This window comes from Salinisphaera sp. RV14, assembly GCF_052044135.1.
Lineage (GTDB): Bacteria > Pseudomonadota > Gammaproteobacteria > Nevskiales > Salinisphaeraceae > Salinisphaera.
Genome location: NZ_JBQDYF010000011.1, coordinates 1 through 57,040, shown reverse-complemented (window position 1 = coordinate 57,040; position 57,040 = coordinate 1). Strand labels below are relative to the sequence as shown.

The 57,040-nt window shown below is 65.4% G+C and carries 53 protein-coding genes and 1 tRNA gene (1 of these 54 cut by a window edge); 41 read left to right on the top strand and 13 right to left on the bottom strand.

All coding sequences use genetic code 11. The features are described from left to right. The 8 genes from gspG to ACS8Y6_RS12090 all read left to right on the top strand — a co-directional run. Positions 1-417: the 3' portion of a type II secretion system major pseudopilin GspG gene (gspG, locus tag ACS8Y6_RS12125; protein ID WP_440848529.1), read on the top strand. The gene continues 48 nt to the left of window position 1, outside the view; only the last 417 of its 465 coding nucleotides appear in the window; the start codon falls outside the window, past its left edge; its stop codon occupies positions 415-417. A gap of 145 nt (positions 418-562) precedes the next feature. Then, positions 563-1,216 carry a type II secretion system minor pseudopilin GspH gene (gene gspH, locus ACS8Y6_RS12120; RefSeq protein WP_440855659.1) on the top strand — a complete coding sequence of 218 codons (654 nt, stop codon included), beginning with the start codon at positions 563-565 and terminating at the stop codon, positions 1,214-1,216. Beyond that, positions 1,213-1,656, top strand: a complete 444-nt coding sequence (gene gspI, locus ACS8Y6_RS12115; protein WP_440848531.1) for a type II secretion system minor pseudopilin GspI — start codon at positions 1,213-1,215, stop codon at positions 1,654-1,656. The genes gspH and gspI overlap by 4 nt, the downstream gene beginning before the upstream one ends. Then, entirely contained in the window at positions 1,653-2,288 is a 636-nt protein-coding gene (gspJ, locus tag ACS8Y6_RS12110; RefSeq protein WP_440848532.1) for a type II secretion system minor pseudopilin GspJ, read from the top strand. Before gspI ends, gspJ begins: the two co-directional genes overlap by 4 nt. Further along, positions 2,285-3,220, top strand: a complete 936-nt coding sequence (gene gspK / locus ACS8Y6_RS12105) for a type II secretion system minor pseudopilin GspK (RefSeq protein ID WP_440848533.1) — start codon at positions 2,285-2,287, stop codon at positions 3,218-3,220. The genes gspJ and gspK overlap by 4 nt, the downstream gene beginning before the upstream one ends. A gap of 122 nt (positions 3,221-3,342) precedes the next feature. Continuing rightward, complete coding sequence (gspL, locus tag ACS8Y6_RS12100; RefSeq protein ID WP_440848534.1) at positions 3,343-4,566, top strand: type II secretion system protein GspL; 1,224 nt, start codon at positions 3,343-3,345, stop codon at positions 4,564-4,566. Next, a complete protein-coding gene (gspM, locus tag ACS8Y6_RS12095) occupies positions 4,563-5,066 on the top strand; it encodes a type II secretion system protein GspM (RefSeq protein WP_440848535.1) in 504 nt (167 codons plus the stop codon). The genes gspL and gspM overlap by 4 nt, the downstream gene beginning before the upstream one ends. A 47-nt stretch (positions 5,067-5,113) precedes the next feature. Then, the gene (locus ACS8Y6_RS12090; RefSeq protein WP_440855658.1) at positions 5,114-5,824 is read left to right on the top strand and encodes a type II secretion system protein N; all 711 of its coding nucleotides are present in this window, start codon (positions 5,114-5,116) and stop codon (positions 5,822-5,824) included. A gap of 49 nt (positions 5,825-5,873) precedes the next feature. Here ACS8Y6_RS12090 and ACS8Y6_RS12085 read toward each other — a convergent pair whose 3' ends face one another. After that, on the bottom strand, positions 5,874-7,109 hold the full coding sequence (locus tag ACS8Y6_RS12085) for a class I SAM-dependent methyltransferase (RefSeq protein ID WP_440848537.1): 1,236 nt from the start codon (positions 7,107-7,109) through the stop codon (positions 5,874-5,876). 162 nt (positions 7,110-7,271) lie between these two features. Between ACS8Y6_RS12085 and ACS8Y6_RS12080 the strand changes: the two genes are divergently transcribed. The 4 genes from ACS8Y6_RS12080 to ACS8Y6_RS12065 are packed head-to-tail and all read left to right on the top strand — an operon-like array spanning position 7,272 to position 10,565. Further along, positions 7,272-8,276 (top strand): zinc-dependent alcohol dehydrogenase, encoded by a 1,005-nt coding sequence (locus ACS8Y6_RS12080; protein ID WP_440848538.1) that lies wholly within the window; start codon positions 7,272-7,274, stop codon positions 8,274-8,276. Beyond that, positions 8,264-8,662 carry a 6-pyruvoyl trahydropterin synthase family protein gene (locus ACS8Y6_RS12075; RefSeq protein WP_440848539.1) on the top strand — a complete coding sequence of 133 codons (399 nt, stop codon included), beginning with the start codon at positions 8,264-8,266 and terminating at the stop codon, positions 8,660-8,662. Before ACS8Y6_RS12080 ends, ACS8Y6_RS12075 begins: the two co-directional genes overlap by 13 nt. After that, positions 8,659-9,717, top strand: a complete 1,059-nt coding sequence (locus ACS8Y6_RS12070; RefSeq protein ID WP_440855657.1) for a glycosyltransferase family 4 protein — start codon at positions 8,659-8,661, stop codon at positions 9,715-9,717. The genes ACS8Y6_RS12075 and ACS8Y6_RS12070 overlap by 4 nt, the downstream gene beginning before the upstream one ends. After that, on the top strand, positions 9,714-10,565 hold the full coding sequence (locus ACS8Y6_RS12065; protein WP_440855656.1) for a class I SAM-dependent methyltransferase: 852 nt from the start codon (positions 9,714-9,716) through the stop codon (positions 10,563-10,565). The genes ACS8Y6_RS12070 and ACS8Y6_RS12065 overlap by 4 nt, the downstream gene beginning before the upstream one ends. A 1-nt stretch (position 10,566) precedes the next feature. On the opposite strand, the gene ACS8Y6_RS12060 is transcribed toward ACS8Y6_RS12065, so the two are convergent. Continuing rightward, positions 10,567-11,385: a RibD family protein gene (locus ACS8Y6_RS12060; RefSeq protein WP_440855655.1), complete on the bottom strand. Its 819-nt coding sequence runs from the start codon at positions 11,383-11,385 to the stop codon at positions 10,567-10,569. Positions 11,386-11,494: 109 nt separating this feature from the next. Here ACS8Y6_RS12060 and ACS8Y6_RS12055 point away from each other — a divergent pair, with 109 nt between their 5' ends. Further along, positions 11,495-12,634, top strand: coding sequence for a GTP cyclohydrolase II (locus ACS8Y6_RS12055; RefSeq protein ID WP_440848543.1), 1,140 nt, complete (start codon positions 11,495-11,497; stop codon positions 12,632-12,634). A gap of 3 nt (positions 12,635-12,637) precedes the next feature. On the opposite strand, the gene ACS8Y6_RS12050 is transcribed toward ACS8Y6_RS12055, so the two are convergent. Continuing rightward, complete coding sequence (locus tag ACS8Y6_RS12050; protein ID WP_440855654.1) at positions 12,638-13,453, bottom strand: creatininase family protein; 816 nt, start codon at positions 13,451-13,453, stop codon at positions 12,638-12,640. Positions 13,454-13,664: 211 nt separating this feature from the next. Between ACS8Y6_RS12050 and ACS8Y6_RS12045 the strand changes: the two genes are divergently transcribed. From ACS8Y6_RS12045 to lon, 9 genes are all read left to right on the top strand, one after another. Next, positions 13,665-15,326 carry a Na+/H+ antiporter gene (locus ACS8Y6_RS12045; RefSeq protein ID WP_440855653.1) on the top strand — a complete coding sequence of 554 codons (1,662 nt, stop codon included), beginning with the start codon at positions 13,665-13,667 and terminating at the stop codon, positions 15,324-15,326. Positions 15,327-15,455: 129 nt separating this feature from the next. Beyond that, positions 15,456-15,860, top strand: coding sequence for a DUF4168 domain-containing protein (locus tag ACS8Y6_RS12040; RefSeq protein ID WP_440855652.1), 405 nt, complete (start codon positions 15,456-15,458; stop codon positions 15,858-15,860). A 198-nt stretch (positions 15,861-16,058) separates the two neighbouring features. Beyond that, positions 16,059-16,673, top strand: coding sequence for a flavin reductase family protein (locus ACS8Y6_RS12035; protein ID WP_440855651.1), 615 nt, complete (start codon positions 16,059-16,061; stop codon positions 16,671-16,673). A gap of 93 nt (positions 16,674-16,766) precedes the next feature. Continuing rightward, positions 16,767-17,210, top strand: coding sequence for an MliC family protein (locus ACS8Y6_RS12030; RefSeq protein ID WP_440855650.1), 444 nt, complete (start codon positions 16,767-16,769; stop codon positions 17,208-17,210). Positions 17,211-17,305: 95 nt separating this feature from the next. Continuing rightward, positions 17,306-18,397: a M42 family metallopeptidase gene (locus ACS8Y6_RS12025; protein WP_440855649.1), complete on the top strand. Its 1,092-nt coding sequence runs from the start codon at positions 17,306-17,308 to the stop codon at positions 18,395-18,397. 90 nt (positions 18,398-18,487) lie between these two features. Further along, positions 18,488-18,844 carry a CidA/LrgA family protein gene (locus ACS8Y6_RS12020; RefSeq protein ID WP_440848550.1) on the top strand — a complete coding sequence of 119 codons (357 nt, stop codon included), beginning with the start codon at positions 18,488-18,490 and terminating at the stop codon, positions 18,842-18,844. Positions 18,845-18,847: 3 nt separating this feature from the next. Further along, a complete protein-coding gene (locus ACS8Y6_RS12015; protein WP_440855648.1) occupies positions 18,848-19,567 on the top strand; it encodes an LrgB family protein in 720 nt (239 codons plus the stop codon). Between the two features lie 74 nt (positions 19,568-19,641). Further along, positions 19,642-20,046 (top strand): Hsp20/alpha crystallin family protein, encoded by a 405-nt coding sequence (locus ACS8Y6_RS12010; RefSeq protein ID WP_440848552.1) that lies wholly within the window; start codon positions 19,642-19,644, stop codon positions 20,044-20,046. A 4-nt stretch (positions 20,047-20,050) separates the two neighbouring features. Then, the gene (gene lon / locus ACS8Y6_RS12005; protein ID WP_440855647.1) at positions 20,051-22,459 is read left to right on the top strand and encodes an endopeptidase La; all 2,409 of its coding nucleotides are present in this window, start codon (positions 20,051-20,053) and stop codon (positions 22,457-22,459) included. 432 nt (positions 22,460-22,891) lie between these two features. Here the strand turns inward: lon and ACS8Y6_RS12000 are convergent, their stop codons facing one another. The 3 genes from ACS8Y6_RS12000 to ACS8Y6_RS11990 all read right to left on the bottom strand — a co-directional run bounded on the left by ACS8Y6_RS12000 (position 22,892) and on the right by ACS8Y6_RS11990 (position 26,304). After that, positions 22,892-24,025 (bottom strand): glycosyltransferase, encoded by a 1,134-nt coding sequence (locus ACS8Y6_RS12000; protein ID WP_440848554.1) that lies wholly within the window; start codon positions 24,023-24,025, stop codon positions 22,892-22,894. A gap of 767 nt (positions 24,026-24,792) precedes the next feature. After that, positions 24,793-25,368 (bottom strand): gamma-glutamylcyclotransferase, encoded by a 576-nt coding sequence (locus tag ACS8Y6_RS11995; RefSeq protein WP_440848555.1) that lies wholly within the window; start codon positions 25,366-25,368, stop codon positions 24,793-24,795. 12 nt (positions 25,369-25,380) lie between these two features. Then, on the bottom strand, positions 25,381-26,304 hold the full coding sequence (locus ACS8Y6_RS11990) for a recombination-associated protein RdgC (protein WP_440855646.1): 924 nt from the start codon (positions 26,302-26,304) through the stop codon (positions 25,381-25,383). A 295-nt stretch (positions 26,305-26,599) separates the two neighbouring features. Here ACS8Y6_RS11990 and ACS8Y6_RS11985 point away from each other — a divergent pair, with 295 nt between their 5' ends. From ACS8Y6_RS11985 to ACS8Y6_RS11970, 4 genes are read left to right on the top strand one after another with little or no spacing between them, the layout of a single operon-like run. Beyond that, positions 26,600-27,712 (top strand): ABC transporter substrate-binding protein, encoded by a 1,113-nt coding sequence (locus tag ACS8Y6_RS11985; RefSeq protein WP_440855645.1) that lies wholly within the window; start codon positions 26,600-26,602, stop codon positions 27,710-27,712. A 2-nt stretch (positions 27,713-27,714) separates the two neighbouring features. Then, complete coding sequence (locus ACS8Y6_RS11980) at positions 27,715-28,509, top strand: ABC transporter permease (protein ID WP_440848558.1); 795 nt, start codon at positions 27,715-27,717, stop codon at positions 28,507-28,509. Next, the gene (locus ACS8Y6_RS11975) at positions 28,506-29,243 is read left to right on the top strand and encodes an ABC transporter ATP-binding protein (RefSeq protein ID WP_440855644.1); all 738 of its coding nucleotides are present in this window, start codon (positions 28,506-28,508) and stop codon (positions 29,241-29,243) included. Before ACS8Y6_RS11980 ends, ACS8Y6_RS11975 begins: the two co-directional genes overlap by 4 nt. 15 nt (positions 29,244-29,258) lie before the next feature. Further along, positions 29,259-29,573, top strand: a complete 315-nt coding sequence (locus ACS8Y6_RS11970; protein WP_440848560.1) for a DsrE family protein — start codon at positions 29,259-29,261, stop codon at positions 29,571-29,573. On the opposite strand, the gene ACS8Y6_RS11965 is transcribed toward ACS8Y6_RS11970, so the two are convergent. After that, positions 29,540-30,343: an EAL domain-containing protein gene (locus ACS8Y6_RS11965; RefSeq protein ID WP_440848561.1), complete on the bottom strand. Its 804-nt coding sequence runs from the start codon at positions 30,341-30,343 to the stop codon at positions 29,540-29,542. The genes ACS8Y6_RS11970 and ACS8Y6_RS11965 overlap by 34 nt on opposite strands. A gap of 393 nt (positions 30,344-30,736) precedes the next feature. Between ACS8Y6_RS11965 and ACS8Y6_RS11960 the strand changes: the two genes are divergently transcribed. Next, the gene (locus tag ACS8Y6_RS11960; protein ID WP_440848562.1) at positions 30,737-33,115 is read left to right on the top strand and encodes a GNAT family N-acetyltransferase; all 2,379 of its coding nucleotides are present in this window, start codon (positions 30,737-30,739) and stop codon (positions 33,113-33,115) included. After that, positions 33,112-33,663, top strand: coding sequence for a DUF924 family protein (locus tag ACS8Y6_RS11955; RefSeq protein WP_440848563.1), 552 nt, complete (start codon positions 33,112-33,114; stop codon positions 33,661-33,663). The genes ACS8Y6_RS11960 and ACS8Y6_RS11955 overlap by 4 nt, the downstream gene beginning before the upstream one ends. A gap of 177 nt (positions 33,664-33,840) precedes the next feature. Here the strand turns inward: ACS8Y6_RS11955 and ACS8Y6_RS11950 are convergent, their stop codons facing one another. The 3 genes from ACS8Y6_RS11950 to ACS8Y6_RS11940 all read right to left on the bottom strand — a co-directional run bounded on the left by ACS8Y6_RS11950 (position 33,841) and on the right by ACS8Y6_RS11940 (position 39,837). Continuing rightward, the gene (locus ACS8Y6_RS11950) at positions 33,841-36,045 is read right to left on the bottom strand and encodes a TonB-dependent receptor (RefSeq protein WP_440851745.1); all 2,205 of its coding nucleotides are present in this window, start codon (positions 36,043-36,045) and stop codon (positions 33,841-33,843) included. An 819-nt stretch (positions 36,046-36,864) separates the two neighbouring features. Further along, a complete protein-coding gene (locus ACS8Y6_RS11945; RefSeq protein ID WP_440850931.1) occupies positions 36,865-37,392 on the bottom strand; it encodes a hypothetical protein in 528 nt (175 codons plus the stop codon). Positions 37,393-37,521: 129 nt separating this feature from the next. After that, positions 37,522-39,837, bottom strand: coding sequence for an ExeM/NucH family extracellular endonuclease (locus ACS8Y6_RS11940; RefSeq protein ID WP_440855643.1), 2,316 nt, complete (start codon positions 39,835-39,837; stop codon positions 37,522-37,524). 204 nt (positions 39,838-40,041) lie between these two features. On the opposite strand from ACS8Y6_RS11940, the gene ACS8Y6_RS11935 reads away from it, so the two are divergent. From ACS8Y6_RS11935 to ACS8Y6_RS11910, 6 genes are all read left to right on the top strand, one after another. Next, entirely contained in the window at positions 40,042-40,710 is a 669-nt protein-coding gene (locus tag ACS8Y6_RS11935) for a S1/P1 nuclease (RefSeq protein ID WP_440855642.1), read from the top strand. A 309-nt stretch (positions 40,711-41,019) separates the two neighbouring features. Continuing rightward, the gene (locus ACS8Y6_RS11930) at positions 41,020-41,838 is read left to right on the top strand and encodes a 5'-nucleotidase, lipoprotein e(P4) family (protein WP_440850934.1); all 819 of its coding nucleotides are present in this window, start codon (positions 41,020-41,022) and stop codon (positions 41,836-41,838) included. Beyond that, on the top strand, positions 41,828-43,105 hold the full coding sequence (locus tag ACS8Y6_RS11925) for a phospholipase D-like domain-containing protein (protein WP_440855641.1): 1,278 nt from the start codon (positions 41,828-41,830) through the stop codon (positions 43,103-43,105). Before ACS8Y6_RS11930 ends, ACS8Y6_RS11925 begins: the two co-directional genes overlap by 11 nt. Before the next feature lie 79 nt (positions 43,106-43,184). Beyond that, entirely contained in the window at positions 43,185-43,925 is a 741-nt protein-coding gene (locus ACS8Y6_RS11920) for a ribonuclease T2 family protein (RefSeq protein ID WP_440855640.1), read from the top strand. 150 nt (positions 43,926-44,075) lie between these two features. After that, positions 44,076-44,152, top strand: a tRNA-Arg gene (locus tag ACS8Y6_RS11915). Between the two features lie 39 nt (positions 44,153-44,191). Next, positions 44,192-45,001, top strand: a complete 810-nt coding sequence (locus ACS8Y6_RS11910; protein ID WP_440855639.1) for a TOBE domain-containing protein — start codon at positions 44,192-44,194, stop codon at positions 44,999-45,001. 9 nt (positions 45,002-45,010) lie between these two features. Here the strand turns inward: ACS8Y6_RS11910 and ACS8Y6_RS11905 are convergent, their stop codons facing one another. Then, complete coding sequence (locus ACS8Y6_RS11905; protein ID WP_440850938.1) at positions 45,011-45,160, bottom strand: hypothetical protein; 150 nt, start codon at positions 45,158-45,160, stop codon at positions 45,011-45,013. 104 nt (positions 45,161-45,264) lie between these two features. On the opposite strand from ACS8Y6_RS11905, the gene recC reads away from it, so the two are divergent. After that, the gene (gene recC, locus ACS8Y6_RS11900) at positions 45,265-48,729 is read left to right on the top strand and encodes an exodeoxyribonuclease V subunit gamma (RefSeq protein ID WP_440855638.1); all 3,465 of its coding nucleotides are present in this window, start codon (positions 45,265-45,267) and stop codon (positions 48,727-48,729) included. Beyond that, a complete protein-coding gene (gene recB, locus ACS8Y6_RS11895; RefSeq protein WP_440855637.1) occupies positions 48,726-52,454 on the top strand; it encodes an exodeoxyribonuclease V subunit beta in 3,729 nt (1,242 codons plus the stop codon). The genes recC and recB overlap by 4 nt, the downstream gene beginning before the upstream one ends. A gap of 459 nt (positions 52,455-52,913) precedes the next feature. Here recB and ACS8Y6_RS11890 read toward each other — a convergent pair whose 3' ends face one another. After that, on the bottom strand, positions 52,914-53,198 hold the full coding sequence (locus tag ACS8Y6_RS11890) for a HigA family addiction module antitoxin (protein ID WP_440855636.1): 285 nt from the start codon (positions 53,196-53,198) through the stop codon (positions 52,914-52,916). Between the two features lie 33 nt (positions 53,199-53,231). Continuing rightward, positions 53,232-53,318 carry a hypothetical protein gene (locus tag ACS8Y6_RS11885; protein ID WP_440855684.1) on the bottom strand — a complete coding sequence of 29 codons (87 nt, stop codon included), beginning with the start codon at positions 53,316-53,318 and terminating at the stop codon, positions 53,232-53,234. Positions 53,319-53,821: 503 nt separating this feature from the next. Here ACS8Y6_RS11885 and ACS8Y6_RS11880 point away from each other — a divergent pair. Genes ACS8Y6_RS11880 through ACS8Y6_RS11860 form a run of 5 tightly spaced genes read left to right on the top strand, consistent with a single transcriptional unit; the run spans position 53,822 to position 56,930 of the window. Then, positions 53,822-54,058 (top strand): addiction module protein, encoded by a 237-nt coding sequence (locus tag ACS8Y6_RS11880; RefSeq protein WP_109994584.1) that lies wholly within the window; start codon positions 53,822-53,824, stop codon positions 54,056-54,058. Next, positions 54,058-54,348: a type II toxin-antitoxin system RelE/ParE family toxin gene (locus ACS8Y6_RS11875; protein ID WP_440855635.1), complete on the top strand. Its 291-nt coding sequence runs from the start codon at positions 54,058-54,060 to the stop codon at positions 54,346-54,348. The genes ACS8Y6_RS11880 and ACS8Y6_RS11875 overlap by 1 nt, the downstream gene beginning before the upstream one ends. Next, positions 54,345-56,240, top strand: coding sequence for an exodeoxyribonuclease V subunit alpha (gene recD / locus ACS8Y6_RS11870; protein ID WP_440855634.1), 1,896 nt, complete (start codon positions 54,345-54,347; stop codon positions 56,238-56,240). The genes ACS8Y6_RS11875 and recD overlap by 4 nt, the downstream gene beginning before the upstream one ends. 22 nt (positions 56,241-56,262) lie before the next feature. Continuing rightward, positions 56,263-56,595, top strand: coding sequence for a type II toxin-antitoxin system RelE/ParE family toxin (locus ACS8Y6_RS11865; RefSeq protein ID WP_440855633.1), 333 nt, complete (start codon positions 56,263-56,265; stop codon positions 56,593-56,595). Positions 56,596-56,597: 2 nt separating this feature from the next. Continuing rightward, the gene (locus ACS8Y6_RS11860; protein ID WP_440855632.1) at positions 56,598-56,930 is read left to right on the top strand and encodes a helix-turn-helix domain-containing protein; all 333 of its coding nucleotides are present in this window, start codon (positions 56,598-56,600) and stop codon (positions 56,928-56,930) included. Positions 56,931-57,040 lie beyond the last annotated feature (110 nt).

Genomic DNA, 57,040 nt, shown 5'->3' with positions numbered 1-57,040 from the left:
TTCACGCTGATCGAGATCATGGTGGTGGTCGTGATTCTGGGCATCCTCGCCGCCATCGTCGTGCCCAATATCATCGATCGGCCGGACGTCGCCCGCGAAGCCAAGGCGCGCCAGGACATCAAGGCCATCGATTCGGCACTCAAGCTGTATCGCCTGGACAACTATCGCTATCCGACCACCGAGCAGGGCCTCGCGGCGCTGGTGCACAAGCCCACCAGCCAGCCGGTCCCCCGCAACTGGAAATCGGGCGGCTATCTGGACAGCCTGCCGACCGATCCGTGGGGGCATGTATATCACTACCGCAATCCCGGTCAGCACGGCCCGATCGATATCTACACCCTCGGTCGCGACAACAAGCCGGGCGGCGATGGCCCGGATGCCGATATCGGCAACTGGACGCTGAACGACAACTCCTAGTGTCCGGTAACGTCAGCTTGCGTCACGGCTTGCGTGCGATTTTTCGTGCCGGGCAAGGTGCGGCAACGGGTCGTATCCGGGCATGCGGCGCCTGGCCGCAACGCCGCCCGGCGCGATGACTTGGCGCTACCGGAGACCAAACGCGGTGGATGCGGGGCGCGCGACTCGAGCCTGCGCCGCCGCCCCGGTCATGCCGCCGGACCAGCCGCCGCAGGGCGGCTTTACGCTCATCGAAATCCTGGTCGTACTGGTCATCATCGGCGTCGTTTTGACGTTTGCCACGCTATCGGTGAACCCGACCGGACCGGGCGACCGGCTCGACACCGCATCGCAGCGTCTGCTGGCGCTGACGCAGGACGCGGCCGACGAATCGATCCTGTCGGGCGACACCATCGGCCTGCAGCTCACCGATCCGGGCTATCGCTTCATCCGGCTGACGGACCAGGGCTGGAAGGTCATTCGCAGCGCCGATTCGCCATTGCGCCCGCGCCGGCTCGACAAGGACATTCATCTCGACCGTATCAACGCCAACGGCGACCGCAGCCGGAACAACCGGCAGGTCGAGACCCTGACCCTGCCGGCATCGCCCATTGCCGATCGCCCGCCCGGCGGGCCTGCCGCGCAGTCCCGGGATAATGCGCCCGGGAACCGGAAGCTGGCCGTGCCCGCCGCGCTGTTTCTCGCCAGCGGTGAGCTGCTGCCCTTTACGCTTGAGCTATCGGCCGACGGTGTCAAGCATCGCTTCGACATCACGGGTACACCGAACGGCCAGATCCAACGCAGGCGGGTGGCGCGGTGAAACAACGCGCTGAAGGCTTCACCCTGATCGAGGTACTGATCGCGCTGGCGGTCATCGCGATCGCGCTGGTCGCCTTTGTCTCGGCCGGCGCCCAGAACGCGGACTACGCGACGTATATCCATCAGCGCACCATCGCGCAGATCATCGCCCGCAACCGGCTGGTCGAATATCAGATCGCCGCCAACTGGCCGAGCACGGGCACACGCTCGGGCGACGTCACCATGGCCGAGAGCCCGTGGCATTGGCAGGCCACCATCAGCGCTACCCAGGATGCCAGCGTGCGTCGCGCCGATGTGCGCGTGTATGCGGTCGATCCGAATACCCACCAGGCGGACAAGGATTCGATCACATTGCTGAGCGGTTTTCTGACCCAGCACCAGAAGCCGGCGACGAGCACGAGCGGCCATGCGAAAACCGCCGCCTCGGGGAGTAGCTCGTGAGACCGACGCGCGCCCAGGCCGGCTTCACCCTGGTCGAGCTGCTCGTCGCCATCGCGGTGTTCGCGGTGATGGCGGCCATCGCCTACGGCGGGCTGTCGTCGGTGATCGGCACGCGCGACTCGATCGATGCCGCGCTGGATCGCAGCAAGATGCTGCAGATGGCGACCTGGCGGCTGCAGCAGGACATCGAGCAAGTCGTCGCCCGCCCGGTGCGCAACCGTTTCGGCGACGCCGAGCCGGCCGTGATGGGCAGCCCGGACACCGGCCTGACGATCACCCGCGACGGCTGGCCCAATCCGTTGTCGGAACCGCGCTCGACATTACAGCGCGTGCACTACCAGCTCGAGCCGCACGGCGATCTCGTGCGGTCGTATTACCGCGTGGTCGACCAGGCACAGGACAGCGCCCCGGTCGACACCAACCTGCTCAGCGGCGTCACCCGGATCGAATGGCGTTTTCTGGACAACAACGGCCAATGGCAGGATCGCTGGCCACCTCGCAACAGCGGCGCGATCTCAAACCTGTCGGCCCGGGCAACCCGGCCGCCGCCGGTAGCCATCGAACTCCGCCTGGACACCCGGGCCTGGGGCCATCTGCGGCTGTTGTTCGCCATGCCGGGCGCGCATCTATGATCGGGCGAAGCCAGCAACGCGGCGTGGCCTTGCTGATGGCGATGCTGATCGTGGCGCTGTCTGCCATCATCAGTGCGGCGATGATCTCGCGTATGACGCTGGCCATGCATCGCTCCGGCAATATATGGAACGCCGAACAGGCGTGGTGGTACGGCATCGGCATCGAGAACTGGCTGGGCGCCAAGCTGCGCGAGGATGCCCGGCACTCCAGGATCGACACGCTGCAGGAAGCCTGGGCGCAACCGGTCGACGACCTGCCGATCGACGGCGGCTCCATCAGCGGCCGCATCGTCGATCTTCAGGGGCGCTTCAATCTCAACAATCTGGTGCTCGGCAATCAGGATGCCGCCGCGGCCCAGTTCGCACGCCTGATCCAGGACGTGTCGGATACCGATTCGGTCACCGCCCGGACCATCGCCCAGTCCGCGGCGGACTGGATCGACCCGGACATCAATCCACGTCGCCCCTACGGCGCCGAGGACGATTATTATCTGGGCCAGTCACCGGCCTATCGGACCGGCAATACGCTCATGGCCAGCCCGAGCGAACTGGCCGCGGTTCGCGGAATGACCCCGCTGCTGTACCGCGAACTCGCGCCTTACATCAGTGCATTGCCGACCGCCACCGCGATCAATGTGGATACCGCGCCGGCGCCGGTACTGCAGTCGCTGGCGAAGCTGCCGCCCGGCACCGGCAAGAAACTGGCCGACCTGCGCACGGGCTCGCCCTGGAAATCGGTCAAAGCCTTTCAGGGCGCGAACCCGCTGGCGGGACAGAACCTCAAGAACGCCTCGTTATCGGTCGCCACGCAATACTTTCTGGTCGCCGGCCGGATCAAGGTGGCCGACAGCACCACCCAGTTCTACAGCGTGCTTCACCGCGCCAGCAACGGTGCGGTCAATGTCGTCCGCCAGGCAACCCAGGCCTATTAGGGAAAAATCGATGGATGGACTCGTGCCGCGCAACGGCTCAACACCTGTAAAGACTGCGTTAGACTGCCGCATCGGTTGGGTGCGCCCAGGGGCGAACATGCGCACCGATTCGGGGAGCTGACGTGGCCCAACGGCTGGCGGTGTATTTCGATGGAACGCAAGCGGCCTGGCTCAATGACGAGCGGCAGCTGACGCGGGGTTCGCTCACCGAGTTTGCCGCCGCGATCGAGGGCGAGGATGCCGAGATATCGGTGCTCATTCCGGGCGAGGATGTACTGCTGACACGCGCGCCGCTGCCGCCGATCCGGACGGCAGCGCGCCGGCTCCAGGCGGCCCGCTACGCACTCGAGGATCGCCTCGCCGGACGCGTCGAGCAACTGCATTTCGCGCTGGCCGGCAGCGCCGATCGCGCTGGCGAGACGCCGGTTGCGGTGATCGACCTCGATCGCATGACAACGCTGTGCGATGCGCTCGACGCCGCCGGCATCGAGGCGACGCGCATTCTGCCGGACTACATGGCCCTGCCCGCGCCCGGCGCCGATCACTGGCAGCTCGCCGCCAGCGGGGATCGAGTGCTGGCACGCACCGAAGCCACAGCGGGGTTCGCCTGCGATACCGATCTCTGGCCGATTGTTGCGGGCGCGCTGGATGCGCCGGTGGCCGCGACCGTGTACGCCATCGACGCCGCCGAGGCACAACGCCCGCTGGATATCGATTGGGCCGGCGACGCGCAAGACCCGGCGTTGCATCTCGTCGTCTGCGCCGATGCCAATGCCCTGCTGGCTACGCTGCTGACCGAGCCCGAAGCCCTGCGCGGCGGCGTCAATCTGCGCCAGGGGACCTTCGCGCCGCGTTCGCAGTTCCAGTCCCAATGGCGACCGCTGATGCTCACGGGCGCGTTGGCCGCAGCGTGGCTCGTCATCGCCATCGTAGCGCGCGGCATCGAGACCTGGCAGCTCGACCAACGGGTCGACGCCCTGCATGCGCAGACACTCACCGCGTTTCACGATGCCTTTCCCGGGGTGCAGAACATCAACGATCTGCGCGTGCAGGCCGAACAAGGCATTCGTCAGTTGCGCGGCACCGGCGGTGCCGGCGGCCTGTTCCCGCTGGTCCAGGCCGTCGCCGCTGTGACCGGCCAGACCGACGATCTACAAGTCCAGTCCATGCAGTACCGCGACGGAAAACTCAATCTCAGCCTGAACGGCAAGAACGTGCAATCGGTGGAGATGTTGCGCGCCGGATTCGCTCAGCGCGACGATATTCAGCTCTCCGTGCAAGGGGCCGACGCCAGCGCCTCGGGCGTGCAGATCCGGGCCACCGTCAGTCCGGGGGCGGGCCAATGAGCGCGCTCAGGGCGTGGTTCCAGGGCCTCGCGCCGCGCGAGCGTATCATGGTGGCGGCCGCCGCCGCCGTGGTGGCCGTCGCAATCTTCTATTACGGCCTGTGGCACCCGTTGAACAGCGCGCTGGCCAACGCCCGCGAACAGGTCACGGCCGAATCCAACCAGGCCCGCTGGATGCTGGGCATCCGCAACGAAGCGAAGCTATTGCGCGCCTCGTCACAGCACAGCGAACCCAAGGGCCGCGATCAGTCCCTGCTGAGCATCGTCGATGCGACCAGCCGCGCGCACAATCTCGGCGGTGCGGTCAGTCATATTCAGCCGAAGAACAACGATGAAGCGCTGGTCACCCTGGACAAGGCCAACTTCAACCACATGCTGTACTGGCTGAAAACCCTGCAAAGCGACTATGGCGTGGTCGCCTCGGAGGCGACGATTTCGCGGGCCGAGGGCGCCCCGGGCCGGGTCGAGGCCCGCCTTACCCTGATCCGGGGCCGCTCCTGATGAACTGGCGGATCATGCGTTTCGCGGCCGTCGGCGGAGTCGCGTTCATGATCGGGCTCGTGACCTATCTGCCCGCGTCCCTGGTGGCCGGCTGGGTCACCGGCAATACCCCGGTGCGGCTGCAGGGGGTTTCCGGCACATTACTCGACGGCCGCGCGGCCTACGCCGTGCTGCCGCATGGCGCCGTGAGCCATGTGCGCTGGCACGTGCACCCGGCCGCGCTGTTGCTCGGCGAGCTTTCGGCAACGCTACGGGTGGACAGCGATCTGGGCCACGTCTCGGGTGACCTTCATCGCGGCGTGCTCGGTTCCAACTCGCTCGACGACGTCCAGGGCGAGGCGACCATCGGCTGGTTGTCGGATCTGGCGGGATATGCGTTCGTGCCCCTGTCCGGACGGATCGGCCTGCATCTGGATCACCTGAGGTTCGATGACAACCTCGCCATCAGCGCGCTGGCCGGCACCGTCCAGCTCACGGACAGCCGGTGGGAATTGTTGAACCCGCCGCTGCCCCTGGGCCGCTTCAAGGCGCGGCTGGACCGCGACGGCAACGGGGTCGAGGCGCGCATTGTCGACAGCAAGGGGCCGCTGGCATTGACCGGCAGGGTGGCGCTATCCGGCCGCAACCGGCGCTATGACCTGAACGTCAAGCTGCGCGCCCGCGCCGGGGCAGACGATCGTCTCAAGCAGATGCTCCGGCCACTCGGCACACCCGACAGCCAAGGCTGGTACCGCATACACGAGCGCGGCGCCCTCTGATTGACCGGGCCGCGCGCCTCGCCACCATGCGCCGAGGCGACTGCCGCGTTCAGCCGGCCGCGCTCACCGACGATTGCCGGGCCCGAGCCACGGCCGGTTCCGGCTCTCGGTCGGCATACAGATAATCACGCGTGACGGGCACGGCATCGTTGCGGTGCGCGAGTTGCACTTGGTAGACCACGAGCTGGCCGTAGCGAAAGATCGCTTCGCAACCGAGCAGGTAGAACTCCCACATGCGGCAGAAGCGTTCGCCCAGCCGCTCGCGGAACACATCGCGCTCGGCCTGGAAGCGCGCGTTCCACGCGGCCAGCGTCCGGGCGTAGTGCAGCCGCCAGACTTCGAGGTCGGACAGCGACATGCCGGTTTTCTCGATGCAGGGCGCGAAATCCGACAACGAAGGAATATAGCCGCCCGGGAAGATATATTTCTGGATCCAGGTCCGGCTGTCCCTGGGCGGCACGCCGTTGCGCGCGATGAAATGGATCAGGCTGCGGCCGTCCGGCTTGAGCAGGCGTGCGACCTGGTCAAAGAACGTCTGATACTGCGGCCGGCCCACATGCTCGAACATGCCCACCGACACGATGGCGTCGTAGGCGCCCTGATGCTCGCGATAGTCCTCCTTGAGGAAGGTCACGCGGTGGCTCAGGCCGAGCGTCTCGGCGCGTTTGCAGGCGTGATCGTACTGATCGTTGGACAAGGTCAGCCCGACCACATCGACGTCGTACTCGCGGGCCAGAAACAGCGCCATCCCGCCCCAGCCACAGCCGATGTCGAGCACCGTCTGCCCCGGTTCGAGCAGCAGCTTGCGACCGATATGCGCGAGCTTGGCGCGTTGCGCATCGTCCAGCGACATCCCCTCGTGTTCGAAATAGGCACAGGAATACTGCATTTCCGGGTCGAGGAAACGCTGGAAAAGCTCGTTGTCGATGTCGTAGTGGTGCTGGACGTTGCGCTCCGCGCGCATGCGGGTATTCATTTCGCGCACGCCATGGAACGCGCGGCGCGCGAGGTCCATCAAACGATTGGATTGTAGATTGTTCTCGTTGGCGAAATAGAGACGGAATACCGCCTGCAACCCACCCTCGCCGGGCCACCAGTCGCCGTCCATGTAGGCCTCGCCGAAGGCCATTTCCGGATCAGCCAGCAGTCGCCTGAGGACTTGGGTCGTCCGCAGATGCACGTGGGCGACCGGTTCGCCGGAACCGTAGCGCTGCTCCGCACCGTCGGCGTGGTGCAACACCAGGGTTCCGCGGCTGATGAAACGCTCAAAAAAACTACTCTTCACAACCCATCCTTTTGGCCCGGCTGTGGCCGGCCGAACCCCGTCTATTCATTTTTATAAAATACAACGCACGCGCTGTAAGTGCATAGTGCAGCCGAACACATGATCTGGCCAATGGCCTGTCGAACGCTTAGTCTGGGCGACCATCTCCATCGTCGGCCCGCCATGACCGCTGACATCGCCCGGGCACTCTGGCTGGAGCCGCCGCGCCGCGCCGGCCTGCGTACCGAAACCCTGCCCTGCGCGGGCGCCGACGACGTCGTCGTCCGAACCTGCTATTCAGCGATCAGCCGCGGCACCGAAACCCTAGTTTATGCCGGGGCGGTGCCGGAAAGCGAATACGACCGTATGCGCGCGCCGTTTCAGGCCGGCGCCCTGCCCGGTGCGGTCAAGCACGGTTATGCCAACGTCGGCGTGGTCGAGCGCGGGCCGCCGGGCTGGCTCGGCCGTCCGGTTTTCTGTTTGTATCCACACCAAACGCGGTACGTCGTGCCATGCGATGCCGTGGTGGCCGTGCCGCCGAACGTGCCGGCCGAGCGCGCGGTGCTCGCAGCCAATATGGAAACCGCCGTGAATGCGTTGTGGGACGCCGGCCCCCGGGTCGGCGACCGGATCAGCGTGGTCGGGGCCGGCGTGATCGGCAGCCTGGTAGCCGGTCTGTGCGTTGATCTGCCGGGCGTCGCGGTGGAACTGGTCGATATCGACAGCGGCCGCGCCTCGGTGGCGTCGGCGCTGGGCGCGGCATTCGCCCGGCCAGAAAACGCGACCGGCGGTCGCGATCTGGTGTTCCATGCCAGCGCGAGCGCCGCGGGGCTGAATACCGCGCTGTCCCTGGCCGGGTCCGAGGCCGAAATCGTGGAACTGAGCTGGTTCGGCACGCAGGCAACGAGTGTGGCCCTGGGCGGGGCGTTCCATTCGCGGCGGCTGACGCTGAAAGCGAGCCAGGTGGGCACGGTCTCGCCGGCGCGCGCCGCCCGCTGGAATCACCGGCGCCGGCTCGCGCTGGCACTGGCGCTGTGCGCGGATGCCCGGTTCGACGTACTGTTCGCCGACGACGCCGATTTCGACAGCCTGCCGGCGGTCATGGAACGGCTGGCCGATCCCGCCGACCGTACACTGTGCCAGCGCATCGTCTACGCCAACTGCCAGGACCCGCCATGTATCACCTGACCGTGCGCGATCACATCATGATCGCCCATAGTTTCTCCAGCCCGACGTTCGGTCCCGCCCAGGCGCTCCACGGCGCGACTTATGTCGTCGATGTCACTTTTTATCGCCAGACTCTGGACGAGGACGATCTGGTGGTCGATATCGGCGCCGCCTCGACCGCGCTGTCGGCAGCGCTGGCCGAATTCAATTTGCGTAACCTCGATGACAACCCGGCCCTGGCCGGACGCAACACCACCACCGAGTTCATGGCCGGCGAAATCTTCAATCGCCTGCAACAGGCGATCGCGGACGGCCGTCTCGGCGCGGGCGCGGCCGGACTCTGCCGCATGGGCGTGCAACTGTCCGAGTCGCACGTCGCCTGGGCCGGCTACGAGGCCGAGCTGTGAAACCGACCCGCATGCTGGTCGCCGGCGACCCGACGCAGTACACCGGCGGCTATATCTACGATGCCCGCATCTCGCGCGCGGCCGGCCGCGCCGGCCATGCCATTGAAGTCGTCGGGCTCGCCGGCCGTTTTCCCGAGGCCGACGCCGCCGCGGCGGCGGCATTGACCGCGGCGCTCGCCGCGCGGCCCGATGGCGAACTGGTGATCGTCGACGGGCTCGTGTTCGGCGCACTGCCGGAGCTCATTGCGCGCGAATCGGAACGGCTTCGACTGGTGGCGCTGATCCATCACCCACTGGCCGACGAATCCGGCATCGACGGCGCGTTGGCCGACCGCCTGTTCGCGAACGAGCGCCGCGCGCTCGCCAACGCCGCGCACGTGATCGTCACCAGCGAATTCACCGCCCGGCGCCTGGCCAGCGCCTACGGCGTCGCCCGCGCCGACCTCGATATCGTGGCACCCGGGCTGGACAAGCCGGTCGGTATCACGCTGCGAAAGCGCGGGGGGACACCACGCCTGCTTTGCGTGGCCAGCCTGATCCCGCGCAAGGGCCACGCCGTCCTGGTGGAGGCACTGGCACAAGTCGCCGATCTGGCATGGCGTTGCGACTTCATCGGCGACACCGAACGCGACCCGGCGTGCGTGGCCGATATCCGCGACGCCATCGATCGTCACCAGCTGGCCGGGCGCATTCATCTCAACGGCAGCCGCCCGCCGGAGGCGCTCTCGGCTGCCTACAACGACGCCACCCTGTTCATACTGCCGTCCTACTACGAGGGCTACGGCATGGTCGTGACCGAGGCGCTGGCCCACGGCCTGCCCGTCATCACCACCACCGGCGGCGCGCTCGCCGACACCCTGCCGGACGACGCCGGGCTGGCGGTGCCGCCGGGCGATTCGGAGGCGCTCGCCGACGGTCTGCGCCGGTTGTTGTCCGATCCCGACGCCTACGCCGCTCTGGCGGCGGGGGCGCTGCGGGCCGCCACCACCCTGCCCGACTGGGACGATGCCGGCGCGCGCCTTGCCGCGATCCTCGAACGCGTCGCCCGCGCATGAGCCGCGCGTCGCCCGCTGCGGGCTCGCACTTCGCCGACGACTGGCTGACGCTTCGGGAAGCCGTCGATCATCGCAGCCGGGCCCACGGACTCACGCTTTTGGCCGCCGCGCATCTGCGCCGCACGGCCGCCGGGCGCCGCGCGCGGGTGGTGGATCTCGGCGCCGGACGTGGATCGAACCTGCGCTATCTGGCCCCGCGCCTGCACCAACCGGTCGCGTGGCGCCTGCTGGATCAGGATGCCGAACTGCTCGCCGCAGCCGAACGCGCCATGCCCCCCGATGCCGGAGACCATTGCCAGCTGTCTGCCGAGATCGTCGATCTGGCCGCCCCACTGACCCCGGTGCTGCGCGACGCCGATCTGGTCACCGCCTCCGCGCTGATCGATCTCGTCTCGCGCGGCTGGATCGACACGCTGGCCGAGGCCTGCGCCCGCGACGGCGCAGCGGTACTGATCACGCTCAGCGTCGACGGCCGGATCCAGTTCTCCGATGCCGACGCGGACGATGCCGTCGTGCGCCGGGCCCTCGCCCGCGATCAGGCGCGCGACAAGGGCTTCGGTCCCGCTCTCGGCGCGGCCGCCCCGGCGGTGTTGATCAATGCCCTGGCGCGATGCGGTTATGCCGTGGCCACGCAGCCGAGCGACTGGCAGCTCGGCCGCGACGACGCCGCGCTAGCACGCGCCCTGATCGCGGGCTGGCAATCGGCCGCAACCCGGCAGCAAACGGATCAGGCCGAGCGCATGGCCGCTTGGGCGGCGCGGCGGGTCGAGGCTGTCGAGCGCGGCCGGGCGCGGCTGTGCATCGGCCATATCGATGTACTCGGCCTGCCCAATCCGCGCCGGCGCTGATTTAGCGCGACGCCCGCAAATCCAGATCGTAGAGCCGGTCCTCGCCCAACGCATACGAGCGACACCGCGGCCGCCGGGCCTCGTGCAGCGTTTCGATTTCGGCCAGCGCGAGCCCGGGCCGGCCGGAGCCGATCAGAAGCGGTGCGACGACTGTATGCAGCCGGTCGACGCAGCCAGCATCGATGAACCGCGAAATGGTCACACCGCCGCCTTCGATCAGCGCCCGATGCAGTCCGCGCGCGGCCAGAGCGTCGAGCAAGGCCCGTGGCAGGCCGGCGCCATCAGTGCCGGCCACTGGCAACGGCAAGGCGCCGGGCGCCGCAGGCTGGCCCGGGGCGACCACGTGCCAGGTGGGCGGCCCGCCATCGCTGAACACGCGCCGGTCGGCCGGCACCCGCGCGCGCGGGTCGAGCACCACGCGCACCGGGTCATCGCCGGCGACGTGGCGCACGGTGAGCCGGGGATCGTCGGCGTCGACCGTCCCGGCGCCGACGATCACGACGTCCGCCAGCGCCCGCAGACGATGCAGATGGACACGACTGGGCTCGCCGGTGACGTAATGGGAATGGCCGCTCACGGTGGCGATGCGCCCGTCCAGGCTCTGGCCGAGCTGCGCCACCACATGATCGCGGCGACAGAACGCCAGCGGCAGCAAGGTATCGAACAAAAAGGCCGCGTCCGCCTCGACGGGGGCATCGGCCGCCCACCGGCCCCCGGGCTCGATCGTCAACGCCCGGTCGACCCGCCAGATGTCGTCGGCCGGTCGCCGCCGCGCATCGCGAATCACGCGCCAAGCGTAAGTGTTGTCGATAAATGGCATCATACGCAGCCTTTAAACGATTCCGGTCGGCCCTATCGTCCGCGGATTCACGTTAGCAAGCCACGGTTGCATGACTGCCCAGCACTTGGAATCGATACAGGAACGCTTCATGCAACATGTCGAGCGTGCGATCTTCGATCTTCGGCGCGGCCTGCCGGTCGTCGTCGATACGCCGCAAACCCGCTATCTGGTCGCATCCATCGAAGGCACCAGCGCGGCGCTGCTGGACGAAATGCGTGCCGGCGCGCGCGACGCGCCCCAGCTCGTGCTGACCGAGCATCGCCTGGCCCACCTCGGCCGCCCACCCGCCGGCGCGCCCGCCGCGATCGCATTGCAAGCCACGGACAGCCGCGACGCGCTGATCCAGTGGGCGGCCGACCCGGGCGCCCGCTGGCCCGACACGCGCCCGGCCCTGCCCATATCCGATGCGGGTCATGCCGCCCTGGCGCTGATGCGCCGCGGTCTGCTGATCCCCGCGGCGGTCGTGGTCGAGCCGGATGACTATCTGGGCCCGCTCATCGCACGTCGCCTCGATCGCGGCGATCTGCTTTCGGTCGCCGCGGCGGATGTATTCGCGCACCGCCAGGCCGCCCCGTCGCTGCTGCGCCGCGTGAGCGAAGCGGATGTGCCGCTGGAAGCCGCGCCCAACTCGCGCTTCGTCGTCTTCCGCGAGGCCGACGGCATGCGCGAGCACGTGGCCATCATCATCGGCGACGCCGCGCGCTGGCCCGCGCCGGTGCCGGTCCGTCTGCACTCGGCCTGCCTCACCGGCGATCTTTTCGGCAGCCTGCGCTGCGACTGTGGCCCTCAGCTCAAGGCCAGTCTGGCCGCCATCCACGAGCGCGGTGGCGGCGTGTTGCTCTATCTGGCCCAGGAAGGCCGCGGCATCGGACTGGCCAACAAGATGCGGGCCTACCAGATGCAGGACGACGGCCTGGACACGGTCGACGCCGATCGCGTACTCGGTTTCGACAAGGACGAGCGCGACTATGCCGTGGCCCGCGAGATACTGGCCCAGCTCGATGTCGCGCATATCGATCTGCTCACCAACAATCCGGCCAAGATCGAAGCGATGAATCGCGAGCCGATCGAGGTGGCCGGGCGCAGCGGCATCTACGGTCGGCTGACCCGGCAAAACCATCGCTATCTGACCACCAAGGCCGAACGGGCGGGCCACTGGCTGGACGCCCTGCTCCAGGAACCGGTACTCACCGACACGCCGGACCCGGATCGCAACGAACAGGACTGAGGATCACGACCGGACCGGGCCGCCGAGCGCGTCGAGATCGAAGGTCGCCGTTTCGGCCACGATCTCGGCCAGGCGCGCGCCGAAGGCCTCGACCAGGCGCGCCCCCGTCGCGGCGTCGGCCGCCGCCGCATTCCCGGTCACGCCGGCCGGATTCAGATCCGCCGCCATCCAGGCGAAACCGGCGTCGCCCTCCGGGCCGAGCGTGGCGCCGGCCCGCGCGCGCCGCGCCCCGAGCGAGGGGTGATCGGCCAGCGCCTCGCGGCGTACCGTGCCGGGCGCCAGATGCAGCATCATCGACGTTTCCAGCGCCCCGCCGTGCAGACCATGCGCCAGTTCCTCGGCGGCCAGCGCGCCCGATGGCGGGGCGAAGCGGAAATAATTGGCCTTGACCACGAGCAGCCCGTAATCCGCCCGCAGTTGCAGCGCCGCGAGATCGAGCACGGCCTTGTTGCCGCCATGGCTGTTGAACAACACCAGGCGCCGCATCCCGGCGCGCGCCACGCTGGCGCCCACGGCCCGGATCTGGGCGATGGCCTGTTCCGCGGACAGGCTCAGCGTGCCGGCAAAGCCGGCGTGTTCCAGGCTCGCGCCCACGCTCAGCGTAGGCAGGATCAACAGATCGAGCGGCGCGGCATTGCATTCCAGCCGCGCAATGGCGGCATCGACAAGCCCCTCGCCAATCGTGACGTCGGTCGCCAGCGGCAAATGGGGGCCGTGCTGCTCGATCGCGGCCACCGGCAGCAGCGCCACCGGGTCCTGTGTGGCGATCGCCGCCAGTTCCGGCCCGGTCAGGGCGGACCATGATTGGATTCGCCTCATGCATCATCACGGTTGCGGCATACCCGGGCATGATGCGCCAGCGCGCCCAAGGCGCGCAACGCGCGGTGCGGCACGGCCACACGGGTAGAATAACGGGCATTCCCGATGCCCGGGCGCGCCGGGCCATCCACGATTGCTGCCGCGAGCCGCGCTCGACATGTGCCGCGCGGCCCGAACGGTTACCACCACACAAGGCTTTGTTCGACTTTCGATGACGATCGTAATCACCACGCTGATCCTGTTGCTCACCGTCGCCACCTCCGGCGTGCTGATCGGCCTCCTGCCGTTCCGGTTGCCGCGTCCCCTGGTCCAGATCGCGCTCGGCGCCGCCCTCGCGGTGCCCCCCTTCGGGCTCCACGTAAGGCTCGATCCCGAACTGTTCTTCCTGCTTTTCATCCCGCCGTTGCTGTTCGCCGACGCCTGGCGCATGCCGCGCCGCGAATTCCGGCGCCTGCTTGGGCCGATCACCGCGCTCGCGCTCGGCCTGGTGATGGTGACCGTGCTCTGCGTCGGTTTCTTCGTGCACTGGCTGATTCCGCAAATACCGCTGGCGGCGGGATTCGCCCTGGGCGCGGTGCTTTCGCCCACCGATGCCGTGGCCGTATCCGCCATCACCGGCAACGCCCATATTCCGTCGCGGCTGTTGCATATCCTGCAGGGCGAGGCGTTGATGAACGACGCCTCCGGCCTGGTGGCGTTGCGTTTCGGTATTGCGGCCACCCTCACCGGCGCGTTTTCGCTGCCGAAGGCCGCGCTCAGTTTTGTCATCATCGCCGCCGGCGGCCTGGCGGTCGGCTGGGCGTTGGCCTGGCTGTTCGCGCAGGTCCGGTATTTTCTGACCCAGTGGCGCGGCGACGACCCATCCAGCCACGTCGCGCTGCTGTTGTTGCTGCCGTTCGGCGCCTATCTCATGGGCGAGCATCTTGGTGTGTCCGGCATTCTGTCGGCGGTGGCCGCCGGCATGACGCTCAACAGCATCGATACCCTCAAGGGCGAGTTGACCACGCGCATGCAGAACCGCGGCATGTGGGCGATGCTCGAGTTCGTATTCAACGGCGTGATCTTCGTACTGCTCGGCCAGCAGATCCCCGTGATCGTGGCGCATGCGGGCGAAGCCAAGGCGTCGATCGGCGTCGACTGGTGGCATCTCGCCGCGTACCCGTTCGCCCTGCTCGCGTTGCTGATGGTCTCGCGCTACCTGTGGGTCTGGATCATGCTCAAGCTGGTCGTGATGCGGGCACGCCGGCGCGGCGAGAATGTCGCCCGCGTATCGTCCCGGATCATCGCCACCACCACTCTGGCCGGGGTGCGCGGGGCGATCACGCTCGCCGCCGTGCTGTCGTTGCCGCTGACCGAAGGCGACGGCACGCCGTTTCCCGGGCGCGGTGTGTTCGTGTTCATTGCCGCAGGGGTCATCCTGTTGTCGCTGGCCCTCGCCACCGTAACACTGCCGCCGTTGCTGCGACGCATTCAACTGCCCGCGGACGATCCACGCGCCACCGAGGAACGCGACGCGCGCGCCGCGTCGGCCCGGGCCGCCATCCAGGCGCTGGACTACATGCGCGAGGAGCACAAGGCACAGGCCGAGGATGCCGACGAGGCCTCACTGTACGCCGAAGTCGCGGCGCGCGTGATGGCGGCGTATCGCCCCTGGCTGGACCCGGATTCGGACGCCGAGGACAAGCGACGCGCGCGCCGAGGTTTCGGCATGGAGCGCACGCTGCGCCTGGCCGCGCTCAACGCCGAACGCGACGAGCTCTATCGTTTGCGCCGGGAGGGCGAAATCAATGACGTCACCATGCGTCGCATCATGGCCGACATCGATCTCACCGAAGCCTCGCTGCGCAGCGGACGGCGCGCCGGCAAGCGCTGACCGGCGTCGCTCCGGGTGCGCGATCGATTCATCTGATCATGGAACCGAAAGCGCCGGTCGATCGTTGGTGGCCATGCGGTCCCGATTCGGGGGATCGCTCACTCAATTGCAACCGAAAGGACAAGAGCAATGAACAAATCGCTGTTCACCACGACCGCCACCGTGATCGCGCTCGGTCTGGCCGCAACCGCGGCGCCGGTATTCGCCCAGGGCACGAACACATCGGGCAACTCGGGCGCGCAGTCCGGCTATTCGCAATCGAATGCCGGTTCCACGCATGTCTCGCAGGCCCAGGTGCAGAAATTCGCCAAGGCGCAGAAGGATATGCAGTCGCTGGTGCGCAACTCGCAGCAGAAGATCAAGAACGCCGACAACAAAAAACAGGCACGGCAGTATCGCCAGCAGATGAACAAGCAGATCGTGCAGACGATCAAGAAGGAGGGGCTGTCGGTGCAGCAGTACAACAAGATCGCCCAGGCGACACGTAACAACCACAAACTGCAGCAGCGCATCCAGAAGGCGATGCAGGGCTGACTCGACGACCGGACCGATGCTTCGGGCCCGTTGCGGGGCTCGAGGCCCGGTTCGGCGCACACCGGCGCGTGGCCAGGGCAATCGTGCCAGTCGCAGGCTGACGCGCCACTGCATCGATCACGCCCGAGCCCGTCGGACGGATAGATATGTCGCCGGTGGCCATATAGGCTATTCGCCTCAATCAAGCCGACACATGGCATGGCCTTTCATTTCTACGAACCCGCCAAGGGGCACGGTCTGCCCCACGACCCGTTCAAATCCATCATCGCGCCGCGGCCGATTGGCTGGGTGTCGAGCGTGGACGCCCAGGGGCAGCGCAACCTCGCCCCGTACAGCTTCTTCAACGCCATCAGTGCCGACCCGCCGATGCTCGCCTTCTCCAGCTACGGCTACAAGGACAGCGTGCGCAACATCGAGGCGACCGGCGAATTCGTCTGGAACCTGGCCAGCCGGAATCTGGCCGCCGCCATGAATCAGAGTTCGGCGAGCGTCGCCGCCGAGATCGACGAGTTCGAACTGGCCGGGCTCACGCCCGTGGCCGGCACCGTCGTGGCCGCGCCGCGCGTGGCCGAGGCCCGCGTGGCCTTCGAATGCCGCTTGAGCCAGGTGGTTCGCCTGCAAACCGCGGCCGGCGGGCAAACCAACAACTGGCTGACCATCGGCGAGGTGGTGGGCGTGCATATCGACGAGCGGCTGCTGGTTGACGGCATTTTCGACACGGTCGCCGCCGCCCCGATCATGCGCGCCGGTGGACCGGCCGATTATTTCGGTATCGACAGCGACGATCGGTTCCAGATGAAGCGGCCTGGATAGGGTCACGGGGCGGCATGCGCGCCGTGCCGCCCCTCGCCCGGATTCATCCGACTGTGACAAGCTGCACACACCACATGATTTGAAGGCTCACCCATGCTTCGACGTTGTTTCGCGCCGGCCCTGGCCGGCGCCATCGCCCTGACCGCGCTCGCCGGCTGCGCCCCCGACACCCTGCCGCCGCCGGAAGGTTCCGCTGCCTCGGCCACGCCAACCACCGGCGGACCGGTCGGCGGCACGCCGGCGCGGCACGCCACGCAGACTACCCATCACGCCGCGCAAAACAGCGCGATCGACTACGATTGCAACAACGGCACCACCATCAGCGCGCGCTACCCCGATACCGACCACGCGGTCGTGCGTTACCAGGGGCATAAACTGCCGATGCACATCGCCATTTCCGCCGACGGCGCACGTTATGTCGGCAAACACTACGAATGGTGGACCCGCGGCACCGGCCGGGGCACCGAGGCGACGCTGTTCGCCCACACCGATAACGGCGCCACCGGACACGAAATTACGGCCTGCCAGCAGCAATAACCCCGCCCGGCCTTGTGCGCTTGAACCGGCGCGCCGGCGGCCGGACAATGCGACCCTGCATTCAGGCGCCTGACGGCGTACGAACGGAATATTTCATGGCCGATACCGAATCCATTCTCAACGCCGATTCGATGGCGTTTCTTGAGCGCTATCTGAACAACGCATCGCCGACGGGCTACGAGTCCGCCGGGCAGAAACTCTGGATGGCGTATCTCGCCCCCTATGTCGATGACTTCATCACCGACGCGTACGGCACCGCGGTCGGCGTGATCAATCCGGATGCCGATTACAAGGTCGTGATCGAGGGCCATGCCGATGAAATCGGCTGGTACGTCAATCACATCACCGACAAGGGGTTGATCTACGTGCTGCGCAACGGCGGCTCGGATCATCAGATCGCGACGTCCAAGCGCGTGCATATCCATACCGACCAGGGCCCGGTCGAGGGCGTGTTCGGCTGGCCGGCGATCCATACCCGCAACCCCAGCAACGAAAAGGCGCCGACCAAGGAAAATATCTTCGTCGACGTCGGCGCCTCGTCCAAGGACGAGGTCGAGGCCATGGGTATCCATCCCGGCTGCGTGCTGACCTATCCGGACGAGTTCAGCGTGCTCAACGGGGACAAGTTCGTCTGCCGCGCCATCGACAACCGTATCGGCGGATTCATGATCGCCGAGGTCGCCCGTCTGCTGCACGAGTCCGGGCACAAGCCGGACTTCGGGCTCTACGTGGTCAACGCGGTGCAGGAAGAAGTCGGCCTCAAGGGCGCGAGCATGATCGCCGAGCGCATCAAGCCCGATGTGGCCATCGTCACCGACGTGACCCACGACACCTCCACGCCGATGATCGAGCAGACCACCCACGGCTCGCTCAAGATCGGCGACGGCCCGGTGATCGCTTATGCGCCGGCCGTGCAGAACAAGCTGCGCGAGCATCTGATCGCGACAGCCGAGCGCGAGAATATCCCGTTCCAGCGCCAGGCGCGCGCGCCGGGGACCGGCACCGATACCGATGCCTTCGCCTACAGCAACCAGGGCGTACCGTCGGCGCTGATCGCACTGGCCCTGCGTTACATGCACACGACCGTCGAGATGGTGCACCGTACGGATGTCGAGAACGTCATCCGCCTGATGTACGAAGGCGTACGCGGCATCCGTAGTGGCGACACCTTCAGCTACTTCGACTAGGGCCGGCATGGGCCGGCCATACGGCCGGCTCTATTCGCCCTCCCCGACGGGCCGGCGCAACCGGATTCGCGACGAACCCTTTACAACGTCATGATTGGATCGATCGCCGCGCTGCTGATTCTGCAATTGATCGGCACCCTCGTGATCCGCCTCACCGGCATTCCCCTGCCCGGCCCGGTGGTCGGCATGTTGCTGCTGTTCGCCTATCTGTTGTGGCGTGGCACCACGCCGGCGCCATTCGAGCGCACGGCGCAGGGTCTGCTGCAGAACCTCGCGCTGCTGTTCGTGCCGGCCGGGGTCGGCATCATCGCGCATCTGCATGCGGTGGCCGAACAGTGGGTGGCACTGTCGATCACGATCGTGGCGAGCGCGGCCATTACGCTGGTGGTGACCGCCGTCACCCTGCACTGGCTACTCAAATGGCGACCACGCAACGAGGAGCCGTAGGCCATGTCGTTCACGCGTATCTGGGTCTATCTGGCCGAACAGCCGCTGCTGTGGCTGACCCTCACCGTGGGCGTGTTCTGGCTCGCCAAGCAGTTGTATTTCAAGGCCCGCCAGTTTCCCCTGCTCAACCCCGTACTGGTATCGGTCAGCGCCATCGTGTTGCTGCTGTCCGCCACCGGCACGCCCTACGATGAATACTTTCAGGGCGCACAGTTCGTGAATTTCCTGCTCGGCCCGGCGACGGTCGCACTCGCCGTGCCCCTGGCGGCGCAGATCGATACCCTCAAGCGCGCCGTGCTGCCGATTTCGATCGCACTTTTTGTCGGCGCGCTGACCGGCATTCTGTCGACGCTTGTCATCGGCTGGGCGCTGGGTCTGAACGGCCAGATGCTGCTGTCGCTACTGCCGCGCTCGATCACCACACCGATCGCGATGGGCGTATCGGACCAGATCGGCGGCAGCCCGCAACTGACCGCCGTATTCGTGATTATCACCGGCATTCTCGGGGCTGCCTTCGGCTTGCCGCTGTTGGCCGCGCTCGGTCTGCGTGACCCGGTCGCCGGCGGCTTTGCCCTGGGCGTGTCGTCACACGGCATCGGCACCGCCCGGGCCTTCGAGTACGACCAGCAGGCCGGCGCCTTCTCGGGCCTGGCCATGGGGCTGAACGGCGCGCTGACCGCGCTGCTGGTGCCGCTGATCGTCTGGTTGTTCGGTCTCGGCTGACGAACACCCCGACAGTGCTTGTGTCGCCCGTCGGCCGTCCCTATGTTGAAGGCAATCATCAATCGAGCGAACCGATGTCCGTAGACGATTTCGAGAGCTGGATGTGGTCCGAGGCGATGCGCCGCCAGGAACGCGCCGATCGCATTCAGCGTCAGTTCTTTCGCCGCGTCGAAACGCACCCCCGCCGACAGTGGGAGCCGCCGGTCGATATATTCGAAACGCCCGACGCGGTCTATGTGATCGTCGCCTTGCCGGGCGTATCCGATCGCAGCCTGACCGATCTCGAAATCGCCGGCGATACGCTTTATGTGGCTGGAAACCGCAGCGTGCCCACGCCGGCCGGCGACGGCCTGCTGCATCGCCTGGAGATTCCGCACGGCCACTTCGAACGTCGCGTCGTCCTGCCCTGGCCCCGGCTGGTCATCACGGGCCGGGAGTTGACCGACGGATGTCTGTACCTGACGCTCGCCAAACGCTGAAATCATGAGCGAAACCGACAATCACGACAGCCCCGACACCGTCGAGGGGCCGAGCACCACGCTGGTCTACAACCGGAACACGCCGCAGCGCCCGGACACGCTGACCATCCTGCCCATGAGCGAAACCGTGCTCTTTCCGGAGCTGGTCATGCCGGTCGTGCTCGATCGCAAAGCCGCGATCGACGCCGCCCAGCGGGCCATGCGTGCCGATCAACCGGTGGGCCTGCTGCTGGGCGACGCCGACGGCGACGCCAACAACTTGCCGGACAGCCTGCACAAGGTCGGCACCGCAGCGAACATTCTGCGCTATGTCACCGGCAACGATGGCCAGCACCATCTGGTCTGCCAGGGCATCGCCCGTTTCCGCGTGCGCGAGTTCGTCCAGGACGACAATGGCGGGCTCGCGGCGAAGGTCAAATGGATCGACGAGCCCGCCCCCGAAGGCGACAAGCATGTCGATGCGCGGATGACCACCCTGCGCAACCGTGCGCTGGAAGCGATCCAGCTCATGGAGCGCCCGTCGCAGGAGCTGGCCAACGCCATCCAGTCGATCGAGTCCGCCTCGCTGCTTGCCGATGCCACCGCCGGCTATCTCGGCCTCAAGCCGCAGGAAAAGCAGCGGATCCTCGAGACGATCGAGCTGGAGCCGCGGCTTGAGCTGGTGCAGTCGTTCATGGACTACCGGCTGGAAGTCATGCGGCTGTCGAACGAGATCAACCAGCAGACCCAGCAACGGATGTCCGAGCATCAGCGCAAGGCGATGCTGCGCGAGCAGATGCGCTCGATCCAGCGCGAGCTGGGCGAGGACGAATCGGTCGCCGAAGAGGCGGAACGCCTGCGCGAAGCGCTGGACAAGGCCCACCTGCCGGAAGACGCCGTCGAACAGACCGAGCGCGAATTGAAGCGCCTGGAGCGGATGAACGAATCGTCCGCCGAGTATTCCATGGTGCGGACCTATCTCGAGCTGATGGCCGAGCTGCCCTGGGACAAACTGTCCGAGGACGCCATCGACATCGCCGAATCGCGCCGGATTCTGGATGAGGATCACTACGGGCTCGACAAGATCAAGCGCCGTATCCTCGAGCACCTTGCGGTGCACAAGCTCAACCCCAACGGCAAGGCGCCGATCCTGTGTTTCGTCGGGCCGCCCGGTGTGGGCAAGACCTCGCTCGGCCGCTCGATCGCCCGCGCCATGAACCGCGAGTTCGTACGCGCCGCGCTCGGCGGGGTACACGACGAATCCGAGATCCGCGGCCATCGTCGGACCTATGTCGGCGCCATGCCCGGCTCGATCATCAGCCAGATCCGCCGCGCCGGCACGCGCAACCCGGTGTTCATGCTTGACGAGATGGACAAACTGGGCGCCTCGGCGCACGGCGACCCCGCGTCCGCGCTGCTGGAAGTGCTCGATCCGTCGCAGAACGATTCCTTCAACGACCACTATCTCGGCACGCCGTTCGACCTGTCGAAAGTCATGTTCATCGCCACCGCCAACGTGATGGACACCATCCCGGGGCCGCTGCGCGATCGCATGGAAGTGATCGAGGTGCCCGGCTACACGCGCGACGAAAAGAAACAGATCGCCAAGCGCTATCTGATCGACCGCCAGCTCGAGCAGGCCGGCGTGACGCGCGCCCAGTGCGACATTTCCGACGACGCGCTCGACGCCCTGATCGCCGGATATACGCGCGAGGCGGGCCTGCGCAATCTGGAACGCGAGATTGGCGCCATCGCGCGTTATGCCGCGGTGCAGGTCGCCGAGGGCCAATCCGGCCCCGGACAGATCGGCCCGGACGATCTGCACGGCATCATCGGCGCGCGCCGGGTGGACGACGAGGTCGCCCTGCGCACCGGGGTCGCCGGGGTGGCGACCGGACTGGCCTGGACCCCGGCCGGCGGCGACATCCTGTTCGTGGAAGCATCGCGCGCGCCCGGTAACGGCAAGCTCACGATCACCGGCCAGCTCGGCGACGTCATGCGCGAATCGGCCCAGGCCGCGCTGTCACTGGTCAAGGCCCGAGCCGATGACCTCGGCATCGACCAGGCGCGCCTCGACAATTCGGATATTCATATCCACGTGCCGGCCGGCGCGATCAAGAAGGACGGCCCGAGCGCGGGCGTCGCACTCTACACCGCGCTGGTCTCCCTGCTGACCGAACGCAACGTGCGGGCCGATGTCGCCATGACCGGCGAGATCAGTCTGCGTGGCCAGGTGCTGCCGATCGGCGGCGTGAAGGAAAAGACACTCGCCGCCCACCAGGCCGGCATCAAGACCGTCATGCTGCCCGCCCGCAACCGCCGCGACGAAGACGACATCCCGGACAACGTCCGCGAAGCGCTGGAGATCCGCTACATCTCGAACGTGGAGGAAGCCATCGAAATCGCGCTGGAAGCCGAGCCCGCGCCGGCGTGATCGCGCCGGCGGCCCGGTGTGGCGCGTTCCGCACGGCGGATCGGCGCCAACTCCGGCACCGTTACATTCGGCGACCGGGTCGCTTTCCGGAGCGCCGCCAGCTTATTAATCCGGCAAAAGATAGATGATTTTTCGGGTTGATAGCGCGAGCATGCGACCGCATGCTCGCCGCGGCAATTGGCCGCTAAGCCTTGGAAATAAAAGACGGACAGACGCCGGCTTTTATTTTTGAAGGCGTTGAAAGCAGCGGATCAAGTCAGCTGTTTTGATGCCGGATTGATAAGGTTCGCCGGGCACAGCGTCTGGGCCGATCCTGAAATCATCAGGCGACAACTACCCTGACAGTGAGGGCGGACGACATCTTCGCGATTCCCGAAGCCACAGACCTTGACTCCATGAATTCAATTCAATTCAGGAACCCAGCGTCACGAATCACAAGGATTTCGGCGAATAACCGGACGAGTCGCGCAGTTTTGCGGTCGCTGCCGCGCTCGGGGCCAACTCGCACAGTAGATTGAAAGTTCTTTCAGCGGCCCGTTCGGGATCGAACGCACTGAGGTCGGGCTTGGCATCATGACTCATGCCGGCCGGCTTTTCTATAAGGCGGGATAAAATGGTGGCATTCAACTGCCCGTCATACAGCCTCAACCATTCGGAACCAACCTCCTGCTCCAATTCCGGAAGCGCACCCGCTCGCGGCACAATAATCGGGCGATCGAACGAGAGTGACAAGAGCGCCGTTCCGGAATTGAATATATCGCGATACGGCGCAATCATGATGTCCGCAGCATTCAAATACACCTGCAGATCGGCCTCGTCGACGAAGCCAAGCTGAAGCGTAATTCGAGAATCGATTGAGGCCAACGCTTCAATTTCCGATTGAAGATGATTCTCGCGTGGGCGTCCCGCAATGATCAGTCGGGCGTTCGCGGCTTCGATTTCGGTAAACACCTTGATCAGCCGCGGCACGTTCTTGTAACGCCGGATCTGGCCGATAAACAGAATTACGAAGGTGTCCTGCTCGATCGCCAACCGTTTCCGGGCATCCTTCCGAGTGATGCCGTTTTCGTAGCTGTCACGGTAATGCGGATGCGGAATGACGGCAGACCGCTTGTTTTCTATTTCTGGAAATTTTTCAATCGCTTGACGCCGTCCCGCTTCACTGAGGTGTATGCAGGCATCGACCCGGGGAAGGAATAGCTTCCAAAACAGCGATTCGAGCCGCGGATGCCTCTTTTCATGAGGGCCCAGGTTATGGACGGTCCACACGATCCTTACATCCCGTTTGCGCGCGCTACGCAGACTTTTCTCGAAACGCATCAATCGATACAGCACCTTCAACGGGTTACGAAACTTGAGCAATTCTTCATGCCAATGGATATGCCAGATATCCGGTGCCGGGTCCGCTCGCAGTCGGCGTGCACTGAATTGCTCTACGCTCGCACCATAACGCACAAGCCGAGTATACAGATCGAACGTATATGGGTTGACTTTGCGAGACTTGAAAGCCGGTGAGGCCAGTATACGGAGCGGGCGCACTTTGGCGGACTTGGGTTCAGTAGGCATTAATCACTTCTCGATCAGTAAAAGTCGACAATATGTGAAAAGAGAAAAAGCCGCATCGCATTCTACCGGTCCGGCGCGTACGCCTGCCCTTTCTCACGATGCTGCGCAGCGGCCGGCGTCATCAATACGGAATCGACGGTTCGGTTGGCGACTATCTGCGATCCGACTCCCCCGGGACCTTCCGCGGTCGTTCACAATCGTTCGCGTCAGCAGCGGACCGCAGTTCAGTGCGGTTATAGCGACTCGTTACTGACCTTTTGCCGTACCGAACACGGGCATTCTATCGCGTATCGACCTGCGAACCCTTGATGAATAACGTTTGCTCTGTTTCATGGTTATTAATCCGGCATTAAAACAGCTGACTTCATCAACTGTTTTCAACGCCTTCAAAAATAAAAGCTGGCGCCTGTCCGTCTTTTATTTTTGAAGGCTTCGCGGCCGATGGCCGCGGCGAGCATGCGGTCGCATACGCGCGCTATCAACCCGAAAAATCATCTATTTTTGCGCCGGGTTAGTATCTTGTAGCGGGAGTTGGGGCCTCCGGTATTCCCGGGACCGTTGACATCGCCATCCAGGGCGCAGCCTTCGCGACTGAACGGTCGCGCTTTTAACCCGGCCCGATACGCCGCCAGTTTCAATCCCGCCCACGCACATTTCGATCGGTCGTGCTCCGCTCGAACGACGCCTGCGCCCCCACCAGCAGTGGTGGTGGGGGGGTACAGCGTTCATATCGCGACTCACCGAGCGGTGCGAGCATCAGCGCTGTCTCAGCTTTCGGTGGTGATCAGCTCACGGACCCGATCGGCGACTGCGAACACATGGCGGTCATCGGCACCGTGTTCACGCAGCCTATCGGCGAGGTTCAGGGCGTAGTCGCGGTTGGGCCCGCTGGGGCCGCTCGAATTCGCGATCTGGCGCGCGATGGCATCGATCGATGCCTCGCCCAGCCAGGCCGCGTTGTCGGGCGTGGCGATGTAAACGAGGCCACGCTCGACCCGGCCATCGTCGAAGGTCATCGGCTGGGCGAAACGCAGGTAGCCGTTCTTCTCGCGATGATCGAGATAGTCGAAATGCGCGGGGGTGATGCGATACGCCATGCCGAAGCAGGTTTCGCCCGGCGCCTCGACCAGCGTGACCACGCGTCCCGGTGAGTCCGGGGTACCGCGGTGGTCGTGCGAGCCCTGCCAGAATCGCCGGGCCCAGCCCTCGATGGTGGCCGGCCGGCGTTCGCGGTAATCCAAGCCGGCCTTGTAGATCAGCGAGCCATAGCCGAACAGCCATAGTTCGTCTTGGTCGGCGAATGTGCCCGCCTGACGGTTCGCTTCGATCGTGTCGTGCGACATGGCGGCTACCGTCTAGGCAGCAACTTCCGCCGACTCAGCCGCCACGCCGAAATGCGTATACAGCCGGTCCAGAATGCCGCGCAAGGCCTCGCCCTGCAGCGCGATGCGGGCGGTCAGTTCGGCGACGGCATCATCGGCGTCGAGCGAGTCGAGATCGTCCTGGATCAGATCCAGCGCGCGAATACGCTTGAGATCGAGTTGATCGTCCAGATCGAACTCGATGGCATCGTCGACCGCCACATTGAGCCTGGTGGCCTGCATGCCGCCGGCCAGATGGGCCCGTATCTCTTCAGCCTGCAGATCCATGGCGTTAACGCGCACGCTGGATTTTACTTCATCGGTGGATTCCAGCACGCAACGGTCGCCGCACTCGAAGCCGTCGGGAAGCGCGTTCTCGTCGGCCACCCAGCGCGAGAGTTCCTCAGCCGGGTTCATGCGCGGCTCGGGGCGCGTCACCGGCAGCGTACCCAGCGCTTCGCGCAGCGCCGTGATCACCGTCTCGGCACGGGTTTCGGAGCTGGCGTCGACCCAGACACGACTGGCGCGCAGATCGATGACGCAGGTCGTGCGCTTGGAGCGCGTGAAGGCGCGCGGCAGCAATTCGAAATGCGCCTGATCGCGGATATCGGCTTTCTCGCGCCGGCCAACGCTGCGGCCCTCCTTGGCCTGAATACGCTCGATGCGCTCTTCAACCTCTTCGGTCAGCACCGGGCCGGGCAATACGCGGCTGATTTCCTGGTAGACGCAGATAGCCAGGCCATCCACCACATGCGTCATGGCGTGTTCGCCCTTGATCGGCGGCACGAAACCGCCGACCGATACGGTCTGCTCGCCGCACTCGGGGCACAGCGCCTCGCCCAGCGCGTTCTCGAGGTCGGCCGCGCTCCAGGGGAAAGTGTCGGTACCCAGAAAAACGCACAGATTACGTAGCCACATAGAATGTTGCCCTCGGGAAAATCATGACGACGCGGCGCGCCGGCAGCGCGCATGCGCCCGAAATCGAGGCGCACAATACGCGGGCACGGCGCCGGCCTCAAGCGCCGCTCGTCGGGCCGCCGAGCGCACGTTGAAACAGTTCGAGCCGCGGGCGCCGGCGCGCGCTAAAAGCACCTCGTGACGCGCGCGATGCCTGACGCGCCGATTAATAAAAAAAGCCGGCTGTGGCAATATCGCGCTGCATCACGCCCGGCCGCGCTCCGGGAATTCGAATCGGTTTTGCCGGGTTTCTGCCATGTCTCGACGCCCTTCGCCTCGCCGCCTGCTGTCGCTGTTTATTGCCTTCGGTCTCGTGGCCGCGCTCGCCGGTTGCGGTCAGTCGGATTCCGACTCGGCTCAAGCCTCGAACAACAGCACCTCCGGTACACGACCGGCCAAGGTGAAGGCGCAGATCGGCTACATGCCGATCCTGCCGGACGCCCAGCTGTTCGTGAATCTGGAAAACGGCGGTATCGCCAGGGCCGGCATCGATCCGGACCTGGTGTCGTTCCAGAATGGCCCGGCCATGGTGCAGGCGTTGGCCTCGGGCCAGCTCGATATCGCTTATTTCGGCATCGGCCCGACCATGGTGGCGCGCTCCAAGGGCGCGAACATTCGCGTGGTGTCCTCGAACATCATCCAGCAGATCAGCGTCGTCGCGCTCGGCAGTCTCGCCCCCTATTTCGAAAACGGCAATCCGGCCACGGCGTTTGCGCGCTTTCGCAAGGACACCGGGCACAAGGCCAAGATCTCGACCTTCCCTGTCGGCTCGGTACCGCAGACCGTGTTCGCCTACTGGCTGAAGAACAAACTGCACGCCGATGCTTCGGATGTCGACGTCATCTATCAGGGCGCCTCGCAGGTGCAGCAGTCGCTGTTGACCGGCGCGGTCGACGGCGCGGCCATTCTCGAGCCGGTCGTCTCCATCGTGGAGAAACGCGAGCCCAAGGCGCGCGTGGTCGCCAGCGGCGCCGAGATGTTCGACAACCAGCCCGGGGCAGTGGTCGCGGTACGCAAGTCGTTCATCAAGGCGCATCCGAAAGTCGTCGCTCGTCTGGTGGCTGCGCATATCGAGGCCACCCAAGCACTGCAAGCCGGCAAGGCCTCGGCGATCGACGCGGTCGCCAAGCATGTAGGCGGCGGCCGGTTGCCGCGCGATATCGTGGCCACCGCGGTGGATCACTCGAAATCCAACTTCGTGGCCAATCCGCATCGCATCATCGACTCCACCAAGCGCATGTATCAGTTCCAGCGCGACGAGGGCACGCTCAAGGCCAAGCTGGATATCGACGCGCTGTTCGATACGTCGTTTTATGACCAGGCAACCGGCAACAACGGCGCCTCGGGCAACGACACCAGCGGCAGCTGATCTTGACGGAGTCGGCAGAAGCACGGCGGCGTCGGGCCGAGAAACGGGCCGGCGCCCGCCGCATCGGCCTCGGCCTGCTCGGGGTCGCGCTCTTCATCGGTATCTGGAAGGCCGCGTATGTCTTCAACTGGGCGCCGCGCGGCACCCTGCCCGATCCGTTCGAGATTCCCGCGGCACTGGTACGCGAATGGCGTAGCGGCCATCTTCTGCCGGCCATCGGCTCCAGCCTGATTCATTACGTCTGGGGCCTGGGCGCGGGTACCGCCGCCGGCTTCCTGGTCGGTCTACTCGCGGCGAGCTCGCGCGCGTTCGACGATCTGCATTTCATGCTCGCGCGCGTGCTGCGCCCGATTCCGCCGCTGGCATGGGTCGTGTTCGCCATCGCCTGGTTTCATGTCAGCCATGCCGGTGCGGCGTTCGTAATTTCGATCGGCGTGTTCTGGGTGAACTATTTCGCCACCGCCGCGGGCGTGGCCAACGTCGACCCGCGCTACTACGAACTGGCGCGGGCGTTCGGCCACGGCGGGTTCGTTTCTCGCGTGCTGACCATCACCCTGCCCGGCGCCGCGCCCGGCATTCTGTCCGGCATGCGGACCGGCGTCGGTCAGGCCTGGATGACGCTGATCGCGGCCGAACTGCTCGGCGTGCCCGGCATGGGCCAGCAGATGAATTCGGCCGCCGGCGTGGGCGCCTATGACGCGGTGGTCGTCTACATGCTGGCGATCTCGTTGATTTATTCGATTTCCGACGGCTTGTTCGCGCTGGTCGAGAAACAGCTGTTGCGGTGGCGGCCATGAACGACGCGCCTCTGCTGACGGTCGAACGGCTGGCGTATCACTACCCGGGCAGCGATGATCCGGTATTCGCCGATCTGGACTTCTCGGTCGCGGACGGCGAATTCGTGGCCATCGTCGGCGGCTCGGGCGTCGGCAAATCGACCCTGTTGCGCAACATCGCCGGGCTGATCCCGCCCAGCAGCGGCAATATCGAGCTGTCGCCCGCCCTTAACCGCGGCAGCCGCGACCGGGGCTTCGTATTTCAGGACACACGCTTGCTGCCCTGGCGGCGGATCGATGCGAACATCGAATACGGACTGGCCGGCTTGAAGCTGTCGCGCAGCGAACGCCGCGCACGCGTGGATGAAGTGCTCCAGCTCACGGCCATGAGCGCCTATCGCGATCGCTGGCCGCATTCGATTTCCGGCGGTCAGGCCCAGCGTATCGGGCTGGCCCGCGCGCTCGCCGTGCATCCGCGCCTGCTGCTGATGGACGAGCCTTTCTCGGCGGTCGACGCGCTCACACGGCGCCGCCTGCAGGACGAACTGATCGCGATCTGGCGGCGCCTGGGCATGGCAGTGCTTTTCGTAACCCACGATATCGACGAAGCGCTGTATCTGGCCGATCGTATTCAGGTCATGCGCGGCAGTCCGGCGGCTATCGTGCGCGACGAGCGTATTGATCTGCCCCGGCCGCGCGAGCGCGGCGACCACACCTTCGTCGCCCTCAACCACAAGATTGCCGATTCGCTCTGAATCCGGGATTGCACCATGACCGACACCGAACACCAGCCGTTGCGGCTGCTCATTCACGCCGCCGATGAAGCCTCCCTGGCCCGCGCCCGCAACAATGCCCGCAACCTGCTCTCGGCCGAACCGACCGCGGCGGTGGAGATCGTGGTCAACGGCCCAGCGGTGGCTGCCGCCCTGGCCGTGCCGGACAACACCGATACCCTGTTGCGGCTCTGCGCGAACACCCTGGCCCGTCAGGACCTGGAGGCACCCGCCGAGATCGCCCGCGTAAAAGCCGCGGTGCTCTATATCGCCCAGCGTCAGCGCGACGGCTGGGCGTACATGCGCGCCTGAGCTTCAAGCTCGGAGAAATGTGCCGGGGGTACGCTCGGCAACTGCTCGAGACCGGGGCGGGCGAAATAATAGCCCTGCTGCAGCGCAATGCCGTGCCGGTAAAGCCAGGCCGCCTCGCCGGCGGTTTCCACGCCCTCGGCGATCAAGCGGATATCTAGCTTGGCGGCCATGGCGATCATGCCTTCGACCAGGGCCTGGCGCCGCGGGGTGTGGGGGATCTCGCGCACCAGCTCGCGATCGAGCTTGATGATCTCGGGGCGCAGATCGATCAACAGATCGAGATTGGCGTAGCCGCCGCCAAAATCGTCGAGCGCTGTGGTGAAGCCCATGGCATTGTAGGCCTCGACGATGTTCTGCAGGTGAAGCCGATCGCGTACCGCTTCGGTTTCGATGATCTCGAACATCAAGCGCGATACCGGCCAACCCAGTCGTTCGGCCGTCGCCAGGGTCGCCTGGATGCAGGCCTCGGGTGCGTACACCGCGTTTGGCAGAAAATTGATTGACAGCATCCGATCACAACCGAGCGCATGCGCGATCTCGATCGCCCGTACACGACAGGCCTGATCGAAGGTGTACATATTACCCGCGTCGACCCGGTCCAGAATGGAGGCGGCCGACTCCCCGCCCGGCCCGCGCACCAGGGCTTCGTAGGCAAAGACATCACCGGCCGCAACGTCCACGATCGGCTGGAATGCCATGGTGAAATCGAAATCGAGCGCGCCGCCACAGCGCGTGCAGTGCGGCGCGTCATCGCCGTCGCAGTTCGTCATTTAAGCCTCTTCTACCATGCGGTGCTTGTCATGTTCACCGCCAAGTCAGCCCCGAGTCCAGAGTATGTTCACACCGATCGGGCCCATGTTGCACGCCCACATCCCGTCGGGCCCGCCGCGAGCCGTGCAAGCAACCCTGCCGGAAGCCGCGGCGGGGGCAACCCGGAGCATATCCCGGGGCGCGATCAATTGTGCCCAAGGTCAACTTGAGTCGGCGATGGCAGCCTGCTCTCATGGCGGCATGTCATGATGCCCGTTCGACGGACCATCCGCCCCGCCAATCCGGGCGCGCGTGTTGAATCGACTGCCGGGCCCTGCACCGACGGCTGACGGAGATGCCATGCCGACCGCGCCGACCACTGCCAATGACCGCGCCCGAGGCGCCATCACGGCATGACACTGCGCAATATCGATGCGTTGTTTTCCGGCACCCGGGCGTCGGTACTCGGCCAGCCGACAACGCCGGCCCAGAAACAGCTTCTGGCCAATCTCGAAGCGAGCGCCGCGGGCGATCCGGTGCAGGTGGCGGCGACACGCCCCCATCGCTCGCGTCTGCCGGCGTCGCCCGGCCCGTGCGCGGTGGTTATGGATCCCCGCTGGGGCCGCCCCGACATCATCGCCGCCCTGGCCGAGGCCGGTTGCCGAGCGGTGGTATGGGCAGCGCCCGATCGCATCGGAGACGATGTGCTGCGCGCCGCGCGTCCCACCAACATGCGGCTTCTGGGCGGCCGCACGGCCGGCGTGTTCGATACCCGCAAAGGCCTGAACATGACCACCCTGGCCTCGCTTCCCCGCCCGGGCAAGGTCGCCTTGATTGGCCAGTCGCAATCGCTGGCCGCGGCCGCCGTCGACTGGGCCCTCGGACGCAACATCGGGTTTTCGTGGCTCGCCTGCACCGGTGCGGAAGCCGACATCGACGCGGCCGACCTGCTCGACCACGCCGCACTCGACCCACGCACCCGAGCGGTCGTGCTCCAGATCGGCGACATCGCGGAGCCACGCAAGTTCATGTCGGCCGCGCGCGCGGCCGCCCGGGTCAAACCCGTACTGGTGCTCCAGACACGCGCCGATCGCCCCGGCACGCCGCCCGGTCCGGACCCGGCCCGCTCGGCGGCGTTCGCCCGTGCCGGTCTGGTGGAGTGTGAAAACCTCGGCGGCCTATTCGACGGCCTGGCAGCGCTGGAACTGTTGCCCGGCGTGCGCCAGGATCGGGTGATGGTGCTGGGCAACGGCGCTGGCGTGTGTGCACTCGGCACCGATGCCCTGCGCCGGGCGGCGCTTACGCCGGTGGAAGCCAGCGCCGAAACCGTCGGCGCACTGGCCGATGCGGCACCGCGTGCCCACAACACCGGCGCGGGCATCGATCTGGCAAGCTCCGACAGCACCGAAACGGTCGCGGCGCTGCGCCTCGCGCTCGCCGACCGCGGGGTCGACGCCGCGCTACTGGTACACAGCCCCGTCGCCGGGCATCCCCACGCGCCCATGGTCGAGGCGATCGCCGCCGCCGAGCTCGACGCGCGCCTCATGACCGTCTGGCTCGGCCTGCACACCGCCCTGCCGGCACGGGCGGCGAGCGCCCGGGCGCGACTGGCCACCTTCGCCTCGGCCGACGAGGCGGCCCGTGCCATCCGTTACCGCCGCCGCTATCACCAAACGCGCGAACTGCTCACGGCCACGCCGCCGCCCGACCCGACGGTCACCGCCGACGCCGAGGCCATCCGCCATCGCCTGCATGTGCTCGCCGACGATGGCGTGGAATGGCTCTCGCCCGAGGACACCCAGGAAACGCTCGCCGCCTATGGCATCGTCGGCGCACCGAGCGGTCGTGCCGGTGCCGACCCGTCGATCCGTGTGCGCATCGAAGTGCTCGACCACCCCGAGCTCGGCATGGTCATGCGTGTCACCGACGAGGCGTTGGGCGTGGCGCCCGCCTATGGCTTCGCCCCGCTGGATGCGTTGCTCGCGCGCCGCATGCTCGAAGGCGCCAGCGCCGGGCGCCTGTCGGCAACACTGGAAGCGGTCGAGGCGCTGGCCCAGGCGCTGGTGCGCCTGTCAAAGCTGGTGGTCGACATCGCCGAGATCACACGGCTGGACCTGCATCTCGCGATCGGCCCGCACGGCCGCCTGCACACGCCCACCGATACGCTGATCGAGATCACCGCCGCGCCGCGCGCCGCGCGTCACCGGCTCGCGATGTCGCCCTACCCGGCGCGCATGCGCCACCGCGTGACCCTGCGCGATCAACGCACCTACATCGTGCGTGCAATCCATCCGTCCGACGAACCACTGGTGCTCGACCTGCTCGACAGCCTGAGTCCGGAAGAGATCCGGCTGCGTTTTTTCAGCACCATCCGCCATTTCTCGCATGACATGGCGGCCCGCATGACGCAGATCGACTACGATCGCGAAGTCTCGCTGGTCATCAGCCCGACGAATACGCCCGCAGAGCTGACCGGCATGGGCACGATCATTGCCGATCCCGACGGCCGCGAGGCCGAATTCGCCGTACTCGTACATCACGCCCATACCGGCATCGGCCTTGGTCGGCACCTGCTCGACTGCCTGTTGCGCCAGGCCCACGCCCGCGGCATCAAAACCGTCTACGGCGAGATCCTCGCCGACAACCGCCCCATGCTGGAACTGGCGCGCAGCCTCGGCTTTGCCATCCGCCGCTCGCTCGACGACGCCACCTGCGTACGGGCCGAGATCGACGTCGCCCGCTATCGCAACGCCGACCGGGCACCGCCCGCGCAAACCGACGAGGCGCCATGAATACGCCCGTCCCCGCACGCGAAGTACACGCCTTCTGGTTCGACACCCTGGAACCGCGCGACTGGTTCACGGCGAGCCCCAGTCTGGACCGGCGGATTGCGGCCGAATTCGGCGCCCTGATTCCGGCTGCACGAGCCGAAACATTGGCCTACTGGCGGGCTTCACCGACCGGCCGGCTCGCCGAGATCCTCGTGCTCGACCAGTTCTCGCGGAACGTCTTTCGCGGCCATGCCGAGGCATTCGCGGGCGACGCACTGGCACTGGCGCTGGCGAAACAGGCGGTCGAGGCCGGTGCACCGCGCGATCTCGCCGCGGACGAACGCGCCTTCCTCTACATGCCGTTCATGCACAGTGAGTCGCTGGCCGAACACGACCGCGCGCTCGATCTGTTCTCGGAACCGGGGTTGGCGCACTACCTGGAACACGAACACAGACATCGCGCCGTACTGGAACGCTTTGGTCGCTACCCACAAAGAAACGCCGCCCTCGGCCGTGCGAACACGGACGAGGAAGCGGCGTTTTTGTCCGAGCCGGGCTCGGGGTTCTAGCGTCTGCCTCTACCTAGTGTCGTGGCTCGCAAGTAACCTTACACTGCGCGCGACCGTCACCGCGTCTGGCGGCGTTGCGAAACCCGGCCGTATGATCCGATACGATTGGGTGCCGCGCCTTGCCAGCCACGCCGACGCCTCACACTCGTTTGATAAGAAACTTACGAGACAGCGACACTAGAAACGAACATACATCCCCGCGAAGACGTTGAACGGCTCCGCATACTTCTTGCGCGGATTGGCCGGGCCGTGGCCGGCGTCGGTGACGTACTGGTCGTTGAGAAGATTGTCGAGATTGACCGAAAACGACATCTTTTTGACGCCCATGTTCTTGACCATGGCGTCGGGAACGTCGTATTTCGCATAGGCCTTCGTACCTACGTGGCTGGATATCTTGTAGTACTGGTTGTCGTACAGACCGACGTAGTAAGCCGACGTATAATCCGCTGAGACACCGCCCGACCAGCCGTTGTATTTCACCCGCAGACCCAGCGCATCCGTGTTCCGCGGCGACTGCACCGGCGGCTGCGCATGATCGCTGTAGTAAGCGTTCAGGTAACCCACGTTGGCGAAACCGGACAACCAGCTGTTGAAGGCATAGCTGTTTTCGAGTTCCACCCCCTGATTGACCCGCCCGCCGGCATTAACGAGTTGCGAGAACGTGCCGGAACCGTTCGGCTCCTGGAAGCTCTTGGATCGGATATAGCTCAGATAGTGAGTCTCGAACAACGTCACACGACCGCTCCATGGACCCTTGTCCCAGATCGTGCCCACTTCGTAGCTGTCCGACTCTTCAGGCGTCAGATTTATATTGAAGCGACCGGAGTAGAACTGGTTGTACCCCGGCGGCTTGAACGAGCGCGTGTAATTCGCGTACAGATTCCAGCCCTCCAGAAGCTTGTAGTTCAAGCCGAGAGAGGGCAACAACCGATTGTAGGAAACCGAACTGTGCTCGCCGTACAGGTTATTGTTGAAATCACGATCGATCCGCGCGTACTTCAGGCCCGGAGTGATGGTGAAGTGCTTGAACGGACGGATTTCGACTTCGACGTAGGGTTGTTCCGTGCTGTTCTTCACGGTTTCGCTGTAAGCCGGCCCGATATTAGGGCCACCATTGATTGCGTAGCGATCACTCAGGTGGAGTGTGTCCTGATAGCTCCAGTAGACCCCGGTACGGAAAGTCGCGTATTTCGTATCGTAGGCGAAACGAAAGATGTTGCCGATACGATGTTCGTTATGGCGGCTCTTGACCTGGTACAGATCCTTATTGTTATTTTTCGACGTCGCCGACGCGCCATACCCCCAAGCGTAGTAATAATACAGCTGGTTGGATACGTGAAATTTTCCGCGATTGATCTCGTACTTGGCGTACGTTCTATTGTCATAGAATTTGTTGTAATTATATCCGTAGTAGTAAATCGAGCTTTGATTCTCATTGTAGCCATTGTAGCGCTTGCCGTACTGCGCCTTCTCGGCATCGGTGATGCCGCGATAGTAGTTGTAGCTCTGGTCGGTGCTGTGGAAATACAGCGTAAGCTTGCCGAGTGGCAGTTTGCTGATTGCCTTGAACGTCGCGTCGTTGCGATATTTGGTGTTCGTATGGTCGTAGTAGCCGTCGCCGTCGCGCGCAGAAAGACTCAGGATGGCCGACGTGCTGTCGTTGAGGAACGACCCGGTGTTGATCTGCGCACCGTATTGCTTGGCATGAAATGAACCGACGCCCAAGTACGGCTGTACATAGAAATTCGGCTGCGGGTCCTTGCTGTGAATCGCAATGGTTCCCCCGAAATTGCTCAGCCCGATCGTCGACGCCGAACCCGCGCCCGGCATGACATCGATGCTGCTGATCGCGTAGTTGTTCGTGATATCGTTGGTATAGACCGAGCCATCGTCCGACGAGTTGACCGGGATGCCGTCGATCAGCAGACCGAGGTGCTTCTGGTCGAAGCCGCGAAGACGAAATTTGCTGCCGCTGTCGTTGGACCCGGTATGCGAACGGAAGAAGTTGGGCTGGTTGGTCAGCGCCGCCGCGAAATCCTGTACCGGTGACGTCGCATCCTGAATCTGTGCCTGCGTAACCGTGGTAATCGTGCGTGTGGCGTCGGGCACCTGCGCCTGACCCGTCAAAAGCTTCAGGTAATCCGCCTGCCCCGTCACCGAAATTTGATCCAGCGTCGTGGTGCTGACGGTCATGCGCCTGGACGCCGGCGCTGCGGCCGCAGGCGCGGCCGCAGCGGGTGCCGGGGTAGCTACGGTTGTGTCGCCGCCCTGGCCTTTGTTCGTGCTGGCATCGGTCGTCGCCGCCATGGCCGCGGACGCCACCAGAACGCCGCCGGCCAGTAACAGCGGCAATGCCGGCCGTACTTGCTTGTTGAATAACATGGAACCCCAATAGCCTCCCTTGGCTGTGACGCGGAGGGCAGTCCTCCACACTGGTCGGAATATCTCGATCCCCCGAGGCTCGAGATTGCGACAAGACGCTAGCGGAGTTTTATTGCATCAACGTGTCGCAATGCAGCTCTTGATGTGAAAATCGCCTGGTAGCGCTTAGGCACTTCCCGGCCAGGCCGGCAAAGGGTGGAACTCGCGCTCGGCAAGGTGCAGGGCACGTCCGCAGCCATCAATACTGCTGCGGAAGACACTGTGTGAAAAAAACCGTCTTTTTATGAACCGAATATTTCACCGGCTGAATGTAAAATACAAGAAATCGCACGGCAAACTAACTGATATGTCATTGTATCCAGAATAAATTATTAAATTAATACGGATATCTATTAAACGTTAACACTTAATGCATTGATAAAAATTTTACGTAAAAACACGCTTTCATATAGATTTAAAATATAAAATCAACAGCGTCACGCGAATCCTTCAAACACTGCGAACGGCTGATGTATTTGCCCGTGAAGTGCGTAAACGATTGTCGGCAGCCGTACCGGGCGGGGCGACTCTTCCTTTTCTGATAACAGCAAGTTTAGGCGACACCTCGCCCGGCGCCGCAGATCATGAAATCGCGGCAATTCCGCATGAAGTTGCAGGGCCGCCGAGCCGCGCTTCGCCAGCGCGCATGGCCGGGAGCGATGGGCGCTTTCCGGCGTCGCGAGGCTTGACCGCGGACTGATTGCGGCCAAGCCCTGCCCCGCTGGCTAAAACGATTTTCGAGCCGCCCGGCGGTGACGGCGCGTGCTACCGCGGCCGGCCCTACGCGTAGTGCTGTCCGCGAGCAATCCGCCGGCGAACCAGGCCACCAATGCCGAACACGGCGAGCCCGAACATTGCCAGGTTCGACGGCTCGGCCACCGGCAGTGAGCCCGATGGCTGAATTTCAGCCGACAGCTGGCCCGTCACCGCATTGCCGTCCAGGAAATTGGTGATTCTGAAGCCATCCGCATGGAATTCGCCAACGCAGTAGCTGCAATTCCTGCCAAAGTTGTCGGGGCCGGAAGCCGCGACGAATCCGCTCAGCGTATTACCCGACGGCGCGACCGTCCCGCTGTAAGACGTCAGCGGATTCACGAAATCGATACCGTCAATCGTCAGATTGAGCGTGCGGAGCAAATCATCCGGATAGGCGCCGTCGCCGTTACCGAACGTCGCACCCGGGCTCATATTCACATCGTCGGCGAGATCCAGATACCCGGTGAGCGCGTCGCCCACCGAGAATCCCGAGCCGGCATTCGTCACACCTGTGATCGAACCGGAAAAGTTGATGACGGTCGCATTCGCCACACCGCAAGCCAGGCCGGCCGTGGCCAGAACGGCGAGAAGTTGCAGTTTCATGATTGAGTCTCCCTTGCGTAATGAACGATACGAGGCGGCAATAGCGGGGCGATAGGCATTCCGCCCGGTTCCATGTGTTCAGGGGGTAAGATCGAGTTCGACCACCAACGGGTCGTGATCCGAGGCGCGATACGGCGTCGGCGCGTATAGCGACGACAGCTGACTGGCACTCTTGTATTCCGTGTTGTAGTCGAGCGCCTTCGGTTCGTCGGCGTTCAAGTGCACGGGCATCACGGCCCGCACTTGATCCAGCATCGATTGACTCACAAGCGCGTGATCAAGGGCGCCCGCTTCAGCCTGGTAGGTGTATGTATAGGCATGCGCATTCGCCCGGGCCTGGAGAAGGCTGGTGTATCCCGATGTCTTGAAGGCGGTAATCGGGTCCTCGCGGGTATAACTGTTGAGGTCCCCCATAAGAATGAAGTCCGGATCGCCGCTACCCGTTGGGTCGGTGGCAAGCCAGGCGGCCGTTTTCTGCGCTGCCTTGGTACGCTGAACGTTCCAGCAACCCTGCCCATCGCCTTGCGCCGCATTCGGGGCATCGCCGGACGGGCACCCGCCTTTTGACCGCAGATGGTTCGCCACATAAGTGAAGCGGGCGTGATTATTGGTTTCGAAGGTCTGCGCCAGCGGCGGGCGATTGCCGTAGTCAAACGGCGGCGCCAGGAGCGTGGCCGGCACGCCGACCGGGGTCACCGCCTCGGTGTTGTAGACGATGTCGTTGGCGATTGCGTCGGTACCCAGTTGATGACCACCCGGATCGACGAACGCATAATGCGTGCCCGCGGGCGCGGCGGCATTCAAGCCACTGACGATATCCTGGATCGCGCTGTCCGGCCCGTAGCCGTCGTTTTCGACCTCCATGAGTCCGATGACATCCGCATGCAGGCTGCTCAGTGCCGCAATCGTTTTGGCGCGCTGGCGCTGATACTCGGCATAAGTGTTCGCGCCACGCTGCGTCGGAAATCCGCCGCCTTCACCGTTGCCATTGAAGTAATTCTCGATATTGGCGCTGGCGACTCGCAGATTGCCGCCGCTCGGCAGTGCGCTGGCATCGGGGCGCGGATTGACCGGATCGATGACGGGTTGGGTCGTCGGCTCGATCACCCACGCGCCGAAACGGTAGCTCAGAACACCCTGTATGCCGGTAATCGTGTCGCCATCCCGTACCGTGTGATAGGCGCTAAGTTGGGGCGCGGGATAGATAACCGGATCCGGATCCTGAGCGCTGCTGCCGTCGTCCAGAACAATACGGTTTCGAGCATTGAAGGCGGCGAGCGCCTTGGCCGGCGCGCCCGGCGGCACCACATTTGTGGGTGTGTACAGCCGGCCGGCCGCGGATAGCGTCAGTTCGCCGTACCGACCAAGACCCGAGTCGCCGGTCACCGTCAATTTCTGGGCAATGGTCACGGCCATCCCTTCATAGGCTTTCGGCGCATCGGTGTCGGTAAACGGCAATCGCAGCTGGGCGGGGGTGACACTCCGTCCCGTATCGCAGATCGCCAGCCCATTGACGTTCTGGAGCTCCGTCTCACCCTTGTATTCGGTGACCTCGCCCCGAACGCGCACGAGATCGCCGCGCTTGATGTCGGCGCTGGCATCGCGGTCATAGACGAAAAGCCCCTCCGATGTCGCGGGATCGGCATCGGCGTTGCGATCCAGCGCCTGGAGGTAGAAGCCGTGGAATGAACCGGCCCCGAGGGAAACATCCGTCACGACGGCCTCAACCACCCGGGTCTGACCGACCAGCGGCGACGCGTCGCCGAGCCCCTGGATTGCGTGAATCCGCGTCGTGTCTTCGCCGCAGCGACCGAAAGCGACTGATGAGGACGAGCCGCCGGAATCGCTACCATGGCTACCCGCGTACTGCCCCAGGTCGTCGACGGTATCCTCCGGCTCGCTGGTCCATTGCGTCGCGGGATCGAACACGCTGGATCCGTCGGTGCGGCCCGACGTAACACTGGTGTCACGAAGCAGCGTGTGATGTTTCGTGGTCACGTCACCGCGGCCCCAGGCCGAGCCGGGATCCTGGCCGATCTGACCGATGACGTCGTCCGTGCTGCCGGCGTGGGTCAGCGCAACAGCGTCGTTACCATTGAACAGGCTACCGCCGTAGGTCTGATCCGCGACGGCCAAAATAGCGGGCTCCGCTCGGCTGCTTGCCAGAACATAGGTTTTGCCGGCGGGCAAAGTACCGGTCAGATCGATGGTGGCGCCCGCATTGGCACGCCCATTGAAGTAAATCGATACCGCGTACTGGCTTAAATCAACCGACCCGCCGATGGCGTTGTAAATCTCCAACGCTTTGTTATGACCACTGCCCTCGACGTATTCGCTGAAATAAACGCCGCCGGCCGCATGTGCCGCCGGAATTGCCAACGATAGCGCCGCCATGGCGGCCACCCATCCTGATCGCATAAATCCCCCGAAGAAAGCGGTTCAGAAAAGTAAACGCAATGCGCACAGCGATGCGGGGCGAAATACTGGTTTTTTTGTATTATCTCCATTCATCGGTGACCGTGCCATGACATCTAAAAAAACAATTTTTGACATGCTACGCCGGCTTGCGGCGGCCCCGCCGCGACACGGTAAAAACCCATGCGTACGTCCCGTGACCTGGCATTGGCGGACGCGTGGCATGACCGAATGTGGCTCGTCGATCGCGCACGCCAACGCATGTCATCCTCAAGATTGAGGAGTTTCGCCCGCCGTGGTTTACGCTCGCGGCCTAGCATCAACGGCCCGAACGGCGCTGGCATCGGAACCTTCATCCAACAGTCGCGGTATGCCGTCATATTCGCCCGCAATAACCGATGGCGGGAGCAGCCGCTACACGCCGAAGACCACGACGACAGGGGCGGTAACGATGTCAGACTCAGCTATTTCGGTCATCGCAGCAATCTGCATCGCATCTGGGACAGCGGTATCGTCGATCATGCGCTGCATCTGCATGTCGGACGCGATTACTCGATCGACTACGCCCCGACTCGCGCCGCGGCCGCACGGCCCGACGCTGACATCACACCACGCGAGCGCGCCAACTGGCGCCGTGGCATCCATGGCGCGCGATTGAGCGCCGCCGCGGTCCGCTGGGCCAACCAGGCCCACCGGCTCGCCCGCCGCGTGGCGTACGCCGATCTCCCTGCGCCACCACGCCGCGACGGGTCCGCGGCATATCAGCACAAGACCTGGCCCGTCGTGCGCCGCCAGATCCAGCGCGGTGGGGTTCGGCTTGCGACCGTGCTCAATACCACCCTCGCGCGCTAGTGTCGGTGCGCGGCGTGCATTTCGCGGGGGTTGTTCGCGCCATGCAAGGCGCGGTAATCGGCCGCACCCCGGAATACGGCGCCTTGCCTATCCTGCGCTCAGGCCCGCACGCGATGCCGCGCTCCGCCGCACCCGACCATATGGAGGCGCTCGACGAATCGCCCGGACGTGCCGGCTTGTTTTGAGCGCCCCACAGCCGGCGTGACATACGGTCGTCATGCATACGCGCTGTGATGTCGGCTTGCTGCCTGTCGCATGTGGCCGGCTCGGCATACTCAATCTCTTGTGAACACGCCCGGACCCAAGCTGATGAAGTACTCGATTTCGTGCGCCACCGCGGCGCTCGTTCTGGTCGCCTTCCTGCCGCCCGCCTTCGCCGACAGCGGCGAGCCGGATGCAGCAACGATCACTTCCAACCCGCACCTGATGGCGGATCGGTACCAGCAGGCGAGTGCCGAAGTCCGGGCACTGCAGCTGCAGGCCTACAACGTGGCCACCCGCCGACTCGACCGGCTGCTGGCCGAACACCAGGGCAAGCGCCAGCCGGCGGTCGTGCTTGATCTCGACGAGACGGTGCTCGACAACTCGCCCTACGAAGCCGCCAGCGTCATCGACGGGTTTTCGTACCCAAAGCACTGGGATCAGTGGGTCGAGTCCGCCCAGGCGCGCCTGATCCCGGGCGCACGCGCGTTTCTCCGCCACGCCAATGCGCGCGGTGTGGCCATTTACTATGTATCCAATCGCTCGGCCAAGCATGAAGCCGCCACCATCGCCAATCTCAAGCGCGACGATCTGCCCCAGGTCTCGACCGACTCGGTGCGCCTGAAAGGCCCGTCGAAGAAGAAGCGACGCGATGCGATCGCCCGGAATCACGACATTCTGCTGCTCGTGGGCGATACGCTGCACGACTTCGACGCCGAATTCGCGGGCACCTCGCTGGCGAGCCAACGATCGACCGTCAGGCGCATGCGCCAAGCCTTCGGTAACCGCTTCATCGTGCTGCCCAACGCGAGCTACGGGAACTGGACCCACGCCCCGCTCCAGGCCTGGCAGCCGCCGCCCGCAGCCAAGGCGACGCCCGCGGCACCGCAGGCCAGCGCGCAACCGGCGGCGTCGAATGCGAATTGATCGGCATCTCGCGCAGGCCGCGATGGGGCTGCTGGGTGTGGTCATTCACACCATCACCGTCGCTGCGCCCGCAAGCGCCCCCGCTATCGCGCCGGCCCATATCCAGATCGTCGAGAGCGTGCCGAAGCACAGCATCTACGGCGAACCCGGGGTTCCGCGCACGCCGGATGTGTGGCGTGCCATGATCGAGTCGGCGCACCATCGCATCGACATCGCGGCCTTCTACGTGGCCGATAAACCGGGCGAAGCCCTGGCACCGGTGATGCACGCCATCGCCGCCCGCGCGCAGGCCGGCGTGAAGATTCGTATCCTCACCGGCCCGACATTCGCCAGCGAAACCAACAAAAGCCTGGCGCCGCTGGCCAGGCTCGCCAACGTGACGATCCGGCGTCTGCCCGTGGACCGGCTTACCGGGGGCGTCCTGCATGCCAAGTATTTCGTGGTCGACGGCCGCGAGGCATTCATCGGCAGCGCCAACTGGGACTGGCGTGCCATGAACCAGATTCACGAACTCGGCGCCCGCATCGACAGCCCGCGCATGGCCCGAACGCTGGACGCCACCTTCGACTTCGATTGGCGCCTGGCCGCTGACGGCGATCTGCCGGCCGCGCGCAAGCGCGCCGCCGAGCCGTCGACATTCGAGCCGGTCACGCGGCAGGCGCCGGTCCCGGTCGCCAACGCTGATGGCCGGCTCACCGGCACCGCATTCGAAGCGTTCTCGCCGCCGACGCTCATGCCCGACTGGATCACCAGCGAACAATCGGCCCTGGTCCAGCTCATTCGCTCGGCCCGTCATGATGTCCACCTTCAGGTGATGACGCTATCGGCGATCAACGAATACGGCGCGCACGGTTACTGGCCAGTGCTGGACACCGCGCTGCGCGATGCGGCCGCGCGCGGCGTTACTGTGAAGATCGTGGTTGCCGACTGGGCATTGCGCGAACCGATGCAGGCCTATTTGAAGAGTCTGACGGTACTGCCCAACATTACGGTCAAGTACAGCCATGTGCCGGCCGCGCCACGCGGTTTCATTCCCTATGCCCGGGTCGAGCACTGCAAGTACGCGGTGGCCGACGGCGACGCGCTCTACATCGGCACCGGCAACTGGACGCGCAGTTATTTCGATGCCAGCGTCGATGCCGCGCTGTTCATGCACGATGCCGATACCGCCCACACGCTCAACGACATCTTCGAACGCGATTGGAACGGCCCGTACCTGCATACCATCGAGCCCGGCGGGCATTACAATCCGCCGCGTACACACTGAACCGTATGCGGATAATCAACGCCCGGCCACCGCGGCCCGCGCCGCCCGACCCGTTCGACAACCCGAGTCAACGCCGCCCATGCGCATTCATATCGCCATCGCCACGTTCGTTGTTGCCGTCGCCGCGGTGGCCACGGCCCAGGCCGATTCGCCGTTGTCGCCGAAAAAGCACGGCGATTTCGGCCACTACACCCTGGCCCTGACCTGGCAGCCGGGGTTCTGTGCCGAAGGCCAGTGCGCGGCCGACCAGAACCACGACGTACGCCTCGGCCTGCATGGCCTCTGGGCCTCGCGCCCACAGGATCTGATCTCGCGCGGCGTCGCCGCCCGGCAATGGTGGTCGCGCGGCTGCGACTTTTATCACCACAGCGACGCGGCCCCGCAACTCGACGGCGCCACGCGGCGCCATCTCGAACGCGTCATGCCGCAGCTCGACCGCAGCCTGCTGACGCACGAATACGACAAGCACGTGCAGTGCTTCGACTTCGATACGCAGCGATTCTTCGCCACCGAACTGGGCCTGCGCCAGCGCGTTACCGACAGCCCGCTTGGCGACTGGCTGCGACAGCATGCGGGCCAGCGCGTCGCACGCGCCGATCTGCGCGCCGAGTTCGATCGCGCGTTCAACACAAGCAAGACCCAGGCCCTGCAGCTGCGCTGCAGCGGGCCGTACGATTCGCGCTATCTGAGCCAGCTCTGGTTCACCATCCCGCGCGCCCATCTGGCCGAATTCCCGCAGGATGCCGGGCTGATGAACGCGCCCATCGCGCAGCACAACTGTCCCGCGCACTTTCGCGTACCGGACTGGCCTTCCGCGTAGCGCGCGCCCCGGCAATACCCGCACCGCCGCAGGGCGCAACGGCGGGCATCGTGCGCGGGCCCGGGGCCACAGCGCGGGCTCATGGGCGGCCCGCATTCGCTCGCGACTTCGTGTTCGCCGGTGCGCTGCGTTAATCTACGCGCTCGGCGCGTCCCCGTAGCTCAGCAGGATAGAGCAGCCGCCTCCTAAGCGGCAGGTCACAGGTTCGACTCCTGTCGGGGACGCCAATTCTCATTCTCGCCGCGCCGGCAACGCGAGTATCGCGCATGGCATCCGATGTTTCCCGCCTCGACGGTCAGCTGCACCTCGGTCCGCGCACCGGCGGCATCGGCGCACGTCGCATCGCCCTGCTCGAGGCCATCGGCCACACCGGCTCGATTACCGCGGCGGCCAAGGCGGTCGGGCTGAGCTACAAGGGCGCGTGGGATGCCGTTAACGCGGCCAACAATCTGTCCGATACGCCCCTGGTGGAACGCAGCACCGGCGGCGTCGGCGGTGGCGGCACGCGGCTGACCGAGCGCGGGCATCGCCTGGTGGCGACCTATCGCGCGGCCGAAGCCGAGCAGGCGCGGTTCCTGGCACAACTCAATCGCCGTCTCGCCCATCTGGCCGGCGACGATCTCAACCTCATGGAGCGTCTCGCCATGCAGACCAGTGCACGCAATCAGCTGCTCGGCCGGGTCACCGCGGTCACCCGTGGTGCGGTCAATGTCGAAGTGGATCTGGAACTGGCCGGCGGCGACCGGCTGGCGGCAGTGATCACCAACGCCAGCGCGGACAACCTGGGCATCGAGCCCGGTGTCGCCATTACCGCGTTGATCAAGGCCAGTTGGCTGATCGTGGCTGCCGGCGATATGTCGGACAGCCGGCTGTCGACACGCAACCGCCTGGTGGGTACCGTCGAATCGGTGATTCGCGACGATGTCGCCTCGGAAGTCACGCTGCGCCTGCCGGGCGGCGCCACACTGGCGGCCGTGATCACGCGCGAATCGGCCGATACCCTGGCGCTGGCCGAAGGCGATACCGCCACGGCCCTGTTCAAGGCCTCCAGCGTAATTCTCGCCCAGGCCGACTGAATAGCACGCCTAACGCGGCTCGATCGGCTCGAACCGCAGCACGCCCGCCAGCGCGACCCGCTTGCGGTCGTCGTGATCGCGCGGATGCTCGATAGCGTTGACTACCGGCACCTCGGCGAAATCGAACGGGCTCAGTCCTTCGCGGCAAACCACACTCACACCGTTGCCAGGCCCAGGTGGCGAATTCGGTGGCAAACGACCGCAGATCGTGGAACGCGCGGTATTCGAGGACGCCCGATTCGCGTTAAATTCTTGGACGGACGATGCCTGGCGGCTTGCATTGCGCCACCAACCCCACTCATTCGACGCTGGCCTGGCGCATGTTCTATCTCTATCACCACAACGATCTGTCGCGGCTGGCCGAGCTGTTCGGCGCGCTGCGCGGGCGGCGATCGCGGGCACCGCTGGCTGTGGATACCGTACTGGCCCCCAACGCCGGCATCGGCCGCTGGCTGCGTATCCAGCTGGCCGAAAGCGAAGGCATCGCCGCCAACATCGACGGTCGCCTGCCCGGCGCGTTCATCTGGGACATGCTGCACGCCACCATGGACGGCGCCGACGCGGGCAATCACTTCGAGCCGGATTGCCTGCCCTGGCATCTGTATGCCGCGCTGCCCGAGATCGCGCGTGAAGTCCCGGCGGTCGCCGATTATCTCGGAGAGCCGGTGGATGAAGTGCGCCGCTACCAGCTCGCCCGCCAGCTCACCGATGTCTTCGACCAGTACCTGATCTATCGCGCCGACATGCTAACCGCCTGGGAGGCCGGCGAGGTGCCGGCGTCCAACCCCGGCCGCTGGCAGGCGCGCGTGTGGCACTGGCTCACGCGCGACCATCGCCTCGGCACCACGCACCGCGCCCGCGTGCTCACGAACTTCATCACACGCCTGGGAAAAGACCCGACGCTGCAACTACGCGTGATCGATTTCTGTCCGGACGAGCTGTATTGCTTCGGCCTGGTGGCGCTCGCGCCCGATCACCTGCGCCTGCTTTACGCGCTGGCCGAGCATGTGGATGTGCATTTCCTGCTGCCGAACCCGAGTGCTGCCTACTGGGGCGATATCACCGCCGGCCGGCTGCCGCTCGATCTGCCGGCGGCCGCCAGCCCGGACGCAAACGCCCTGCTGCCCGGCGAAGCCGCGGTCGAGGCCGGCCACCCGCTGCTGTCCGCGCTCGGACGCATGGCCCGCGACACGCTGCGCGTGCTGTATTCGGACGAATTCGCCGGCATGATCGAGCCCGAGCTGGGCGATCTGATGGATTACGACGTGCCCGCGGCCGACACGCTGCTGCATCGCGTGCAGGCCGATATCGTCGAACTGGACTGCAGCGGCTCGCCGCAGGGCATGGACGACACCGACACCTCGTTCGAGGTGCATGCCTGCCACAGCCCGCTGCGCGAGATTCAGGTACTGCAGGATCAATTGCTGGATCGCCTGGCCGCGGACGACAAGCGCGTCTCCGCCGGCGAAATCGCCGAGGCCCAACGTCTGGCCCCGCGCGACATCATCGTGATGCTGCCGGATGTGGCCACGTATGCTCCGGCGATCCAGGCCGTGTTCGGCGGCGCGCCACCCGATCGTTACCTGCCCTTCGGCCTCGCCGATCGCGCCCGCTCGGCCGCCCATCCGATCGTGACCTGTGTCTCGGCCCTGCTCGACCTGCCGCTGTCGCGCTGGGCGGCCAGCGAATTGCTGGACCTGCTCGCCGTGCCCGCCGTCATGCGGCGCTTCGGGCTGTCAGCCGGCGAGCTGGAACCGATCACGGATTGGGTTGGCGAAGCCGGCATCCGTTGGGGCCGGAATAAGGATCATCGGGCCGAGCTCGGTGCCGGCGCGTTCGAGCAGAACAGCTGGCGCTTCGGGCTCGACCGCCTGCTGCTGGGCGTCGCCCAGTCCGACGACGAAACGCTCACCGCCGGTGTGGCGCCGTGGTCGGATCTGGAAGGCGGCATCACCGCCGCGCTCGGCAAGCTCTGGCGCTTCGAGGACACGCTCGCCACCGTTGCCGACGGCCTGGCCCAGCCGGCCACGCCGGGCGAATGGCAGACCCGGCTCAACGCCATGGTGGACCGGCTGATCGCGCCGTCGATGGACACCCCGGACGAACAACGCGCGGTCGATTCCCTGCGCAACGTATTTGCCCGCTTCGACACGGCCGAAAACTGCACCCGCGACAAGCCGCTCGCCGCCGACCGGCGCCTGTCCTGGCCGGCCGTGCGCGACAGCCTGCGCGCCACACTGGAAACCGCGACCGAGCGCCAGCCGTTCCTGGCCGGCGGCATCACCTTCTGCGGCATGGTGCCGCTGCGCGCCGTGCCGTTTCGCGTGGTCTGCGTGCTCGGCATGAACGATTCGGCCTTCCCGCGTCAGGACGCCGGCCGGGCCTTCAACGTGATGTTCGACGCCCCGCGGCTGGGCGACCGCAACACCCGCGACGACGACCGGCTGTTGTTCCTGCAGGCGCTCACCGCCGCGCGCGATGCCTTCTACATCAGCTATATCGGCCAGGACGTGAATACCGGCGAAGAACTGCCGCCCTCGCCGATCGTGGGCGAAACGCTGGAATTCCTGCGCCGGCATTATTTCGCCGGCGACGACAAGAATGCCTTCGAACGCCGCCTGATTCATCACCAGCCGATGCAGCCGTTTTCGTTGCGCTATTTCTCGCCAGACGAAGACGATCGGCGCGTGTTCACCTATGCCGGCGACTGGCGCGACGCCACGCGCGCGTCCATCGGCGCCCGCGAAGCCCGCCAGCCGCTACTCGACGACAGCACCGCGCCGGTGGCCGAGGCCGTCGAGGCGATAGACCTGGATACGCTCAAGCGCTTCTTCGATCACCCACCGCGGGCGTTCTTTCGCGAGCGCATCAAGCTCAATCTCGAGATCGAGGATCATCAGGTCGACGACGCCGAGCCCATCGCGCTCGACCCGCTCGCCGCCGCCCAGCTCCGTGATCGTCTGTTCGAGACCGCCGACCGGACCGGCGAGGCCGAGATCGACCTCGAACCCACCGCGCTCGAACGCGCCCGCGGCACGCTGCCGCCCCCGCCGCTGGCTGCACCGAACTATGCCGCACAGGCCGAGGCCGTGAACGAACTGCTGCCGATCTGGCAGGGCTGGAAAGCCGAAGGCACACCGGAGACGCTCGACATCCAGCTCGATCTGGATATCGATGAACTCGGCGCGATCCGCGTCACCGGCCGCGTTGCCCAGTGCTGGCCCAACGCCATGCGCCGGCTGCGTACCGGCAAGCTCAAGACGCGTTTTCGCCTGCGCTACTGGATCGAGTATCTGGCCGCGGTCGCGGCCGGCCACGAACTGGATCTACACATGGCCGGTTTCGCGCCCGACAAGAAAACCGCCGAACGGATCGAATATGCCGGCCGGATCGATCGCGACACCGCCCACGCCGAGCTGGCCCATCTCGTGCGGCTGTATATCCAGGGCCAGACCCGGCCGATCGCTTATCACCCCGATCTGGACGACAGCTACAACCCGGACCAGAACAAGGCCTTCGACAACCTCGGCTTTCGCTTCAAGCCAGCGGCGTACCACCCGCACCACCTGCTGCGCGATCCCTACTTCGCCATGCTGCTCGGCCCGCCCGACGCGCCGCTCGGCGAAACCGAGGACGACAGCCCGTTCATTGCGGCCATCGATGCCATCAGCGGCCCCATGAACCAGACGATCCGCCCCGTGGAGAGCGACGCCGAGGCGCCGGCATGACCGACTCAGCCACTGCCAGCCAGCCGTTCGATGCCGCCACGCTGCCGCTATCCGGCCTGCGCCTGATCGAGGCGAGTGCCGGCACCGGCAAGACGTTTTCGCTGGCCGGGCTCTACCTGCGCCTGATCGTCGAAGAACGCGCCTCGGTGCGCGACATTCTGGTGATGACGTTCACCCGGGCCGCCACCCAGGAACTGCGCGAGCGAATCCGTGCCCGGCTGGCCGATGCCGCCCGCATCGCCCATGCGCCGGAACTGGCCGAGCCGGGCAACGCCGAGCATGCGTTCACGCAACAGATCATCGCCGGCTGCGACGAGCCGCGCGAGCCGCTGGCCCGCCGGCTGGCCGATGCCGCCGCGCGGGTGGACGAAGCCACCATTGTGACCATCCACGGCTTCGCCCAGCGGGCGGCGACCGAGAACGCCTTCGAATCCGCCCTGGCGTTCGATCGCGGCGACGCGGTGGACGACCCCAGCCTGTATCGCGAAGCCGCCGCCGACTACTGGCGCGAGCATGTCTTCGGCGCGGAGGGCGCCGCTGGCGACGTGCTGGCGCTCTGGCCCTCGCCGGATGCGTTGTACGAGACCATCCGCCCGGTGCTGTTCCGAACGCATGCCCGGCTCGCCGGTATCGACCACGAGCGGCTGGCCACACTCCAGGCCCAACTGGCGGCGCATTGGCCCGGCACGGCCGAGCCGCTCGCCGACGCGCTGGCCGAGGCATGCGAGCACGACGCACTGAAGAAGAACGACCCGCTCAATGTCGCGCTGGCCGCCCACGACAGCCCGCGCGATGCCGTGGCCGTGCTCGACCGCCAGATCATGGACGCCCTGGCGGCCGGCGCGGTGCCGGCGCTGGGCGAATGGGTGAAGACGTTCGACGATCCCGCGAGCCAGTTCAAGAAAACGCCCAAAAGCTGCCAGGCCTTTGCCCAGCCCCTGGCCGAACTGGCCGCCTTGCCGCTCCTCGCCGAAATCCAGCCGCTGGCCCGGCTGGTCACCATCGACCGCGCGGTGACCGCGGTGCGCGACCGCGCCGCGGCCCGCAAGATCGAGCGCCGCCAGTACAGCTACGACGACCTCATCGTCGCCCTGCACACCGCACTCACCCACGAGCGCACTGGCGCAGCGCTGGCCGATGCCCTGCATACGCGCTGGCCCTATGCCCTGGTGGACGAATTTCAGGACACCGACCCGCTGCAATACGCCAGCCTGTCGCGCATTTACTTATCTTCCGAAGAAAATGGGTCACCCGAACGCGAGCACGGCGCGCTGCTGCTCATCGGCGACCCGAAACAGGCCATCTACGGCTTTCGCGGCGGCGATATCTATGCCTATCTCGCCGCCGCCCATGCCGCGCGCGAGGCGCGCTATACGCTGACCACCAACTTCCGCTCGACCCGGCAGGTGCTCGATGCCATCGAAGCGCTCTACCGGCTGCCGGACACCGATCCCTTCATCGTCTCCGAGATCGACTTCCCGCACGTCGAGGCCGGCCGGCAAACCGGCGACCGCCGGCTCGTCGCCGCCAACGGCCCGGAGCTGAACGCGCTCACGTTCTGGCAGCTCCACGGCAACGAAACCGAGCTGAAAAACGGCAAAATCAAGAATCCCTCCAAAGACGACGACCAGAACCGCCTGATCGAAGAAACCGTCGCCGCCATTGGCCGGCTGCTGAACGGCGACTCCGCCCACTGGCAGCGGGCCGACGGCGCCACGCAGCCGGTCGCCGCCCGCGATATCGCCGTGCTGGTGAACAATCATCGCGAAGCCACCACGCTGCAGACCACACTCGCCGCCCATGGTATTCGGGCGGTCTGCCAGCATCGGGATTCGGTATTCACCAGCGCCGAGGCCGCCGACCTGCGGCACGTCCTGCGTGCCATGGCCCAGCCCGACGACGCCACCGCGGTGCGCGCCGTCCAGCCCACCGCGCTGCTCGGCAAGCGTCTGGCCGACCTCATCGTGCTGGCCGACGACGACCACGCCATGCAGCTCGCCATCGAGCGCTTTCACGCCCTGCACGACGCCTGGCGGGCACGCGGCGTGCTCTCGGCGCTGGAAGAGCTGTTCGTGGCCGCCGCCCCCGGTGTACTCGCGCTCACCGACGGCGAGCGCCGCATGAGCAACTATCTGCAGCTCGGCGAACTGCTGGCCCACGCGGAAGGCCAATGCTTCGGCATGGCCAGCGTCGTGCGCTGGCTGGACGAGCGCATCGCCGCCGCCGAGGATGGCGCGCTCGGCGCCGAGGACGAAAGCCAGCTGCGCCTGGAATCCGATGCCGATCTGGTGCGCATCAGCACCGTGCATGCCGCCAAGGGCCTGCAATACCCGATCGTCTTCCTGCCGTTCGCGCCCTGGCTCGGCACCGCCGGCGCGCCGGACAAGCCGCCGCTGGTCTTTCACGCCCCAAACGACGACGGGGGCGAAGACGACACCGACAGCCAGGCCATGATCGATCTGGTCGGCGACGACCCGGCGAACGTCAAACAGGCCGTGCTCGAAGCCCGCTCGGAAGCCCTGCGTCTGCTCTACGTCGCACTCACCCGCGCCGAACAGGCGCTGGTCGTCGGCTGGCGCGAGCCGGACGACTACGGCACATCCGGCGCGCTCGGCGACCTGCTGTATCGCGATGGTATCGCCGGCGGCGGCGCGCTGGACCGGCTGCAACAAGCCGTACCCGAGGCGATCGCCGTCGAACGGGTCGACGTCAGCCGCCCGGCGCCGGCCGTCGAGCCGCCGGCCGCCATGGACGCGGAACAACTCAGCGCCGCCCGCAGCGACCTGCCCGCGGCCCGCCCGCGCTGGTCCACCTACAGTTTTTCGCGCCTGGCCCACGCTCCGGCCGATACCGCCCCGGCCGAGTTGCCCGAGCCGGGGGCCGCGGATGAACGGGCCAGCCAGCCCGGCGACGCACTGGACGCCGGAGCCGAAGGCGAACTGCCGCGGCTGGATGCTCGCCTGTCCGGCGTGCGCTTCGGCTCGGCCGTGCACGATCTGCTGGAAGAACAGCTCAAGCATGCCAGGCACGGCCCCTGGCCGGCCCCCGGCCAGCCACTCGCCCATGCCCACCGCCGACAGGTCCACGACACCTTGCGTCAATACGGCCTGATCGCCGAGGACGAAACCGACCCGCGAATCGACGACACCGCCGACCTCGTCGCCCGCACGCTGCATACACCGCTGCCCGTCATCGGCCCGCTGGCCGGCCTGGATCGCGGGCGACTGCTCACGGAAATGGAGTTCATGCTGCGGCTGTCCGGCCATCGCCTCGGCGCGCTGGTCGACACCCTGCGCGAAGCCGGCTACCTGCCCGCTGCCCTTGGCGGCCATCCGGCGCAGGTCCTGTATGGACTCATGCAGGGCTTCATCGACCTGGTGGTGGAAGTCGACGGCGCCTACGTCATCCTCGACTACAAAACCAACCGCCTCGGCGACACCCCCGCCGCCTACCGCGACGAAGCACTCGCGCGCGCCATCGGCCGTGCCCACTACGACCTGCAGTACCTGATCTACAACGTCGCCCTGCACCGGCACCTGCGGCGCTGTCTCGGCGAGGCCTACGACCCGGCCACGCATCTGGGCGGCGTGCAGTATCTGTTCGTACGGGCCATGGACGGCGAAAGCGATATCGGCGTGTTTTCCGATCGCCCTCCGATCGAGCTTATCGAGGCGCTTGATGCATTGTTCGACGGGCAAACCGCGGACCGGGAAATACCGGCATGAGCCCCACGCCCCACGCAGGTCGGCTCAGGCCGCAGGCCATAAGCCGACTCGGTGCGCTGCCACCGTCGGATTGGCCTGCGGCCAATCGGACATGAACAGGCGGAGACCTTGAGCGAGCGACAGCGAGCTTGCCTGTATTCTGGTCCCTTGGGCGTAGCGCCGAGCAGCGCGGGCCGCAAGCGGAAAAAGACGGCCGGATGTTTGAGCGTCAGCGAGTTTCCGGCCGTCCCGCTTGCGGTCCGCGGTGGGAGGGAACCGATGCGCAGCATCGGCGCAAGACAGGGTGTCGTTTCCTTTGGTTACTTTCGTTTGGACAAGCAAACGAAAGTGACTCGCGCATCAGCGCGAAACCCCAAGCTGAACGCAACTCATCGCCGATTCAAGTCGCACGCCTCTCAGACCGACCCGGTGGTCCGAACAGACCACAGGCCCGCGAGCGCCTACCTGCATCAAAACGTACTAAGCCGCCACAATCGGCTCGACATGCCGCGTCGGCCGGTGCGCCGACAAATCGTACGTCGTCTGCAAATTGATCCAGAACTCGGGCGACGTATTGAACGCCTCGGACAACAACCAGGCCGTATCCGCCGAAATGCCCCGCTTGCCACGAATGATCTCATTCACGCGCTGAATCGAAACACCCAGATGAGCCGCCAGCGCTTTCTGGCTCAACCCCAGCGGTTCAAGAAATTCGCGCAGCAAGATCACGCCGGGGCGCGTGGCCGTTCTATGTGTCGAAATCATGTCATTGCCTCCAAAAGCATGATGTTGAATCGTTCACGCGTGGTAATCCACGATTGCAACGTCGTGCGCATCCGCACTCTGCCATCGAAATACGATCCGCCACTGGCCGTTGATTCGCATGCTATGAAATGCCCGATAGTCGCCTCGCAACATCTCAAGCCGGTGCCCGACGGCAGGCTTGCCGTGCTCGTCTCGCCTTCCGACGCTTTGGACACAGCGGCGGGCACTGGCGGGCAAAAGTGACTTGCATAGCAGTGCGAAACCCCAACCAGATACCGAACACAAAAACGATGAACACCGATAAAAGCGATTCCATACACTCCTTCACGAAGAAATCTGAACACGCTTCGGAGCAGGAACCGCAGCAAGAGCCCGCATTCGAGCGGATGGTACAACGAGGCTTGGCGGATTCAGCCGCGGACAGAACCTTGTCGAACGCCACAATGCGCGACCGGATCGCCTCATGGCGCCGCTGAGCGCTGTACACACAAAGCCGAACGCCGAACATAGACGAGGTCGGCAATAACCGAACCGTGCACGGGCGGCTACACAATAAGCTCAGACTGGCGTTTGCGGTTTTGAGTCATAATCGGAAGACGACAATGCAGATACCAGAGCGCGATATGTCAAAGCGAACCGAAATGGATCTGGAAAACGACGCGCTGAAAATCCCGCCAGATGCGCGTTTGCGCCTGGCGGCCCGACTGCTGGCCAGCGTGCCCGGCGCGACGCGTTCCAGCCTATCCGAGCAGGCGGCATTGGACCTCGCCGAGCGACGCGCTCGCGAGCTTGATACCGGCGAGAAAACCGCGCTCGACTATCACGACGAGATGAAACGCATTCGCGACACGCTGTCGTAGTGCGGCTCGTCATACACCCCGACGCCGCAGCCGATATTGCCGAGCAGGCGGCGTACTACGCGAGCAAGGAAGCGGGTTTGGGGCAAGCGTTCCTCGACGAAATCGATGCCAGCATCGAAATGATTATGGCTATGCCCGAGGCGTTTCCGGAACGCCACCGCAACTTGCGGATGTTCGTACTGCCGAGATTTCCGTTCTCCGTGCTGTATCGCATCCAGAACCCGACATTGCAGATACTCGTCGTGCGCCACCATGCACGTCACCAAGATTACGGACTGGGCCGCCAATGAATGAATCAAGCACGGGCGACCTGTTCGATTCCGCGCCGGCCGAGTCCAAACCGGCAAAGACGCACGAGCACGCGACCGAAGCGCCGATAGACGCCGTAGCACTCGCCGAAGACACCGGCCTGTCCGATCTGGACAACGCCCTGGCCCACTGGGCGTCCCGCCACGGCGCCGACCGGCTGGTCGCCCGCGCCTTCGCCCTGGCAAGCTGGGCCGTCGCCCAGGGCCATACCTGCCTGGCGCTGGACGCAATCCCGACTGGCTTGATGGGCGCAGTCAACCAAGCCGAACTGCCTACCGCATTGGCCGCCAGCGACCTCGCCGGCGAACCGGGCGAAATCAAACCGCTGATACTGGAAAACGACCGGCTCTACCTGCAGCGCTACCACGCCTACGAAACCAGGCTCGCCAAGCGGCTGCGCGAACTGATGGCGGCCGAGCCGAACCCGGTCAACGTCGACACGCTCAAACCCGGCAGCGGCCTGTTCGCAACGGACAAAGCCAACCCGAATGCCACCAACTGGCAGGCCGTCGCCGCCTTCGCGGCCCTGCGCCACCACTTCACCGTCATCTCCGGCGGCCCCGGCACCGGCAAGACCTACACCATCGTGCGCCTGCTGCGCGTGCTGATCGAAGCCGGGCTCGACAAGAACGAAACACCGCCGCTCATCGCCCTGGCCGCCCCAACCGGCAAGGCCGCCGCCCGCATGCTCGAATCAGTCCGCAAAGGACTGGACGACATGGGCGCGGACGCAAACTTCGATCACGCCGCCGTCGGCAAACACATCCCGCAAACCGCCCGCACCCTGCATCGCCTGCTCGGCCTCACGGGTGCCACGACTCGGCCCCGCTTCAACGCCGACAACCCGCTGCCCTACGATGTGGTGATCGTCGACGAAGCCTCGATGGTGGACCTGCCGATGATGGCCAAGCTGGCGGATGCGATTAGAAACGACGCCCGCCTCATCCTGCTTGGCGACCGCTACCAGCTCGCCTCCGTCGAATCCGGCTCCGTGCTGGCCGAGATCTGTACCAATGCCGGCGTCAACCGCTTCACCGCCGAGCAACAGACCGCGGCTGGCGACCTGATCGCCGAAGCCCGTGAACCGGCCAGCCACGCCCTGGCCGACCACGTCGTCACCCTGCAGACCAGCCGCCGCTTCAACGCCGACAGCACCATCGGCCGGCTGGCCGCGGCCGTGAATGCCGGCGATGTGGAAACCGCTGAAGCCCCCCTCCACGCCGGCCACGACGATCTCGCCTACCACACCCGATCAGACGCCGCCGCCATCAGCCAACTCATGGACCAGCTGGCCGACGACTATGCGAGCCTGATCGAAACCACCGACCCTAGCCTCGCCCTGGCCCAACTCGGCAAACAATGCGTACTCACCGCCGTCCGCCAGGGCCCGGCCGGCAGTGAGACCATCAACGCCGGCATCACCGAACGCTTGGCCCGCCGCTTCGACTTCAGCCCGGCAGACGCCTGGTATCACGGCCGCCCGGTCATGGTGCGACAAAATGACTACCGCACCGGGCTGTATAACGGCGATGTCGGCATTGCGCTATACAACGACAACAGGCAACTTAGAGTCTGGTTCGAGGGGGACAACGGCCTGCGGGCTTTCCTGCCGAGCGCCCTGCCCGCGCATGACTCCGTGTATGCGATGACGATTCACAAGAGTCAGGGATCGGAGTTTGATTCCGTGACGCTGGTGCTGCCCGATTATGACGTGCCGGTTTTGACGCGGGAGTTGTTTTATACGGGGCTGACTAGAGCGCGAGAACGCTTGGCGATCTACGCGCACCGAAAAACGCTTGGACAAACCATTTCTTGTCGCGTCATGCGGACATCGGGATTGGCGGAGCGCATCGCGGAATCTAGCCAAAAGTAATCCATTGGCGTACTCTTCTGGTATGCAGACCATAGCCGAGACACCGGAGTTCTCGCGCAAGATTCGCAAGCTGGTTGGCGATGCCGACTACCAAGCATTGATCGCGTACTTGGCCGAACATCCGAAAGCCGGCGAAATCATGCGGGGCACCGGCGGCATACGAAAACTTCGATGGGCACGCGATGGTTCAGGCAAAAGTGGCGGTGTTCGCGTTATCTATTATTTCCATGACGAACGCATACCACTTTATCTGCTGACGATTTTCGGCAAGAACGAAAAGGCCAACATCTCTCAAGCTGAACGCAACGCCCTGGCTCAGCTTGTCGCGCTGCTCACCAAGGCAGCAGGAGTCTAGACATGAGTGACGCGTTTGAAAGCATCAAAGCCGGGCTCGAACAGGCGATCGCTCATCAAGCGAACAAGCCTAACGAAGTCGTCGTACATGAAATGTCGGCGATGGATGTGAAGGCTGTGCGTAATAAGGTCGGCATGACTCAGCGTCAATTTGCGGCCTCGTTCGGCATCAGCCTGGGCACATTACGGCATTGGGAACGTGGGGACCGGCAGCCGCACGGGCCGGCTCGGGTTTTGCTGAACGTATTAAATCGTCGGCCAGACGCGGTACTTGCGGCGCTCACTGAAGTGGCTAGCGTTGCATCGGCGCACGACGCAAGACCTGACCCTAATTAGCGGGTTGTTGCCACGCTGGATGACATGAACCGGAACGTGCGGAAGCATGACACGCGGACGTCGGGGCATAACTCGACTGGAGCGAAACCGATAGTTGAGTGAGCATAGCA

Coding starts and splice junctions, on each gene's coding strand:
- ACS8Y6_RS11860 (WP_440855632.1), top strand. CDS start 56,598: ATGAGTGACGCGTTTGAAAGCATCAAAGCCGGGCTCGAACAGGCGATC.
- ACS8Y6_RS12015 (WP_440855648.1), top strand. CDS start 18,848: ATGTCGTTCACGCGTATCTGGGTCTATCTGGCCGAACAGCCGCTGCTG.
- ACS8Y6_RS11950 (WP_440851745.1), bottom strand. CDS start 36,045: ATGTTATTCAACAAGCAAGTACGGCCGGCATTGCCGCTGTTACTGGCC.
- recD (WP_440855634.1), top strand. CDS start 54,345: ATGAATGAATCAAGCACGGGCGACCTGTTCGATTCCGCGCCGGCCGAG.
- ACS8Y6_RS12050 (WP_440855654.1), bottom strand. CDS start 13,453: ATGAGGCGAATCCAATCATGGTCCGCCCTGACCGGGCCGGAACTGGCG.
- lon (WP_440855647.1), top strand. CDS start 20,051: ATGAGCGAAACCGACAATCACGACAGCCCCGACACCGTCGAGGGGCCG.
- ACS8Y6_RS12075 (WP_440848539.1), top strand. CDS start 8,264: ATGTATCACCTGACCGTGCGCGATCACATCATGATCGCCCATAGTTTC.
- ACS8Y6_RS11960 (WP_440848562.1), top strand. CDS start 30,737: ATGACACTGCGCAATATCGATGCGTTGTTTTCCGGCACCCGGGCGTCG.
- recC (WP_440855638.1), top strand. CDS start 45,265: ATGCCTGGCGGCTTGCATTGCGCCACCAACCCCACTCATTCGACGCTG.
- ACS8Y6_RS11995 (WP_440848555.1), bottom strand. CDS start 25,368: ATGTCGCACGACACGATCGAAGCGAACCGTCAGGCGGGCACATTCGCC.
- ACS8Y6_RS11885 (WP_440855684.1), bottom strand. CDS start 53,318: ATGCGAATCAACGGCCAGTGGCGGATCGTATTTCGATGGCAGAGTGCG.
- ACS8Y6_RS12035 (WP_440855651.1), top strand. CDS start 16,059: ATGGCCTTTCATTTCTACGAACCCGCCAAGGGGCACGGTCTGCCCCAC.
- ACS8Y6_RS11890 (WP_440855636.1), bottom strand. CDS start 53,198: ATGATTTCGACACATAGAACGGCCACGCGCCCCGGCGTGATCTTGCTG.
- ACS8Y6_RS12000 (WP_440848554.1), bottom strand. CDS start 24,025: ATGCCTACTGAACCCAAGTCCGCCAAAGTGCGCCCGCTCCGTATACTG.
- ACS8Y6_RS12025 (WP_440855649.1), top strand. CDS start 17,306: ATGGCCGATACCGAATCCATTCTCAACGCCGATTCGATGGCGTTTCTT.
- ACS8Y6_RS12020 (WP_440848550.1), top strand. CDS start 18,488: ATGATTGGATCGATCGCCGCGCTGCTGATTCTGCAATTGATCGGCACC.
- ACS8Y6_RS12040 (WP_440855652.1), top strand. CDS start 15,456: ATGAACAAATCGCTGTTCACCACGACCGCCACCGTGATCGCGCTCGGT.
- ACS8Y6_RS12055 (WP_440848543.1), top strand. CDS start 11,495: ATGCAACATGTCGAGCGTGCGATCTTCGATCTTCGGCGCGGCCTGCCG.
- ACS8Y6_RS11920 (WP_440855640.1), top strand. CDS start 43,185: ATGCGCATTCATATCGCCATCGCCACGTTCGTTGTTGCCGTCGCCGCG.
- ACS8Y6_RS12080 (WP_440848538.1), top strand. CDS start 7,272: ATGACCGCTGACATCGCCCGGGCACTCTGGCTGGAGCCGCCGCGCCGC.
- gspM (WP_440848535.1), top strand. CDS start 4,563: ATGAGCGCGCTCAGGGCGTGGTTCCAGGGCCTCGCGCCGCGCGAGCGT.
- ACS8Y6_RS11990 (WP_440855646.1), bottom strand. CDS start 26,304: ATGTGGCTACGTAATCTGTGCGTTTTTCTGGGTACCGACACTTTCCCC.
- ACS8Y6_RS11940 (WP_440855643.1), bottom strand. CDS start 39,837: ATGGCGGCGCTATCGTTGGCAATTCCGGCGGCACATGCGGCCGGCGGC.
- ACS8Y6_RS11985 (WP_440855645.1), top strand. CDS start 26,600: ATGTCTCGACGCCCTTCGCCTCGCCGCCTGCTGTCGCTGTTTATTGCC.
- ACS8Y6_RS12010 (WP_440848552.1), top strand. CDS start 19,642: ATGTCCGTAGACGATTTCGAGAGCTGGATGTGGTCCGAGGCGATGCGC.
- ACS8Y6_RS11955 (WP_440848563.1), top strand. CDS start 33,112: ATGAATACGCCCGTCCCCGCACGCGAAGTACACGCCTTCTGGTTCGAC.
- ACS8Y6_RS12065 (WP_440855656.1), top strand. CDS start 9,714: ATGAGCCGCGCGTCGCCCGCTGCGGGCTCGCACTTCGCCGACGACTGG.
- ACS8Y6_RS11975 (WP_440855644.1), top strand. CDS start 28,506: ATGAACGACGCGCCTCTGCTGACGGTCGAACGGCTGGCGTATCACTAC.
- ACS8Y6_RS12045 (WP_440855653.1), top strand. CDS start 13,665: ATGACGATCGTAATCACCACGCTGATCCTGTTGCTCACCGTCGCCACC.
- ACS8Y6_RS12060 (WP_440855655.1), bottom strand. CDS start 11,385: ATGCCATTTATCGACAACACTTACGCTTGGCGCGTGATTCGCGATGCG.
- ACS8Y6_RS11880 (WP_109994584.1), top strand. CDS start 53,822: ATGTCAAAGCGAACCGAAATGGATCTGGAAAACGACGCGCTGAAAATC.
- ACS8Y6_RS11935 (WP_440855642.1), top strand. CDS start 40,042: ATGCGTACGTCCCGTGACCTGGCATTGGCGGACGCGTGGCATGACCGA.
- gspK (WP_440848533.1), top strand. CDS start 2,285: ATGATCGGGCGAAGCCAGCAACGCGGCGTGGCCTTGCTGATGGCGATG.
- ACS8Y6_RS11910 (WP_440855639.1), top strand. CDS start 44,192: ATGGCATCCGATGTTTCCCGCCTCGACGGTCAGCTGCACCTCGGTCCG.
- ACS8Y6_RS11930 (WP_440850934.1), top strand. CDS start 41,020: ATGAAGTACTCGATTTCGTGCGCCACCGCGGCGCTCGTTCTGGTCGCC.
- ACS8Y6_RS11965 (WP_440848561.1), bottom strand. CDS start 30,343: ATGACGAACTGCGACGGCGATGACGCGCCGCACTGCACGCGCTGTGGC.
- ACS8Y6_RS11970 (WP_440848560.1), top strand. CDS start 29,259: ATGACCGACACCGAACACCAGCCGTTGCGGCTGCTCATTCACGCCGCC.
- ACS8Y6_RS11925 (WP_440855641.1), top strand. CDS start 41,828: ATGCGAATTGATCGGCATCTCGCGCAGGCCGCGATGGGGCTGCTGGGT.
- ACS8Y6_RS12090 (WP_440855658.1), top strand. CDS start 5,114: ATGATCGGGCTCGTGACCTATCTGCCCGCGTCCCTGGTGGCCGGCTGG.
- ACS8Y6_RS12030 (WP_440855650.1), top strand. CDS start 16,767: ATGCTTCGACGTTGTTTCGCGCCGGCCCTGGCCGGCGCCATCGCCCTG.
- ACS8Y6_RS11865 (WP_440855633.1), top strand. CDS start 56,263: ATGCAGACCATAGCCGAGACACCGGAGTTCTCGCGCAAGATTCGCAAG.
- recB (WP_440855637.1), top strand. CDS start 48,726: ATGACCGACTCAGCCACTGCCAGCCAGCCGTTCGATGCCGCCACGCTG.